Origin of the sequence: Rhodococcus sp. 14-2496-1d (assembly GCF_002259365.1) — a bacterium.
Taxonomy (GTDB): Bacteria; Actinomycetota; Actinomycetes; order Mycobacteriales; family Mycobacteriaceae; genus Rhodococcoides.
Genome location: NZ_NPFV01000012.1, coordinates 113,272 through 169,766 on the forward strand (window position 1 = coordinate 113,272; position 56,495 = coordinate 169,766).

The following is a 56,495-nucleotide window of genomic DNA, read 5'->3' on the forward strand; positions in this document are numbered from 1 at the left end:
CGATGGGTACCATCCTCGGAGTCGGTGAAGAGGCCGGACTGGTCGACAAGCAGGGCAGGATGCCCGGCCTGAGCCGCATCCTCACCGTCGACGGCATCGGTGCCATCGTCGGTGGTGCGATCAACGGATCTGCGAACACTGCCGTCGTGGAGTCCGCGGCGGGGGTCACCGAGGGTGCGCGAACTGGCCTCGCCAGCGTCGTCACCGGCGGATTGTTGACGAGCCTGATCTTCTTCACTCCGCTGGCCGGCGTGGTTCCGGTCGGTGCCGCGGCCCCGGCCCTGGTTCTGGTCGGTGCGCTCATGATGACGCACGTACGCAAGATCGACTGGGAGAACACCGAAATCGCGATCCCGGCCTTCCTGACCATCGTGCTGATGCCCTTCACGTACTCGATCACCGTCGGAGTCGCGGCGGGTGTCATCGCGTACACCCTCGTCCGCCTCGCCAAAGGTAAAGCGCGTCAGACGCATTGGCTGCTGTATCTGATGTCGGGCATCTTCCTGATCTACTTCGCCCTGCACCCGATCGAAGAAGCGTTGGGAATCTCGTAACGTGAAAGAAATCGTCGATCGTCTGACCGCCTGGGACCACGCGGGTGTTCCCTACGCGGTGGCGACAGTCATCGCGGTGTCCGGAAGTGCTCCACGACTTCCGGGTGCCGCGATGGCGGTGTGCGCCGACGGTGAGGCCGTCGGCAGTGTCTCCGGCGGGTGCGTCGAAGGCGCGGTGTACGAATTGTGTCTGCAGGTACTCGAGACCGGCGAGTCCAAACGAGAGTCGTTCGGCTACAGCGATATCGACGCGTTCGCGGTCGGCTTGACCTGCGGGGGTGTGATCGAGGTCTTCGTCCGCCTCGGCCCTTCGCGGGCGGTGCTCGCGGCCATCGCGTCGGATACTGCAGTGGCCACGGTGACGGTGCTCTCCGAGTCCGGGGAGTCGCTCGCGGTGTCTTCGACGGCAACGATCGGCAGCACCGGTTTCGCCGACGTCGACGCGGTGGTCGTCGGCGAAGCGCAGGCGATGTTGGACTCCGGCGGCACCGGCATTCGGTCGGTGCGGTGTCGGCCGGATCTCGACGTGTTCGTGCAGTCCTACGCAACCGCCCCGCGGCTACTGATCTTCGGAGCCATCGACTACGCCGGAGCACTCGCTCGGGTGGGCAAGTTTCTCGGCTACCACGTCACGGTGTGCGATGCCCGGCCCGTATTTGCCACTGCTGCACGGTTTCCCGATGCCGACGAGGTGGTGACCGAATGGCCGCACAGCTATCTGGCGCGGACGGCAGTCGATGCCCGGACAGTGATCTGCGTGCTCACCCACGACGCCAAGTTCGATGTGCCGCTGCTCGAAGTAGCGTTGCGACTGCCCGTCGCATTCGTGGGGGCTATGGGATCGCGCCGGACTCACGACGATCGCGCGGCCCGGTTGCGTGACGTCGGATTGACCGAGCAGGAGCTCGCACGCTTGAAGTCGCCGATCGGACTGGACCTGGGAGCCAGAACACCCGAGGAAACTGCGCTGGCCATCGCGGCGGAATTCGTCGCCGTGCGACGCGGGGGTAGTGCGCTGCCACTGACACGTACGGCCGGTCCGATTCACCACGACGGGGCGGACGCCAAGTACGCATAGTTCGATGCGCCAGGGCTCGGAGCCACATGCGGTATCGCTGCCGCGGTTCATCGACCGTCTCGCCAAGGCCGCTCGGCCCATTCCTGATTCGGGGCATCCGTAAGCCGACTCCTCGATTATCGGGCTCCGCTCGGCGATCAGAGGTTCTGGTTGTAAAAGTTCGAGAGCCTGTCGACTGCCTGATCCACATACCTCGGCTCGTCGTACATTTCGTAGTGGCCGGCACCGTCGACGATGAGCAGGTCGACGGGGTTCGGGGCCATGTCCCACAATGCCATTCCTGCTTCGTACTGGCCGGTGTTGCCCTTCCGACCGGCGATGATCACTTGGAGGGGTTGGGTGAGCAGCGGATCGACGAGGTGAAATGCGTCGTAGCCCATCAGAAGTGAATCGCTTCGTGACAGTCGGCGGTTGGTAGAACGTTCGTGGCTGCCGCGCGGGGTCCGGTAAAAGGCGATCGCCTGAGTGCTGTCGATGTCCGTGATACCAAGTGCAACTGCATCTTCGGGAGTGTCGGGCAGCCAGTTCACGCGCTCGACCGTACCTGCGGCCACGTGCGCTGATCGGGCCGCGGCGAGTTCGTCGAGGGCTACGGCTGGGCCGTTGAGGGCTGAGCCCGCGCGCCAGGCCGCTCCGATGTTGCTCGCGACGACGGTGCCGACGGCTTTGATGCGGTGGTCGGTGCGGGCCGTGTGGACTGCGTATCCGCCTCCAGCGCAGATCCCGAGGGTTCCGATGCGTTCGGCATCGATCATGTCGAGTTTCGTTACTTCGTCGATCACGTACGAGATGTCCTCGCCCCGACGGTAGGGATCTTCGAGATCGCGTGGTTCGCCGCTGCTCTCGCCTTGGTAGGCGGGGTCGAACGTGATGGCTGCGATTCCCCGGCGGGCGAGCGCTGCTGCATAGTTGGCACCGATCTGCTCCTTGACGCTGCTGCCCGGCGTGGACAGCACGATGAGTGGATGCGGCTGCGTCTGATCGAAATTGCTGGGTAGGTGGAGATCGGCTGCCAGGGTGAGGGTGCCTCGAGGGATGGATAGATGCTCGATCATGAAAGCGTCTCTCGTATTCTTGTTCAGCTTCGCAATGCATGCAAAGCATGATTGTTCGATATGAAACTAGTACGAAACTGTACCAGTTGAGGAGGGCGCATGCAGTCGACCGATTCGGCACAGTTGTGGAAATTGAACCACCGGCTCTTGACGCGAGTGATGAACGCGGCAGCGCCGCAGTTCGACGATCTCGGGATCGAGACCAAGGAGTTCTTCGTTCTCGACGAGGTGGACAACTGCAAACACCCCGCCGAGCTGGCCGCACAATTGATGCTGCCCAAAGCCAGTGTCACGGTCTATCTTCGTGCACTTGTCGCCAAAGGCTTAGTTACCCGAGAGATCGATGAAACCGATCTACGTCGTCATCGACTATCGACAACGACGGAAGGCCGGCTGGTCTTGGAGCGTGCGCTTGCTGCTCTGGCGAAAGAGTTCGGCGCGATGATGGACAAGTTGGATGAACAAGACAGAGCCGACTTTCGGAGGATCCTGCTGTCGATCGTTACGAACGACTAGTCGAGCCAGTCTCGTCAGGAGAACTGTCCGACGCAGTCGGGCCGGGTTGCCTCGCGAGTTCGCTCGGCTTGCGAGACCAGCGCTGCGTGCCGTTTCAGCCGCCGGAGCCGATCACTGGTCTCGGAAGTGCTTGTAACGCAGGGTTTTTTGGACTCAGCGGCGCTCATACAAGCTTTCTGGTGAGCCCCTCGGTTGCCTCGGCTGTGTACGACATCGTGATCCTTGGCGTGACGCCGATCGATCGACCCACTCTCGTGACCAATACGGTTCAGAGATCCAGGAAGACGACGCCCGGTCGTAACCTGATCGCCTCCGGCACGGATCACTTCGCCGGACCCTGCACGAAACAATGCATTCAGCGGCCTTGAACCGCGGGCTTTCGTTTCTTGTCGGAGGGTCGCGATACTCTTTGTTCAGTTCGAACATGCGTTCTGAATTGTTGCTCACCGGGGGGGTGAATGGGGATGGCAGTACCGACCGTGTCGCTGGAGGCGTTGACCGCGGCCGCGTGTGAGGAGAATCGGCAGGCCGCCCGCAAGATCTCCGCCTGCTACGACGTCCATCGGAGTTGGATCACCCTCGACACCGAGCACAAGCAGTACAGCCGATACGGGCGCACCGAAATGGCGGTCGCGTTGGGATGTTCGGCGACGGTCGCCGAATCGTACGTCTCGATCGCCGTCGCTTTGCACACCCGATTGCCACTGTTGCGCGCGGCGTTCGAGACCGGTGAGGTCGACCTTGCGCGGGTTCGGACGGTATGCCGGATCCTCGACAACCTGAGCGACGACATCGTGAAGAAGGTCGAGGACGAGATCGTCGAGGCGGCCCACCGGTTGTCACCGGGCCCGCTCGAGAAGGAGATCTGGGACATCCTGCTGCGGGTCGCACCCGAGGAGGCAGCAGCGTTGCGGGAGTTCGCGAAGAAGTTCCGCACCGTCACCTACACCCCGGCCGGGGAACTGGCCCGCATTCGGGCGGAGTTGACCGCACCCGAAGCCGCCGCCGCATGGCAGCTGCTCGAGGAGATGGCCGACACCCTCTGCCCGAAAGACCCGCGTGGGAAGAAGGAACGCCTGTGCGATGCCTTCATGGCCCGCATGCACGGCGAACCCCGCCTGGAATGCTTGTGCCAACGGGAGAACTGCCCGAAGAAGGATGCGGTGCTGCCGGATCGGCGGGTGCCGCTCACGATGATCACCGTCGACATCGCCACCCTGATCGGCCTGCTCTCGAACCCTGCGTATCTGGCCGGTCATGGTTCCATCGACCCCGACCTCGCCCGGGAACTCGCACGCAACAGTCAGTGGCAGGTCCTGCTGACCGAAGCGATCACCCTCGCCGAATCCCTCGGCCTCGCCGTCCAGAACCCGGAGACAGGGGAATGGGAACGAACACCGAAAGAGCAAGAGCAGGAGTCGGACCCAGGGTCGGCTGCGACATCGGACACGGACACCGACAAGTCAGCGCCAGCGGGCGCCGTTCCGGGCACGGCGGCGGGGGCGGTACCGGATTCGGATGCGGATGCCTCTGCGGGCACCGACACGACTGCCGAGACACCCACGGACGCGAACGCAGGTGCAGGTGCAGGTGCAGGTGCAGGTGCACAGAATGCATCGACGGCTGATTCGAGTGCGGAGACAGCTTCGGCGTCGGAACCAACCGGGCCCAGTTCTCCTGCACCCGAACACAGCTCGCCGGCAGGAGATAGGGTCGATCAGGTCGACAATCCGGTGCCTATCACCGAGCCCGCGACCGACCCGGCAGCAGCTACCACCCCAGGCTCAGGCCCAGCCCATAAGCACGCAGCAACAACCGCTTCGGCGGCTATAACCACGCCGCTACCGGAGCCGTGTAAGGCGACCGGCCCAGAGCCAGTGGCGTCACCAACACCCGCACCGACTTCGTCGACACCTGTCCAACAGAGGCCGACCGCTGATCCAGCGCCAGATACGAACGAAAACCAATCTCCCACTGCACCATCCGATACCACCAGGAACCACGAAACCGGCAGTGACGAGGAAACTATCAGTGGATCCGAGCCCACACCGATCGGTAGTCCGGCACCGAGTACTCGCCCGGATGCGGGTACCGATACCGAGGATCGACCTCCGCGCCGCCTGCAATCGTTGACCTCCGCCGCAGCGCTGTTCTGCACCCACACCCCTGTCGGCAGGGGTACACGGCACAGCTCTGCCCTCGACCTGGCCTCTGCGATCCGGCGCAACAACCGAACGATCCCCACTGCAAGCCACACTCCCTCCGGCCTCTATATCGGCAACGCCTCCCTTGCCGCCGCACTCGAAGCCGCTATCGCCGCCGACCCCACCCTCGGAAAGTCGGTCTCCCGCGACCCCCTGACCGACCGGGCCCTGATCTACCGCCCCGACACTCTCACCACCGCAGCGGTCCGACTCCGCGACAAACACTGCCGCTTCCCCGGCTGCCACCGCCCCGCCGCCCGCTGCCAACTCGACCACATCAACCCGTTCGACCACACCAACCCGCTCGGCGGCGGCTGGACCACCGTCAACAATCTGCAGTGCCTCTGCGAATACCACCACACCGTCAAAACCGCCGGCTACTGGAAAGCCGTCATGCTCCCCGGCGGAGCGATCCTGTGGACATCGACATCGAAGACCACCCGAATCACCCTTCCCGCCAACGGCACCGCCGTCCCCATCCTCGGCAACGACCTCAGACCACACATCCCCACCCAACCGAGAAACTCCGGCATCATCGCCTACCCCAACCCACCCGACAACCAGGAGCAGGAGACAGACGACACGGCAGCACCGCCGTTCTAGGCGCGCGCCAACAAACGCCCGGTCGAGGATTCCGATCCCGCGATCCAGGACCGCCGCACCACACCCGACAGCCCGAGTCGGTCGTACGCCGTCACCGGATTACGGTGGTACAGCTGCGCGACGTCGACGGTGAACCGTTCGTCGGGTGCGAACACCACAAGATCTGCAGCGCAACCGATATCGATGCGTCCGCGATCGGCCATACCGACCTGATCGGCAGTATTCGTGGCCATCCACCGCACGATGTCGGTCAGTGCGAACCCACGGGCACGCGCCTCCGTCCACACCGCAGCGAGCGAGACCTGCAACGACGCGATCCCGCCCCACGCATCACCGAAGTCTCCGGTGTCGAACCTCTTCAGATCCGGCGTGCAGGGGGAGTGGTCGGTGACGATGGTATCGATCGTGCCGTCGGACAAACCCTGCCACAACAACTCTCGATTGCCGGCCTCGCGGATCGGCGGGCAACACTTGAACTGGGTGGCACCCGCCGGCACTGCTTCCGCATCGAAACACAGGTAATGCGGGCAGGTCTCGACGGTCACCCGCACCCCGTCGCGCTTCGCCGCCGCAATCATCGGCAACGCATCGGCACTCGACAGATGCAGAATATGCACCCGGCACCCCGTCCTCCGCGACAACTCGATCACCTGCTCGATGGCCCGGTTCTCGGCGGCACGTGGACGCGATTCCAAGAATCCCGAGTACTCACGACCCGTCGCCGACGGTGCCTCGGCGATCACCTCGGCGTTCTCGGCGTGCACGATCATCAACCCGTCGAACGACGCGATCTCGATCAGAGCTTTCTCGAGCTCCGGAATCGTCAGCGGCGGAAATTCGTCCACGCCCGACGCGAGCAGAAAGCACTTGAAGCCGAACACCCCCGCCTCGTGCAGCGGCCGCAGCTGCTCGACATTTCCCGGAACGGCACCACCCCAGAAGCCGACGTTGACGACCGACTGATCCGCCGCCACCCGCCGCTTGATCTCCAAGGCCGCGACGTCCACCGTCGGCGGGATGCTGTTGAGCGGCATATCGACGATGGTCGTGATGCCTCCCGCGGCCGCGGCTCGGGTCGCGCTGGCGAACCCTTCCCATTCGGTGCGCCCCGGCTCGTTGACGTGCACATGGGTGTCCACCAAACCCGGCAGCAGCACCTCGTCCGGCCCCAGCTCGACCGCCACCTCCGCGGACGCGCGGGCATCCACGGAGTCGATGGCCACGATTCGGCCGTCACGAACGGAGATCGAGGCCGCAACCTCCCGTCCGCCGATCACCGCCCGCGACGCGCGAACAAGCAGATCAGACTGCACTGGAGACACTCTGGAGCTCCGAGGACTTCCACGCGATGTCGGCCGCATCGAGAGCTTCGGCGTCGAGCTCACCGAACAACCGCAACCGGGACAGTCCGCCATCGGGGTACACGTCCAGTCGCAGGTGCGTGTACGCGTCGGCCTCGTTCAGCAGGAACCGGTGGCGCGTATCCGGTTGCACGGCGGTGCGGGGCAGAATCTCGGTCCATGCCGTCGGATCCGTGATGTGTCGGCGACGAGAATCGATGGCGCTGAGCCGAATCCACCCCGGCGCGTTCCCGACGTAGTAGCTGGTGTCGACCTCCGCGTGGCGTGGGGCACCGGGCGATGCGAGAGCGAACACTGCGAAATCGTTGCCGCCGTTGCGTCGTCGAGAGTTCTCCCAGCCTTCGCCCATGTTGCGAGCACGCCCGGGCAGGATGATGTTGGCCGGCGAGGAGTAGAAGGCGTCGGAGCAATCGGTGAGCCGAGCGCCGTTCTCCGCGGCCAGCAGGTCGACGGTGCCTGCGAGGAACCGCGGATCCTGCACCACCTGGCCGTGCACACGGAACCGGGCGACGCCGCCGTCGGGGTAGATCGACAGACGCACATGCGTCCACCGGTGCCGATCGGCCACCTCGTACCTGTTCGCGGTGTCTCCGGTTGCAGGAGACCTGTCGACGATGGTGTGCCACTCCGCATTCTGCACATCCTCGATGGACGGATAGCCCTCGATCGACGCAGCCTCGACGGACACGAACGGCGGGTAGTTGCCGGTGAAGTGAGCGGTGTCGACCACGACGCCGTGCACGATGCCCGGAGAGCCCAGTCGCACGATCGCCCAGTCGTGACCGCCCTCGTCACGGCGACGGCGAGTCTCCCACCCGTCGTACACCTTTCCCTTGTGGCCGAAGTCCGCTGGATCGAACAGCGGAGCATCGGGCTTGATCAGGTTCTCGCGCTGGGCGAACAATTCGTCGTTCGCTGCGGAGACGCTGCCGCCGAGCGCCCGAGAAGCCAGATCGGTCAGAGTGGTGAAATCGGTTCCGGTCATGAAGTTCCTTCCAAAATGTGTGTGGTGGCCAAGGTTCGGCCCACCTCGTGCAACAGCCTGGCCGCGTCACGCATCGAGATCCGAGGGTCCGGCTCCAGGTCGGTCAGTGCATAGGAGGCGGTGATTCCGTAGGGACGCAATCGATCCAAACCGACGGTGCTCCGTCCGGCGACGGTGATCACCGGGACACCGGCTGCACGTGCGGTGTTCGCGACACCGATCGGTGCCTTGCCGTGCAGGCTCTGCTCGTCCAGCGAGCCCTCACCGGTGACGACCAGATCGGCCGACGCCAGAGCGCTACCGAAGTCGATCAGTTCGAGCACCGTCTCGATCCCCGGCTTGGCCGCGGCACCCAGTACGGCCATGGCACCGAAGGCGGTTCCGCCGGCCGCCCCTGCGCCCGCCAGGCCGCTGAGGTCACGGCCGATTGCGTTGCGCACCAGATGCGACCACTGCCGCATCCCGTGCTCCAGATACAGCAACTCCTGCGGTCCAGCACCCTTCTGCGGGCCGTAGACCGCCGCGGCTCCGGTGACACCGAGCAACGGATTGTCGACGTCACACGCCAGCTCGAACACCGCGTTCCGAGCCGACGGCAGCAATCCGCTCAGATCGAGGTGGACTGCACCGCGCAGCGGACCACCACCGCGCGCCACCTCGCCTCCGCCGGCATCGAGGATGCGCGCACCGAGCGCGACGAGCATGCCCGCGCCGCCGTCGGTGGAGGCACTGCCCCCGAGCCCGACGACGATACGCCGCGCACCCGAACCAGACCCGGCACCTGACTCGAGTGCGTGCGCGATTACGGTACCGAGACCGAATGTGCTCGCTCCCAATGCATCCGGCCCACCGCCGGGCAGGAGCTCGAGCCCAACCGCCGACGCCAGCTCGACAACAGCGGTGTCACCGCGACGGGCATACGACGTCTTTACCGGCTCACCCGTCGGCCCCGCACACGTGACGGCGACTCGATCCCACCCGGCGGTGACGGCAGCGTCGACGGTGCCGTCACCCCCATCGGCGACGGGCAGGCACACCGTCTCGAGGGACGAGTCGACCGAGAGCATCCCCGACGCCAACGCCCGCGCGACCTCGGCCGCCGACAGCGAGCCCTTGAACTTGTCCGGAGCGAGCAGAATGCGCGTCATCTCTAGTCCAGCAGAAGCAACGCGGTCGGCGCGTCGGACGAGGTGGTTGCCAGCTCCTCGAACTCGCCGACGTTGTCGATCTCGGTGCCCATCGAGATGTTGGTGACCCGCTCGAGGATGATCTCCACGACGACGGGAACCTTGTGCTCGTTGGCCAGAGTCCTGGCCCGCACCAGCGTCTCGCCGATGAGGTCGGGATCGGTGACGCGAAGCGCTTTGCAGCCCAATCCTTCTGCCACCCGAACATGGTCGACGCCGTAGCCCTTGGGGATACCGGGCTGCGTGTCCTGGGATTCCTGAGTATTGATGTTGTCGAACCCCAGCTGCACGCAGAAGTCCATGTCGAACGCGCGCTGCGCCTGCCGGATCAGCCCGAGGTACGAGTTGTTCACCACCACGTGCACGTACGGCAGGTTGAACTGCGCGCCGACAGCGAGTTCTTCGATCATGAACTGGAAATCGTAATCTCCCGACAGTGCAACGACATTCGCCTTGGGGTCGGCTGCCACCGCACCCAGTGCCGCGGGAATGGTCCAACCGAGCGGGCCGGCCTGCCCGCAGTTGATCCAGTTGCGTGGGGAGTAGACGTGCAGGAACTGACCGCCCGCGATCTGCGAGAGCCCGATGGTGCTGACGTAGCGGGTGTCTCGGTCGAAGACCTTGTTCATCTCCTCGTACACGCGCTGCGGCTTGATCGGCACGTTGTCGAAGTGGGTGCGGCGATGCATCGTCCGCTTGCGGGTCGCACAGTCCTCGACCCAGCCCGAGAGATCACGCACCGTGCCTGCCGCCCGACGTTCTTCGGCAACGGCCACGAACTGCTCGAGGGCGGCCTTGGCGTCGGAGATGATGCCGTAGTCCGGTGCGAAGACGCGTCCGATCTGGGTCGGCTCGATGTCGACGTGGACGAACTTGCGGCCCTTGCGGTACGTGTCCAGTCCGCCGGTATGCCGATTGGCCCAGCGGTTTCCGATGCCGAGCACGAAGTCCGAGGCCAGCAGGGTCGCGTTGCCGTACCGGTGCGCGGTCTGCAGCCCGACCATGCCTGCGGCGAGACGGTGATCGTCCGGGATCGTGCCCCAGCCCATCAGGGTCGGGATGACCGGGACGTCGAGTATCTCGGCGAGCTGGACGAGCAGGTCCGAGGCATCGGCGTTGATGATGCCGCCGCCGGCCACGATCAACGGGCGCTCGGCCGCGAGGAGCATGTCGATGGCCTTCTCGGCCTGTGCGCGCGAGGCGACGGGCTTGTGCACGGGCAGCGATTGGTAGGTGTCGGGATCGAAGTCGATCTCGGCCAGCTGCACGTCGATGGGCAGGTCGATCAACACCGGTCCCGGACGGCCGGATCGCATCAGGTGGAACGCCTGCGCGAACGCACCGGGAACCTGCGCCGGTTCGAGCACGGTCATCGCCATCTTGGTCACCGGTGCGGCGATCGCCGCGATGTCGACGGCCTGGAAGTCCTCCTTGTGCAGCCGCGCAACCGGGGCCTGGCCGGTGATGGCGAGGATCGGAATCGAGTCGGCCATGGCCGAGTACAGCCCGGTGATCATGTCGGTACCGGCCGGGCCGGAGGTTCCGATGCAGATGCCGATGTTGCCCGGTGCCGCTCTGGTGAACCCCTCCGCCATGTGCGAGGCACCCTCGACGTGGCGGGCCAGCACGTGGCGGATCCCACCGTGATCGCGCATCGCCGCGTAGAAGGGATTGATGGCCGCACCGGGGAGACCGAATGCGGTTGTGGCACCTTCGAGTTCGAGTATCTTCACTGCGGCATCGGCCGCGCGCATCCTGGGCATATCAGTTTCCCTTACCGGAGAGCCGAGCGACGCCGCGGTACAGCGCCGAATGATCCAGTCCACCATCACCATTGGCGCGGGCCGAGGCCATCAGCTGCGCCAGCACCGCGCCCATCGGGATCACGACCCCCGCCTCACGCGCAGCCGAGGTGACGATGCCGAGATCCTTGTGGTGCAGGTCGATGCGGAACCCGGGCTCGAACGAGCGGTCCAGCATCTTCTGCGCCTTCTGGTTCAACACTGCCGAGCCGGCGAGGCCGCCGCCGAGAACCTCGACCGACGCTGCCAGGTCCACGCCGTACGCCTCGAGGAACGCGATGGCCTCCGCGAGCACCTGAATGTTGCCTGCCACGATCAGCTGGTTGGCCGCCTTGACGGTCTGCCCGGACCCACTCGGACCCACGTGCACGACGGTCTTGCCGACGACGTCGAGAATCGGCTTGGCCGTGGCGAAGTCGTCCGCGCTGCCACCGACCATGATCGACAGGGTCGCGTTCTCGGCACCGGCCTGGCCTCCGGAGACCGGGGCATCGAGGATCCGGAAGCCGCGCGAGATCGCGTCGGCGGCCAAGGTGGCGGTGACATCGGGACGGATGCTGGAGAAGTCGATGATCAGCGCGTCGCGTCGAGCATTGTCGAACACACCACCCTCACCGACCAGGACGTCCTGCACATCGGGGGAGTCGGGAACCATGATCGCGATGACATCCGCGTCGTGGACGGCCTTGGCGATGGAGTCGGCGGCCGTGCCGCCCGCTTCGACCAGGGGCCCGGTGCGATCGGGAGTCAGGTTGTAGCCGACCACCTGGTGGCCCGCCTTGGCGAGATGAACGGACATGGGGCTGCCCATGATCCCGAGGCCGATGAATGCGATGGTGCTCATATCAATCCCTACTTGGTAGTGGTGCCGCTGGAAAGAGCCAGCTCCAGCCAGTCGAACGTGTCTTGGCGGGTGGCTTTGTATTCGAGTCCGACGTAGCCGTCGTAACCACGTTCGGCGAGGCCGGCGAGCTGTCCGCCGAGGTCGAGCGATCCGGTGCCCGGTTCTCCGCGGCCGGGGGAGTCGGCGATCTGCACGTGCCCGATCAGGTCGTGGTGGGCCTCGAGCGCTGCGAGAACGTCGTCTCCGTTGACGGCGAGGTGGTACAGGTCGGCAAGCAGGCGCAGATTGTGGACGTCCTGTTCACGGGCAACTCGACGGATGGTGGCGACGGCTCCGGCAGCGGACTTCAGCGGGTAGGCGGGTGCGCCGCTGACGGGTTCGACCAGTACGACCGCACCGATTTTCGCTGCGGCATTCCCGGCTGCGGCCAGGTTCTCGATCGCGACCTCGTCCTGGTCGAGCGGGTCGACTCCGTCGATGCGGTTTCCGTAGAGGGCGTTGAACGCCTTGGTGCCGAGTTGTTCGCCGATTCCGACGGTGGCGTCGATGTTGTCGCGAAAGGCCTGCACCTGCGCTGGATCGGACAGAATCCCGCGGTCGCCTGCCGGCATGTCGCCGGCGGCGAAGTTCAGTCCGGTCAGCTGTACCCCGGCATCGCGGATCGAGGACACGAACGCAGAGACATCGGCGTCCGACGGCACCGGGCCCCCGAACGGCCACCAGAATTCGACGGCGTCGAAGCCGGCATCTCGGGCGCGCTGCGGTCGATCGAGCAGAGGCACGTCGGTGAAGAGAATGGAACAGTTGACGGTGTAGTGAAGCCTGGAATCAGCGAAGGTGTTCATGCACAGTGCCTTTCAGTTCTGAGGTTGCGGCAGGCCGCGGTACCTGCGCCAGCTGCCGGTGTAGGTGATGTCGGTCAGCTCGTCCGGTTGTGCATCGAGCACCCCGGGGCGGAGGCCGACGCCGAGGACCGAGCGCCCGTCCTCGAGCGCGACCACGGTGAGTTCGAGCTCCGGCGGTTCGTCCGGCAGGAACGCCGTGCGGATGTCGTCGAGCGGAATGTCGTAGAGCTCGCCCTCGATGGCCGCACCTGCGGTGTGGTCGAGCAGCAGCGCCGGGAATTCGTCTCGTACCGAGAAGAAGCGGTAGTTCGGTGTGGTGCGCACTGTCCCGACGAACGGGTGGGACGAGACGTTGTGGTGCAGGCTGCCGCCCCGCATCGCACCACCGTTGCAGAAAAGCTCCGTCATGAAGTCGTTCCTCTCGGGCTCGATCGGATCGGACTCAAAGTCCGTAATGCGGAATAGTGATTCCGTTTTGTGATTCGAGTGTGGCGTGCACCACGTAGATCTGTCAAGACCCGCTCACCCGGACTGCCCGACCGAAGCGCCGAATACCGCAGTGCGGCAACACCGAAAGACTCGACGCAGACAGTCCGAGATCAACCCTTGACAGTGAATGTGATCGGTGTCACGCTCGTTTGGTGGAATCAACATTTCGTATAGCGGAATCAGAAACCGACGCTGCAGTCGTCGAGCTGAACGCGGCCTCCGACGCCGATGCGGCACGCAGGCTGTCACTGTGCCTGGACGTACCCCGCTGGATCGAGGGGGTTCTGAGCGCCCGCCCGTTCACCGACACACAGGCCCTGCGTCACGCCATCCGTCGCGTTGCCCGACCTTTGACGGCCGAGGAGGTGGCGCGAGCTCTCGCCGTGCATCCGCGTATCGGGGAAAGACCCGACGGCCACGACGCAAGTTCGGAGTACGCGAGCGCCGAGCAATCCGGCGTCGACATCTCCGACGCGAGCATCGAACAACGGCTACGAGCGGGAAACGTGGCCTACGAGAACCGATTCGGACAGGTGTTTCTGATCAGGGCCGCAGGCCGGGATGCCCACGCGGTTCTCGACGCTCTGCACGGCAGGCTCGCCAACGACCCCGAGACCGAGGCAGTCGTCGTCGAACACGAACTGCGGGAGATCGCCGAGATTCGGGCAACAGGAAGTCTCGGCGATGTCTGACCAGAGGAGCCATGTGACCGCTCACGTGCTCGATGCGGCGAGAGGCGTTCCGGCGCAGGGTGTCTCGATCGTGCTTGCCGATCACCACGGCACCCCGGTCGCCGACGCGGTCACCGATGAGCAAGGACGCGTCGCCGCGCTCGGTCCCAGCGAACTCGAACCGGGCGTCTACCGCCTGACTTTCGCAACCGGCGCGTACTTCGCCGCCCAGCACACCGAGTGCTTCCACCCCGAGGTTCTCGTCACTTTCGAGATCACCGCATCCGACCAGCACTACCACATCCCACTTCTGTTGAGCCCGTTCGCTTTCACCACCTATCGAGGGAGCTAGAACCCATGACCATCGTGCTCGGAGCAAACCAGTACGGCAAGGCCGAATGCAGACTCGTCCGCATCGACCGCGAGACTCCTCGCCACCGCATCACCGACGTCAGCGTCACCTCGCAGCTGCGCGGAGATCTCGAGGCCGTCCACACCGAGGGCGACAACGCCCACGTCGTCGCGACCGACACTCAGAAGAACACCGTGTACGCGTTCGCGCGGGACGGTATCGGCGCGATCGAGAGCTTCGCACTTCGTCTCGGGGCGCACTTCACCGGCAGTTTCGACTGGATCACCGGTGGGCGCTGGGAGATCGAGCAGTACCAGTGGTCGCGGATCGCGAACGGTGAAGACGGCTACGACCACTCGTTCGTCAAGGCGAGTGACGAGAAGCGGAACACGATCGTCACCGTCGACGGCGACAACATCTCCATCGTCTCCGGAATCAGCGATCTCGTGGTCCTCAACTCGACGGCGTCGGAGTTCTGGGGGTACCCGAAGGACCGCTACACGACGCTGAAGGAAACCACCGACCGCATACTGGCCACCTCGGTCAGTGCCCGCTGGCGGTATCTCACCACCGAGCTCGATTTCGACAAGACCTTCGACGACGTCCGCTCGATCATGCTCGACGCCTTCGCCTCCACTCACTCTCTTGCGTTGCAGCAGAGCCTGTTCCAGATGGGCAAGCAGGTTCTCGAGGCACACCCGGAGATCGGGGAGATCAAGTTCTCGATGCCCAACATCCATCACTTCCTCGTCGACCTCGAGCCGTTCGGACTCGACAACCCCGGTGAGGTCTTCTACGTCGCGGATCGCCCCTACGGTCTGATCGAGGCCACGGTGCAGCGCGACGATGCCCCGGACGCAGGCCGCGCCTGGGATACCGTGCCCGGATTCTGCTAGGAGCGAGCCGACATGAAGCTGACAAAACGCACTGCGGCCAAGACCCATTCACCGCACGACCCCGCCCGTCCCGAGGACGAGCGGTTGTCGATCGGTAGGTCGTATCTCTACGGATTGCAGCACATCCTGACGATGTACGGCGGCGTCATAGCACCACCTCTGATCGTCGGCGGCGCAGCGGGGTTGACCGGCACCGAGATCGCGCTGTTGGTCTCGGCCGCGTTGTTCGTCAGCGGAGCGGCCACCCTGCTGCAGACCCTGGGGGTGCCGTACTTCGGCGCAAAGCTCCCTCTGGTGCAGGGTATTTCGTTCGCCTCGGTGTCGACGATGGTGGCCATCGCAAGTGGGCCGGGCGGATTGAACTCGGTGTTCGGAGCCATCATCGCCGCCGGTGCCATCGGCATCCTCATCACCCCGTTCTTCAGCAAGATCGTTCGCTTCTTCCCACCGGTGGTGACCGGCACGATCATCACCGTCATCGGTATCTCGCTACTGCCCGTTGCGGTTCGGTGGGCGATGGGCGGTGATCAGCAGGCCACCGACTGGGGCTCGATGTCCAACATCGGTCTCGCGGCCTTCAGCCTCGTGGTGGTTCTGCTCGTCAGCCGACTGGTGCAGGGCACACTGTCGCGGCTGTCGATCCTCATCGGCATCATCGTCGGCACGGTGTTCGCGGTCCTGGTCGGCAAGGCCGACTTCTCCGGTGTCGGTGACGGTGCCATCTTCAGCCTCCCCGAGCCGTTCGCGTTCGGAGCTCCGACCTTCCAGATCGCGGCGATCCTGTCGATGGTGGTCGTCATCCTCGTCATCATGACCGAGACCACCGCCGACATCCTGGCCGTCGGCGAGATCGTCGGTACCGACGTCGATGCCCGACGTGTCGGCGACGGGTTGCGTGCGGACATGGTGGCCACCACCATCGCTCCCGTCTTCGGCACCTTCCCCGCCAGTGCGTTCGCCCAGAATGTCGGTCTGGTGGCGGTCACCGGAATCAAGAGTCGCTACGTCGTCGCCGCCGGCGGCTCGGTGCTGCTGTTCCTCGGACTCTTTCCCATCCTCGGTCTGGTCGTCGCATCGGTTCCGTTGCCGGTACTCGGCGGCGCGGGCATCGTGCTGTTCGGCTCGGTGGCCGCCAGCGGCATCAGGACTCTGTCCAAGGTGGAGTTCGACGGCAATCTCAACCTCGTCATCGTGGCCGTCGCCATCGGCTTCGGCGTCATCCCCATCGCGGTACCGGGCTTCTATGCAGCCTTCCCCGACTGGGTCCACGTGGTACTCGACTCGGGCATCAGTGCCGCGAGCATCGTCGCGGTCCTGCTGAACATCGCCTTCAACGTCGTCACGATCGGCCAGAAGGCCTCACCCTCGGTGGTGACCGCGGCTCCACCGGTGGCGACGCGGCATCACCAGTAGTGTTCTACCGAGATCGGTGGAAGCTACGAGCATGCGAGGTGGGACTGTGGCGGCAGGTGGCGGGGTGCAGTCCGTGGAGCGCGCATTCGAGCTGCTCGACATCATGGCCGCCTCGGGCGGATCCATCGGGATCAGCGAACTCGCCGAGGGAACCGATCTGCCGATGCCGACCGTGCATCGACTGATCGGGACCCTCGTCTCGCTCGGCTACGTCAGGCGGCTGCCGTCCCGTCGATACGCATTGGGCACCAAGCTCATTCGGCTCGGTGACAGCGCCTCCAAACTGATCGGCGGATGGGCCAAGCCATACCTGGCCGAGCTGGTCCGGATCACGCACGAGACGTCGAACATGGCGTTCCTCGAAGACGACATGGCGGTCTACGTCGCGCAGGTGCCGTCCGAACACGCCATGAGAATGTTCAACGAGGTGGGACAGCGGGTGCTGCCGCACTCCACCGGCGTCGGCAAAGCTCTCCTCGCGCAGTTGGACGACGACGCCGTCCGCGCGATCGTCGGCCGCCTCGGTATGGCACCCCGTACCGTCAACACCATCACCACGCTGGACGCGTTACTCGAAGATCTTGCGGTGATCCGCCAACGCGGCTACGCGATCGACGACGGCGAGCAGGAAGTGGGCGTGCGCTGCTTCGCCGTACCGGTGATCGGTGCACCCACGCTGACGGCGATGTCCATCGCCGGACCCACCGCGCGAGTCACGCTCGAATCGGCCGAACAGTTCGTACCCCTGCTGATCTCGGCCGCCGAGCGACTGGCGAAAGATCTCGCGGGCAACAACCCCGCACCCTAATCTTTCAGAATTCTCGCATCGCGAGCGAAGGACTCGACCTGCTCGGTCAGCCACACATGAGCCGGAACCGCGCCGCCGAGCAGTTCGCGAGCCAACGAGGGGGAATCCCCGATCGGCACATCGCTGCCCGCGATGATGATGTTGCCGTAGCGCCTGCCCTTGAGCATCGCCGGATCGGCGACGATCGCCAGATGCGGAAAGACACTGCGAAGAGTCGACGCCTCCTGCTTCGCGAGCGAAAGATCGCGTCGATCACCGCAATTGACGACGTACATGCCGCCGGGCGCGAGGACGCGTCGAACATGGGCGGTGAACTCGGCGGTCAGCAGCGGGGCCGGAGTGACCGCCCCGGCGAACACATCTCGCACGATCAGGTCGCGACTGTTCTCGCTCAAGGTCTCGGTGACCGCCCGCGCCTCACCGACGCGGATACGGAGCAGCGGTGCTCGCGGGAGGTCGAACCATTCGCGTACCAGCTCCGAGAGCTTGCCGTCGAGTTCCACGACCACCTGACGCGCACCGGGGAATTCGGCGGTGAAGGAACGCGCCAGTGTGCACGCCCCACCCCCGAGGTGCAGCGCTCGTAGCGGGAAGGTCGAATCCCACTGCGCGCGAACCAGTCCGGAGATCCAGCGCATGTACTCGAATTCGAGAACGGTGGGGTCGTTCATGTCGATGTGCGAACTCGGGACGTCGTTGACATTGACGACCCAGCCGTCGTCGGAGAAGGCGTCGCGGACCAGTTCACAGGTGCCCGAATCGATCTCGAACACTCCGGGTTGCAAAGAGCCGGCCGGTGCCGACGCGCGCTTCCTACCCATTCGCGGGCCCGTCGAGCCGAAAGTCCTCGAAATCGAATCCCGGCGTGACGGTACAGCTGACCAGACTCGGCTCGTCGCCCACCGGACGCGCCCGCTGCCACACCGAGGGCGGCACGATCTGCTGCGGCGCGTCCGGTGCGACCAGCAGCGAAGTCACGGTTCCCGGCTCGTCCCCTGCGCCGCCGAGGTCGAGCTGCACCGGACTACCACGGTGATACAGCCACATCTCGGTCCCGCGGACGGTGTGCCACGCCGACTGCTGGCCGGGCATAAGCAGGAACAGGATCGCCGTGCCTGCCGCGCGCGGACCGGGATAGCCGTCGGGCAGGAACTCCTGCGGGATGGTGACCTCGCTGCGCCAGGTCTCGCGGAACCAACCACCCTCGGGATGGGGTGCGAGGTCCAGGCCAAGAGCCCAGTGAGGCAGCGACGTCATGGACGCAACCCTAATCCGTAGCGATCTGAACCCGGAACGTGTCGCGCCCGGTGTGCAGGCTCCACAGCTGCTCGGCGAGAGCCTCGGGGCTCTTCCTCGGGTCGCTGCCGTCGATGGCACCACCGATGATCAACTGCGACACCTGGATTCCCTCTTCGGCCAGCTCCTCGTTGAGCAGCTGCGCGTAGGCTGCCTGGCCGGCGAACGCGATGGACGTGCCGGTGACGGTGCGACCCGGCTTGACTGCGGAGCCGCCGTTGACGAACAGGATCGTGCCCTTGTTCTCGCCGAGAAACCGCATGCCCGGGAGCACCTGGTGGACGGCGGCGATCGGTCCGTAGATCGAGAACTCGACCGGGCCGACCATGTCGGCCGGGGTGGTCTCGAGCACCGGCCGCATGAAGTCCTTCTGCGGAAGGGGGCTGTACTGCAGCACCTCGATGGGCCCGAGCGTTTCGGTGACCTGCTCGAGCGCTGCGGCGATCGAGGCCGGGTCACGCACGTCGGCGACGAAGCCCTTCGCGGAGATACCGTCGGCGGCGAGCTGATCGGCCAGAGCGTCGACACGGGCCTGGTTTCGGGAGATGAGGCCGACCGAGAAACCCTGCGCGCCGAACTTGCGCGCCACCGCTGCTCCGAGACCTGCACCTGCTCCGACAATTGCTATGGAAGTCATGACCTGTGCAAGGCGAGTCCATCCTCGACTATTCCGACGACCGACTCGAGCAGGGCCTCTGCGCTCTCGTGCAGCGCCGTGACATCGCCGGTCCAGCCGAGCACACGCAGTGCGGCCGCGGCGATACCGGCGGCATCGGCTGTCGGGTCGCTCCGGCCGTTCTCACGATCGGCCCGCGCGTTCACCACGGTCTCCACCAGTCGAAACGGCAGGTCCTCCGTCCCCGGACGGCGCTCGGCGTCGAGTTGATCGAGCGTGTCCGACGCGATCGCCGCATACAGGCCCATGAGCGTGTAGCGATGGTCGCAGAAAGTCTCGAAGCGTTCGCTGCGCAGCTCGGGCAGCAGATAGAGCGCGCCGAGATTCCAGGTGGACGCACCGAGTTGGCCGGAGTCGAAGTAGGCGAGTGCGTACATCTGGGTCGCGGGCTCGGCCTGTGAGTCTCGGATGCGCTGCGCGACGGCCAGCGGTGCGTCGACCGTTCCGCTGAGCAGTGCGTCGAGGATGTCGTCCTTGGTCGCGAAGTGGTGGTAGAGCGAGGCCTGACGTAATCCGACGGCCTCGGCGATGACGCGAGTCGAGGTGTTGGTGAAGCCGCGAGTGGTGAACAGTTCGGCCGCGGCGTCGAGTATCTCCTCGCGAGCGGTGTCGCCGGGCCGCTTCTTCGTACTCAGCCTTGGCCTGCCTGCTCCGGTCATGACTGCATCTTGTCAGGTCGATATGACGGTGAGATTTCTGTCATCTGATCGAAATAGACGAAACGAGCTTGTTGCACGACGGACACGATCCGGGAACGACCGTGCCGAAAACTATCAACTGACAGAAAACCCGCCTCGGCGATGCAGCGGGGTCACTCATCCACCCACCTCGCCCGTAGGAGATCACATGAGCTCGACCACACTGCCCGCGTCGGGTCAGGGGTCCGAATCACCCGCCACCTCGGATCATTCGGACCTGGCCGCCCTGGGCTACGACCAGCAGCTCCATCGCAGCCTCGGCAAGTACGCGTCCTTCGCGGCCGGCTTCTCGTTCGTCTCGATTCTGACCACCATCTTCCAGCTCTTCGGACTCGGCTTCAGCTTCGGCGGCCCCGCCTTCTTCCTCACCTGGCCGCTGGTGTTCCTCGGCCAGTTCATGGTGGCTCTGAACTTCGCCGAACTCGCTGCCCGCTACCCCATCTCGGGCGCGATCTACCACTGGTCGCGGCGCATGGGTGGTGAGCTGGTCGGGTGGTTCGCGGGTTGGTTCATGATCATCGCGCAGATCGTCACCGCCTCGGCCGCCGCCATCGCCCTGCAGGTGGTACTTCCCAGCATCTGGGGCGGATTCCAGCTGATCGGCGAGGACACCGCACTCACCTCACCGAGCGGTGCCGCCAATGCCGTTGTGCTCGGCTCGATTCTGCTGGTGCTCACCACCACCATCAACTGCATCGGCGTGAACTGGATGTCGCGGATCAACAGCATCGGCGTCACCTGTGAGATCGTCGGAGTCATCGCCCTGGTCCTGGTGTTCTTCACCCACGCCGAACGCGGACCACAGGTGGTGTTCGATACCGGAAGTGCCGGAGCCGATCCCGGCTACATCGGGGCCTGGATCGTCTCGGGCCTGATGGCCGCCTATGTCATGGTCGGCTTCGGCTCGGCAGGCGAACTGGCCGAGGAGACCCGCAATCCCCGACGCGTCGCGCCCCGCACCATCCGCCTTGCACTGTCCGCCTCGGCACTGGGCGGTGGCCTGATGATCGTCGGTGCCCTGATGGCCGCACCGAGCCTGACCGACGGTCAGCTTGCGACACAGGGGCTTCCGTACGTCATCGACTCGATCCTCACCTCACCGTGGGGCAAGGTCCTGCTGATCGACGTCGCCATCGCCGTGTTCATCTGCACCCTCGCCATCCAGACCGCGGCATCGCGGCTGATGTTCTCCATGGCCCGGGACGGACGACTGCCCGCATCGGCAGCGCTGGCGAAGGTCAACTCGCGCACCGGAACTCCCATCGCACCGTCGGTTCTGATCGGCGTGGCCTGCGTGGCGATCCTGGCCGTCAACGTCGGCAACTCCGCGATCTTCACCACGCTGTCCAGCGTCTGCATCGTGTTGATCTACCTCGCCTACATGATGGTGACCGTCCCGTTGCTGATCCAGCGGCTCAAGGGATGGCCGCACGGCGGAGTGCAGAAGGACAGCGACGGCGAGAAGCTCTTCACCCTCGGCCGCCTCGGCCTGCCCGTCAACATCGCAGCGGTCCTGTACGGCGGACTGATGGTGATCAACCTGTCGTGGCCCCGCGCCGAGATCTTCGACCCCACCGGCGAATTCCCCATCCTGCGATGGGCCGCACCACTGACCGTCCTCGCCGTGATCGTCGTGGGCATCGCCTGCCTGCCCCGCGGCAAAGCCCACCCCAAGCCCGTCACGATCGGAGCCTGAATCACCATGAGCACGGCAACCGCAACCACCCACTCGGCCAGGGAACACGCACGATCCCAGGCCACCGTCGCGCCTGCACCCACTGCACCGGCGGGCATCTCGGAACTCACCTGGGCCGAATCGGTCCCCGGCGGCAGCTACACCACCAAGGTCCTCGCACGCGGAACCCGGCTGCGCCTCGTCGACGTGAACGGTGACGCCTGCGCCAATCTGCTGCTGTACCGCGCCGACGCACCATGGGAACGGCTCAACACCGCCGACACCGTCAAGGTGCCGTGGCAGGCGTATCTGAGCTCGGGTCATCCCCTGCTCTCGGACCAGGGCCGTGTTCTGGCCACCGTCGTCGGCGACACCTCCGGCCGCCACGACGCACTGTGCGGCACCACCTCGACCGCTACCAACGTCGCCAAATACGGAGACAGCGGACCACATTCGTCGGCTCCGGCCGGTCGAGAACTGTTCACCCTCGCCGCGGCCAAGCACGGACTCGAACCGCGGGACGTCGCGCCGTCCCTGTCGTTCTTCCACGGCGTCACCGTCGCCGCCGACGGCGCTCTGGTCAGCACCGGATCCGCAGGAGCGGGCAAGTCGGTGGATCTGCTGATCCACCTGCCGGTGATCGTGTTGCTCGCCAACACCGCTCACCCACTCGACCCGAGGTCCGAATTCCCCACCACCGCCCTCGACGTGTTGGCCTGGCGGGCACCCGAGGAACTGCTCACGCTCGACAACACCGAACCCGAATACCTACGCGCAGTGCAGAACACCGAGGACGCATGGAAGGCAGCACAGTGACCACCAGTGCAGTGATCGTGAAAGACGAGATCGCCCCCGCATTCGGTCCGTGGTCCGCCGTGGTCGAAGCCGGTGACATCCTGACGATCGTCGACCTGTACGGCAATCAAGCCGTCGACACTCTGCTGTACGGCGCGCACGATCGTTCCATCCGATACTCCGCCGCCGCGACGGTCTCCGCGCAACAGAACCTGTTCCTCACCACCGGTTCCGTTCTGCGCAGCGATGACTCGACGCCGCTGATGACGATCGTGGACGACGAGGTCGGCAACCACGACACCGTCGGCGGTGCCTGCTCCAAGGAGTCGAACACCCTGCGCTACGGCCACCACACTCAGCACCAGCACGCCTGCGTCGAGAACTTCCTGATCGAGGGATCCAAGTGGGGCCTCGGCAAGCGAGATCTGGCACCCAACATCAACTTCTTCATGAACGTGCCCGTCGACGCCGACGGGACCCTCGGCATCGTCGACGGTCTCTCGGCTCCCGGGAAGAAACTCTCACTGCGTGCCGAGATCGACACCCTCGTGCTCGTCTCCAATTGCCCACAGATCAACAACCCCTGCAACGGATTCGACCCCACTGCGGTCCGGATGATCGTGACGCGAGAGTCGGCGGGGGCATGAACGCGACCAAGATGACAGTCCACCGGCCGGGAATGCTCACCACGGTGCAGGACTGGCCGGGCCGCGTCGGCTACTGGAAGGTGGGCGTACCGCCGTCGGGACCGATGGACGACCTGTCGTTCCGGCTCGGCAACGTCGCCCTGGGCAACCCCGAGGGCACTCCGGGACTCGAATCCACCATGGCCGGGCCGGCATTGACGTTCGATGCCGACACCTACGTCTGCGTCACCGGTGCCGCGGTACCGGTGCGCATCGACGGCCGCGCGGCCCCGCAGTGGAAGCCGGTCCTGGTACCCGCCGGTGCCACCCTCGACGTCGGCACCACCACCGGTTCGGGTCTGCGGGTCTACGTGCTCGTCCAGGGCGGCTTCGATGTCGACGACTACCTCGGCAGTGCAGCGACGTTCACGCTCGGCAAGTTCGGCGGACATCGCGGCGGCGTGCTCGGCGAGGGCGACGTCATCGCACTGGCCGGCCGCTCCGACAACTCCGCCGTTCTCGGTCCGATTCCCATGGAACACCTGCCGGTGCTGACGTCGAGCTGGGACATCGCCGTCACCGAGGGCCCACACGGCGCACCGGAGTTCTTCACCCGCGAGGACATCGACACCCTCTACGCCACCCGCTACGAGGTGCACTTCAACTCCGATCGCACCGGAGTCCGACTGATCGGACCGAGGCCACAGTGGGCTCGGCCCGACGGCGGCGAGGCCGGACTGCACCCGTCGAACATCCACGACAACGCCTACAGCGTCGGGGCGTTGGACTTCACCGGCGATACCCCGATCCTGCTCGGACCCGACGGTCCGAGCCTGGGCGGCTTCGTCTGCCCCGTCACCGTCGTGGCCGCCGAACGCTGGAAGCTCGGTCAATTGAGGCCGGGCGACACCATCCGATTCGTGCCCGTGAAGGCCGCGTCCACGGCGCCGCTGGGTTCACTCGGTCTCGCTCGCCGCGCGTCTCTGCCCGCGGTGTTCTCCGCAGGCGGCGACGGCGACGACGGAGTGATCGCTCGACGCGACGCCGATACGTGCGTCACCTACCGTCGCTCGGGCGACGACAACGTGCTCGTGGAGTACGGCGACATGAAACTCGATCTGGCCCTGCGCGCCCGGGTGCACGCCCTCCATCAGCGCGTCGAGGCCCTCGCGCCCCGTGGCCTGGTGGACCTGACTCCCGGGATCCGCTCGTTGCAGGTGAAGGTGAATCCCGATGTGCTGTCCATCGATTCGTTGATGGGTCTGCTGTCCGAGGTCGAGGACGAACTACCCGCGGCCTCGGAGCTCGTGGTCCCCAGCCGCCAGGTTCGGCTGCCGCTCTCGTGGGACGACCCCTCGACCCGCGAGGCCATCCAGCGATACATGCACGGTGTGCGCGCCGACGCCCCGTGGTGCCCCTGGAACATCGAGTTCATCCGGCGGATGAACGGACTCGATTCGGTGGCAGAGGTGTTCGACACCGTCTTCGCCGCCGACTACATGGTCCTCGGTCTCGGTGACGTGTACCTGGGTGCACCGGTGGCGACACCGTTGGATCCGCGGCACCGACTGGTGACGACCAAGTACAACCCGGCGCGCACGTGGACGCCGGAGAACGCCGTCGGCATCGGTGGGGCGTACCTGTGCATCTACGGGATGGAGGGTCCCGGTGGATACCAGTTCGTGGGTCGAACCACGCAGGTGTGGAACCACAGCGCCGCCTACAGCGGCGGACCGTTCGAGGAAGGCACCCCGTGGCTGCTCCGGTTCTTCGACCGAATCTCCTGGTACCCGGTCGAGCCCGAGGAACTGATGGACCTGCGCGCAGATCTGGCAGCCGGCCGCAGCGGCGGAGTGCAGATCACCGACGGTGAGTTCTCCCTCGCCGAGCACGAGAACTTCCTGGACACCAACGCGGACTCCATCGCCGAGTTCCGCGCGACGCAGGCCGTCGCCTTCGGTGCCGAACGCGACGCATGGTCGGCAGCAGGCGAATTCGATACGACGAAGGGCAGGACCGATGCAGCCTGAGGTACGAGAACGAGTTCTGCAGGCATACAAGCGAATTGCCGAGGTCGATCGGCCGGAGGTGTGGATCACCCTGCGTGACGAGGACGACGTGCTGGCCGAGGCCGTCGCCCTCGACGAGGCGGTCGCGGCCGGTGCGGATCTACCGCTCGCCGGTGTGCTCGTCGCAGTCAAGGACAACATCGACGTCGCCGGCCTGCCCACCACCGCAGCATGCCCCGAATTCGCCTACACACCCAGCATTTCCGCTGTCGCCGTCGAGCGACTGACGAGCCAGGGCGCACTGGTGCTCGGCAAGACCAACCTGGACCAGTTCGCCACCGGACTGGTCGGCACCCGCAGCCCCTACGGCGCGGTCCGCTGCGCTTGGGATCCGACACTGATCTCGGGAGGCTCGAGCTCCGGTTCCGCCGTCGCGGTGGCACTGGGCATCGCGGACATCGGAATCGGCACCGACACAGCCGGATCGGGTCGAGTGCCCGCAGCCTTCCATGGCCTGGTGGGCATCAAGAGCTCACTGGGTATCGTGCCGAACACCGGCGTCGTGCCCGCCTGCGCCGACTACGACTGCGTCACAGTTCTCGCGCGCGATCTGGACAGTGCCACTGCGGCGATGAAAGTCATGACCGGGCCCACCGCCACCGATCCACGCAGCCGGGCCTGGCCTTCCGACGTACGGCTCGCCGCGTCCCCGCAGTCCCGCGTCGCCGTCCCACGAGGTGAGGATCTGACGTCGCTGAGTCCGGCGTACCGTCGGGCATTCGAGGCGACGGTGGCCGGCCTGGCCGAGAAGGGTATTGCCCACGCCGAGGTCGACATCTCGACGCTGCTGGACGCGGCAACACTGCTGTACGACGGAGCGATTGTGGCCCAGCGGTATTCGGCCGTCGGAGAGTTCCTCGACACCGCGCCTGCCGGTGCCGATCCCACGGTGTCCGCGATCGTTCGCTCGGCGGCAACGCCGTCCGCACACCGGTACGTCGACGATCTCGCCGCTCTCGCCGGAGCCGAGACCGCGGCCCGCGCACTCCTGAACGGGTTCGACGGCCTGCTGTTGCCCACCACCACCGAGCATCCGAGCATCGCTGCGGTGCAATCGGATCCGGTCGGCATCAACCGACGCCTCGGTACGTTCACCAACTTCTGCAATCTGCTCGACATGGCCGCGGTGGCCGTTCCCGGAGCCTCGACGCACGACGGCAACCCGTTCGGCGTCATGGTCGTGGTGCCGGCATTCGAGGATCAGATCGCGATCGACCTCGCTGCACAGCTGAGCGGCGTCGCGTCACCCTCGCTGATCGACGACGGTATCGAGGTGTTGGCCGTCGGAGCGCACCTGCGCGGCTTTCCCGTGCACCACCAGCTGACCGATCGCGGTGCACGCTTCATCGGCGAGGTGACGACCACGGCGGACTACCGACTCGTGGATCTGCACACCACCCCGCCCAAGCCCGGTCTCGTACGGCGTGCGGGCCACGGCGCTCCCATCTCGGGAGAGTTGTATCGCATGTCCGCCGCCGCCCTCGGAACGTTCCTCGCGGTATTGCCCGCGCCGATGGGTCTGGGTCCGGTCGAGTTGTCCGACGGTCGCTGGGTCACCGGATTCTGCTGCGCGCACGACGCAGCCGAGAACGGCACCGACATCACCGAATTCGGCGGCTGGCGCGCATACAGGGCTCAAGCCGGGACCGGTCTGCCTCCGTCGGTCGCCACGCGCACGGCGAGCAGTCCGAGTACCGTGCCCATGACGTAGCGCTGGACCCTCAGCCACGTGGGCCGAACGGCCAGGAACTGAGCGATCGATCCGGCCAGCACCACGATCGCCAGATTGACCGCTACTGCCACGGCGATCTGTACGCCACCGAGCGTGAATCCCTGCAGCAGAAGGTGTCCGGCCGCGGGATCGACGAACTGCGGGATGACCGAGATGTACATGATCGCGATCTTCGGGTTCAGCAGGTTGGTCACCAACCCCATCGTGAACAGCCGACGGGTCGAATCCTGTTGCAGCTCGGTCGGTTCGAAGGCCGACACCGAACCGCGCAGCGCCTGCACAGCCAACCAGGCGAGGTAGGCGGCACCGGCGAGCTTGACCGCGGTGTACAACGCAGGCACGGCCGAGAAGACCGCTGCCAAGCCGAGATTGGTGGCGGTGAGATAGACCAGGAAACCGAGCGCGACGCCGGCCAACGACACCAGTCCCGCCCGCTTCCCTTGCGAGATGCTCCGCGAGACGAGGTAGATCATGTTGGGCCCCGGGGTCAGAACCAACGCGAGAGCCACGGCGAACACTCCGACAACAGCAGAAATCGAGACCATGCGGACAACTCTTCACGCCGACGTACCGACCGAGAAGAGCCAGTTACGGTGTCGTGGTCTCTATCCGGCACGCACGAGGGTGGCCACCCCGTCGGCGATCGCTGCCATCCCGGCTGCCGTCGGGTGCAACGGTGCCGCGGGATTCTGCGGGACGACCCCCTCGAAGTACCGCTGATCGGGGGCCACGCACACGTCGTGGCCGACACTCAGCGCCTCGGTGTCGACGAACTCGGCACCGTGCTCTTCGGCCTGGGTCCGCAGGGCCTCGTTCATCGCGGTGATGCTGCCCTGGATGTAGTCGGCGTCCTCGGGGAGCATCGGTTGGGTGGGGAAGCAGCCGCCGTCCGGCAGGTAGGTGCCGTAGCCGACCACGAGAATCCGCGCATCGGGCGCACGCTCGGCCACCGCGTCGAGCATCGCACCCCAGCTCGGTGCGCTGTCGGCGATCGCCGCGGCCACGGTGTCGACGCCGCCTGCGGTGAGGCGGTCCCTGCAGACGTTGGTGGCCGAGGTGTCCGCGAACGTCAGGCACTGCACGGCCGTCGAGACCAGCCCGATGTCGTTACCGCCGATCGTGACGGTCACCAGATCGGTGTCCGGGCTCAGTGCATCGAGTTGCACCGGTACCTCACCGCTGGACGTGCCCTGCGGAGTGGAGACGATGTTCTCGGTGACGGCACCCGAGCAGGTGACGTCGACGAAGGAGCCCACGGCCAATTCCTCGGCGAGCACGTGCGGATAGTTGGCGTCGGACTGCTGACAACCCGGTGCGCCGACCTGGTCGGGGATCCGTGGGCCGGACGCGGCCGAATCACCCAACGCGACGTAGTTCACCGGCACCGCCGCATCGGACGACCCAGCGGATGCTTCCGACGATCCAGCGGGCGCTTGCGATACCGGTGAATTCGAGGAGCAGCCCGCCAGTACGCAGGCCGACACAGCAAGACCGACGATAATTCCCTGGCTCCTCACAGCTTCGACGCTACAGCTGCCGGTAATCTCGACCGGGTTGTCCGGGACATACAGTCCATCGCATCGAACAGAGGAATTACATGATCACCGCGTTCATCAACCAGATCCTCAGCGGCTTCGGCTCCATTTCCGCTGGTAGCAGCGGCTTCGAGCTGGCACCGGGAACGCTGCCCTTCGGGCTGTAGAGACCACCGGAACGCTCGCCCGCGCGGGGCCGACGATTGTTTCGGTGCCGCGCGGGTACCCCCGCATCATGACTACCCAGAACGACGACCAGAAGAACGCCGACACTGCCCCCGAGGCAAAACCGGATGTGACGTCCGATCCGGCCGCAGCGGCCGAGGACAACGATTGGTCGAGCGAAGGCGGAGCCGTCGAAACCGGTCCGGCAACCGACGACGAGCGAACCGCAGGCAACTAGCCGATCAGACGGCGGGGAGCGGCCCGCAGCGTGCGAACGTCGCCGTCGGCAACGATGTGTTCCACCGTCTCGCCTCGGGTGCGCATCGACTCGTCGACGGCGAAGTTCACGCGAGCATCGCCGAGCCAATCGACGCCGACGACGATTCCCACGGTTCCCTTCGGGATTCCGCTGCGCCACCGCACGTGGCCCAGATTGCGGACCGTGATCACGGTCTCTCCGATCTCGAAGTGCCCCATACGCCCCCCCGGCTCGATTCTTGCCGACCAGTAGACCTCGAGCGAACACCCTGTTCAAGCGGTGCATCCGCGCTTATATCGACCTCTCACAGCCTCGACGCCAGTCGGCACGATCACAATCCGGCGATGTACCGATTTCGGGCGATCTTTCACGCCGAGCGGTATTTTTCGGTTTGATCATTTGCCGCTACGGCAATATTTCTTGCCAACCAACAGCCTCGGTCGGACACTGTCCAGATGACTACAGACACCGATCGACACACTCCGGTCGACGCGATCATCATCGGCGGCGGAGTCGCCGGACTCAGCGCCGCCGTGGCTCTCGGCCGTTCCCGACGCTCCGTTGCCATCGTCGACGCGGGCGATCCCCGCAACGCTCCGGCAGCGCATTCCCACAACTACCTCACCCGCGACGGGGAGTCGCCTCTCGAGCTGGTTCGACTCGGCCGAGACGAGGCGCGGCACTACGGCGCACGCATCGTCGAGGGCATCGCGACGTCCGCGAATCGCACCGACACCGGGTTCGAGGTGAGTCTCGCCGACGGTTCCGTCGTCCGCGGCCGCCGCCTCCTGGTCACCACCGGTCTCACCGATGTCCTGCCCGACATACCCGGCCTGGCCGGTCGCTGGGGGCGCGACGTGTTGCACTGCCCGTACTGCCATGGCTGGGAGGTACGCGATCGCAGGATCGGCATCATCGGCAGCGCCATGGTCGGGCACCAGGCCCAGATGTGGCGTCAGCTCACCGAGCACGTCACCGTGTTCGCACACACGGCAACGGAATTGGCGCAGGCGGATCTCGAGCGACTTGCCGCCCGTGGCATCGAGGTGGTCGACGAGGAGATCGCTCGGGTCGATGTCGACAACGACGCCATCGTCGGAGTGACACTCGCGAGCGGCGCGCAGATCCGTCTGGATGCGCTGGTCGTGGGCCCCAACTTCACCTCCCGCGCAGACATCCTGGTGTCGCTCGGGATCGGCACGACCGAGATGGTCATGAACGATCACGTCCTCGGCACGTATGTCGAGGCCGATCCCGTCGGTGCCACATCGGTGCCCGGGGTGTGGGTTGCAGGCAACGTGGCCGCTCCGATGGACACCGTGGTGGCGGCGTCCGCGGCCGGAGTCAAGGCAGGTGCCGCGATCAACGGTGACCTGATCGAGGAAGAGGTCCGCATGGCCGTCGAACGAGCGAAGGCCATCGCTTCCTAGCTACCGAGGGCCGCCGCCAGGCCCTCCTCGATCGCCGGCTTGCGAACTCCGAGCTCGGCGAGGGTGGCGTCCTCGTTCTCCAGAAGTGCCAGCAGAATGTGCTCGGTACCGATGTAGTTGTGCCCCAACCGAAGCGCCTCGCGGAAGGTCAGCTCCAGAGCCTTCTTCGATCCCGCGTCGAACGGGATGAGGGCGGGCAGCGGATCCGCCGGTTCCGGTAGCGTGGCAGCCACTGCCGTGCGGATCCGTTCGGGCGTGAGGCCCTGAGCGCCCAGCAGTTTCACGGCCACTGCCTCGGGTTCACCGAGCAGGCCGAGAATCAGGTGCCCGGTCGTGATTCGGTCGTTCGCGGCGGCCCGCGCCTCGTTCTGCGCGCCGACGACCACGTTGCGAGCCCTCGGGGTGAAGCGCGAGAAACCCTGATTGGCATCGAGATCGGCGGGATCGTCGCCCCCCTTGGCGACGAAGCGCTTCTGCACCGCCTGCTTGCTGACCCCCATGGACGCACCGATGGCAGTCCAGGACGCCCCGGAGCGACGCGCTCGGTCGACGAAATGTCCGATCAGGTGATCGGCGACCTCGCCGAGGGCATCGGCGGCGATCACCGCGCCGGAAAGCTGGTCGAGCGCATCGGTGTGCACTTCCTCGATGGCCTCGATGAGGTCGTCGAGACGGACGGGGTTGGACATCTTCAATGGTTCGGTCATTCGTCAACCCTAGGTTGACGACTCCAAATCGTCAACACTTGGTTGACGCCGCGATGAAATCGCAACATCTGTTGAAGTTCTTCGCCCGCCAGGTCCGACTTCGTACCCGAACACGCTGCGCAAAGACGTATATTCACCGATGAAGGTGCCGCGAACAGCCATGCGAACGCCACGCGCGAGAAGGAAGTAGGTCCTTCGATGAACACGAAGGTCGCTGCGCCCTTCGCCATGCACACCAAACGGATCGCCGGACTGGTGGCAGTGGTCGTCGTCGCGAGCACCGTCTTCGTTCTCGGCGACGCCGGAGTGCGGGCCGGTGTCCTCGCGACCGTCGCCGTCGGTTCGGTACTGGCCATCAGCGCCGCGATCCGTCGATACCGTCCCGACGACTCGCGCTGTTGGTGGGCACTGTTCGGTGCCTCGGTGCTGTTCATGTTCGGGGTCTCGCTGCGCAGCGATCCCACCGCACTGAGTCATTCGTTCCCGCTGCTGCCGGATCTGTTCACACTGACCGGGTACGCACTCGTCGGGTACGCACTCTCGCGGTGGATCCGAGATCGTCAGTCGATCGACGACATCACTCCGCTCGTCGACGCCGGCCTGATCTTTCTCGGCACCCTGTTCCTGTCGTGGTTGCTGTTCATCTCCCCGGGCCTCGAATCTCCTCGTTCATCGGCATCGACGGTGGTCAACGGTTTGTATCCGGCGATCGACGCAGCGCTGATCACCTTGACCACCTACCTGCTGTTCTCGTCCAAGCCCCGTACCGTTGCGCTGCAGTGGGCCCTGATCGCACTCGTCGCGACACTGGTCGGCGACGTCTCGTACGCCTTCGCGGCCACCACCGACGACGCTCCGTCCTCGGGATTGCTCGACGGCATCTACCTCTTCGCGTATCTCTCCCTGGCGATGGCCGCCCTCGATCCGTCGATGCGCACCGTCTCGCAGCGGCAGACTCCTGCACCGGCGCACAGCAGCCGCCGCGTCGTGTTCGTGGTGACGCTGCTGGTCGTCTGCGCCACGGTGCCGCTGCTGGGCTCGGCAGTGTCCACCGGAGATCTGATCGTCCGGTCCCTGTTGCTCGCATCGATCCTGGTGGGCGCATTCCTACGCGGCGAGCGTGCGCTGACCCGAGTGCAGGTCGGCGAGGAGCACGCGAAATACCTGGCCGCTCACGACCTGTTGACCGGCCTACCGAACCGCACGATGCTCGACGAGGAGTTCACCCGGCTCGAGCGCACCCAGACTCCGGGACGCACGTGCGTCCTGTTCGTCGACCTCGACAACTTCAAGATGGTCAACGACTCGTACGGCCACCGCGTCGGCGACGAACTCATCGTCGCCGCAGCGGGACGCATCCGGGCCGCAGTCGGTGCCACCGACACCGTGGTCAGGTACGCCGGTGACGAGTTCGTCGTGCTGACCCGCCGCGATCGCGGTGGAGCGGAAGCGTTGGCCCGACGCATCATCGATCGGACGAACGAGCCGTTCCCCCTGAGCGCCGCGACGGCATACGTCACGGCCTCGGTGGGAATCGCAGACGCGGACCGATTGCACGACGCCATCCGCGAGGCCGACACCGCGATGTATCACGCCAAATCGCTCGGTGCGGCGCGGTACGCGTTCTTCGACGAGTCGCTGCGTGCGCGAGCGACGTCCGCGATCGAGACCGCCACCGCATTGCGCGGCGCGATCAGACGCGGCGAGCTCGAGGTGTACTACCAGCCGATCATCGAGACCACCTCGCGCACCACCGTCGTCTACGAGGCACTCGTGCGCTGGAACTGGCAGGGGCGAGTGCGCACCCCCAACGAGTTCATCCCGATCGCCGAATCGACCAATCTCATCAAGGAGATCGGCGAATGGGTGCTGCGCACCTCGATTTCGGATCTGGTGACACTGCGTTCCAACGGGCAGAAAGTCACCATGTCGGTGAACGTGTCCCCGCTGCAGCTTCGAGACGATTCGTTGCCGGTCATCGTCGCCCGACTGCTCGACACGTACGGCCTCCACGGAGCAGATCTGGCACTCGAGATCACCGAGAGCGTCCTGATCGACGACATGGGCACGGCGAAGAGCGTTCTCGACCGACTCGCCGCGATGGGTGTGCTCATCGTTCTCGACGACTTCGGTATCGGCTACTCCTCGCTGAGCAGGCTGCGCGCGATGCCGATCGCGCTGCTGAAGATCGACAAGTCCTTCGTTCACGAGATCGGCAGTTCGGAATCGGACACTCAGCTGATTCGCGCCATCGTCGCCATGGCGTCGGCGCTGCCGGTGGCCACGGTGGCCGAGGGCGTCGAGACCGAGGAGCAGGCTGCGATCATCGAGGCTCTCGAATGCCGCTTCGCGCAGGGCTTTCTGTTCGGTAGACCTGCACCCGTCGCACACTGGCTTCTCGAATCCGCCGAGACCCGTCCCGGCAGGTGATCCGGATGTTAGCGTCGGGCGGTGTCTGCAATAGGAGTGCACCGCTCGACTGTCCTTGCCTGTGCCCTGCTGCTGGTGCCGCTCGCCGCGTGCAGTAGCGGCGAGAGTACCGATCCCGACTCCGCGGCCGAGAACAGCTGTGTCCTCGGTGCCAGTGGAGGTACGCCTGTGAACGCGACGCCGAGCGCGAGTTCGGGCGACATCTCCACCAATCCCGAAGTGGCGACCGGGTATCGATCGAACATGAGCCCGGTGGAGACCGCCTCTTACTCGGTCTCGACGGCCAACCCGGTCTCCACCGAGGCCGCGTGTGCGGTTCTGCGCGACGGCGGCACCGCGGCCGACGCCCTGATCGTTGCGCAGACCGTGCTCGGCCTCGTCGAGCCGCAGTCCTCGGGCATCGGCGGCGGAGCCTTCCTGATGTACTACGACGCGGCCACCGGTGAAGTACAGAGCTACGACGGCCGCGAGACCGCTCCGATGAGTGCCACCGGGGACTATCTGCGGTACATCGACGACGTCAATCGCACTCTGCCGCAACCCGATGCCCGTTCCAGCGGGCGGTCGATCGGCGTTCCTGGAGTGCTGCGCATGCTCGAGCAGGCCCACGACGATCACGGGACCAAGCAGTGGGGCGACCTGTTTCAGCCCGCAATCGGTCTCGCCGACAACGGAATCGAGATCAGCCCGCGCATGGCGTCCTCCATTGCCGACTCGGCACCGAAGCTCGCCCTCGATCCCGCGTCCAAGGAGTACTTCCTGCAGCCGGACGGCACCGGTAAGCCGGCCGGGACGGTTCTGAACAACCCGGCGATGTCGAAGACGCTCTCCGCCATCGCAACCGGTGGTGCCGACGCCTTCTACACCGGTGACATCGCGCAGGCCATCGTCGATGCGACCGCCGACACCACCGCAGGTCGCACTCCGGGACAGATCACGCTGGAAGATCTCGCCGCGTACGAGCCCAAGACCCGTACGGCCGTGTGTACCGAGTACCGCGATCACGACATCTGCGGGATGCCCGGACCGTCCTCGGGCGGTATCGCGGTGGCGTCGACGATGGGCATTCTGTCGAACTTCGATCTGGCGCAGTACGCGCCGACGGGGATGGACGCCAACGGCGGAACCCCGACGGCCGAGGGCATGCACCTGATCGCCGAGGCCGAGCGCCTCGCCTACGCCGATCGTGACAAGTACGTCGCCGATCCTGACTTCGTTCCCCTGCCCGGTGGGTCGCCCGATGCACTGCTCGATCCCGAATACCTCAGCGAGCGAGCAGGACTGATCGACGAGGGCAGGTCCATGGGCACAGCGCAGCCCGGCGACTTCGGCCCGGTGCAGTTCGCCTCGTCCACCGATCCCGAGTACGGCACCAGCCACATCTCCGTCGTCGACAGCCAGGGCAACGCGGCCTCGATGACGACGACCGTCGAGTCGGCCTTCGGCTCGTTCCACATGGTCGACGGCTTCCTGCTGAACAATCAGCTCACCGACTTCGCGGCATCACCGGTGGCCGAGGACGGCACGCCGGTGGCCAACCGCGTCGAGCCGGGCAAGCGTCCGCGCAGCTCGATGGCTCCGACGCTGGTCTTCGACCGGGGCGACGACGGTGCGCGCGGCGATCTTGTACTCGTCGCCGGCTCTCCCGGTGGTTCGGTGATCATCCAGTTCGTCGTCAAAACATTGGTGGGACTGCTCGATTGGGGCATGGATCCGCAGCAGGCGGTGTCGATGGTCGACTTCGGTGCGGCCAACACACCGTCGACCAATTACGGCGGCGAACACCCGAACGTCTCGGGCGAGAACGACCCCGTGGTCGCGGCGCTGCGCGAGATGGGCCACCAGGTGTCGGTTGCAGACCAGTCCAGTGGACTGAGCGCGCTACAGCGAACCGACGGTGGCTGGATCGGTGGAGCCGACCCCCGCCGCGAGGGTGAGGTACTCGGCGGATAGCCGCGAGCGCGGGTAGCGCTCAGGGCACGAATCGGTAACCCATACCGGTTTCGGTGATGAGGTGTACCGGGGAGGCCGGGTCACGTTCGAGTTTCTGTCGCAGTTGGCCGAGATAGATTCGTAGATAGTGCGTTTCGCGCTCGTGGCCGGGTCCCCATACGGTGCGCAGGATGTCCTTCTGCGACACCAGCTTGCCCTCGTTGCGTACCAGCAGTTCGAGTACACCCCACTCGGTGCGGGTCAGGTGCACGTTCGCACCATCTCGCACAACGGTTTTCGTAGCGAGGTCGACGGTGAAGTCCGCGGTGACGACGACGGGGTCGGCGACGGAGTGCGGTCCGCGGCGCAGTGCTGCGCGCAATCGGGCCAGCAGCTCGTCCATGCCGAAGGGCTTGGTGACGAAGTCGTCGGCACCGGCGTCGAGCGCTTCGACGGTATCGGCGGAATCGGTGCGCGCCGAGAGCACCAGGATCGGTACGTCGCTCCAGCCGCGCAGCCCGGCGATCACGTCGATTCCGTCGATGTCGGGCAGTCCGAGGTCGAGAATCACGATGTCCGGGTGGAAGTTCGCGGCCACCCGCAGCGCCTCACCGCCGCTCGCCGCGCTGACCACCTCGAACCCACGCACATTGAGATTGATCCGCAACGCCCGCACGATCTGCGGCTCGTCGTCGACGACGAGCACCCGCACCTTCACCTGCCCGCCGCCTTCAACTCGACCGTCATCGTCAGCCCGCCGCCGACGGTGTTCGATGCCGTGACGGTACCGCCCATCGCACGCACGAATCCCCGCACCACCGACAATCCGAGCCCGACGCCCACCGAGTTGTCCCGATCACCGAGACGTTGGAACGCGTCGAACATCGTGTCCTCGGCACCCTCGGCGATGCCGGGTCCGTGGTCGGCGACGGAGATACTGGCCCACTCACCGTGCGCGGCGGCACTGACGGTGATGTCGCCGACGGGGGCGTAGCGGGCACTGTTGTTCACCAGATTCGCGAGCACACGTTCGAGCAGGCCCGGGTCGGCCAGTACCTCCACATCGCCCACCTCGACACGCACTCGGTCGTCCGCCCCGACCAGCGCGCCACCGAGCACGTCGTCGACGAACACCGGACGCAGGCTCGGCTGCACGACGCCTGCCTGAAGCCGCGAGGAATCGAGCAGATTGCTCACCAGAGCGGTCAACTGATCGGCCGATTCGTCGATCGTCGCGAGCAATTCGTCGGTGTCCTCGGGCGAGAACTGAACGTCGGTGCTGCGCAGAGACGAGGATGCCGCCTTGACCGCCGACAGTGGTGTCCGCAGATCGTGGCTGACGGCCGAGAGCAATGCTCGACGCAACGCGTCGGCCTCGGCGAGAGCGTTGGCTCGGCTGGCCTCCTCGGCGAGACGGCCCTGCCGAACCATGCCGGCGGCCTGGTTGGCCACCGCCGCGAGTACCCGCCGATCGTGCGCGTGTGTGCGTTCGCCGACGAGCAACAACGTGAAGTCGCCCGCGTCGACCTCGGTGTCGGCCCCGGCACGATCGACGGGAGCCTGCGCACCTGCGCTACCCACGATGGAGCCGGACTGGTTGTCCCACAGAGCCACTCCGCTCTGGCGGTACGTTTCGCGGGCGCGTTCGAGCAGGGCGGTCAGGTCGGCTCCGCGCAGCACCGATCCGGCGAACAGCGTCAACAGTTCGGCTTCCTGGGTCGCCCGCCGTGCCTGACGCGTGCGTCGGGCTGCCGCGTCGACGAGGGCAGCGACGGCGACGGCGACGAGGAGCAGCACGACGGTGACGACGAAGTTGTCGGGCTCGGCGATGGTGAGGCTGTATCGGGGGGTGGTGAAGAAGTAGTTGAGCAGGAAGCCCGCGATCAGCGCCGACAATGCCGCCGGCGCAACCCCTCCCAGCAGTGCAACGCACAGCACCACCATGAAGAACAGAGCGCTCTCACCGCTCGAGTCGAAGTCCGGACCGACCGTGCTGAGCACTGCCGCGGCCAGGCAGGGCACCAGAACCGCGGCGACCCACGCCAGAATGCGGCACCGTCCCGAGTCGACCTGCACCCCCCATCGCCGGGCCTGCTCGGCGTGAGTGACCATGTGCACGTCGATCTTTCCCGAGTTCTGCACCACTGCCGCGCCGATGCCCTCGTCCAGGATTCGGGCGGCACGTGACCGTCTCGAGGTGCCGATCACCAGCTGGGTCGCGTTGACGCCGCGGGCGAAGTCGAGCAGGGTCGACGGCACGTCGTCGCCGACGACGCTGTGGACGCTGGCCCCGAGACCGGCGGCGAGCTTGCGCACCGAACCCATCTGCGGTGCCGACACACCCATCAGCCCGTCACCGCGGACGATGTGCAGCACCATCAGCTCCGCACTGGACTTCGAGGCGATCCGACTCGCTCGGCGGAGCAGCGTTTCCGATTCCGGTCCTCCGGTCACTGCCACCACCACGCGCTCGCGTGCCTCCCACGTGTCGGTGATGCGATTGTCCTTGCGGTACTTCACCAGTGCCGCGTCGACCTGATCGGCGATCCACAGCAGTGCGAGCTCTCGCAGGGCGGTGAGGTTGCCACCGCGGAAGTAGTTGCTCAGTGCGGCGTCGACCTTCTCGGCGGCGTAGACGTTGCCGTGTCGCAACCTGCTGCGCAGCGCCTCGGGGGTGATGTCGACCAACTCGACCTCGTCGGCGGCTCGAACGACGCTGTCGGGCACCGTCTCCCGTTGCGGCACTCCGGTGATCTGCTGCACCACGTCGTTGAGCGATTCGAGGTGCTGCACGTTGAGGGTGGAGATGACGTCGATGCCCGCGTCGAGCAGTACCTCGACGTCCTGCCACCGCTTGCCGTGCACACTCCCCGGCGTGTTGGTGTGCGCCAGTTCGTCGACGAGCACCACCTGCGGCTGTCGGGCCAGGACGGCGTCGAGGTCCAGTTCCTGCGCCGAGGACCCGCGATAGTGGACGGTCGCCATCGGCAGCACTTCGATGCCGTCGAGTGCGTCTATCGTCCGCGCGCGGCCGTGGGTCTCGACCACCGCGGCCACGACGTCGCAACCCCGGCTCCGCAGTCGGTGCGCCTCGCCGAGCATGGCGTAGGTCTTGCCGACGCCGGGTGCCGCGCCGAGGTAGATCCGCAGCTCACCCCTGTCCGCCACAGCCTGTCTCCTCACCCGGCCGGTATGTGTCCCGTAGTGCCAGGTTCAACTCCGGAACGTTCACCGCTTCGGCACCGAGTACACCGTACTGCGGTCCGTGGGTGTACTCGGCGACCAGAGCCTCGACATCGGTCACCGACGCTCCGTTGACCTGCGCCACGCGCGCGACCTGGATGGCCGCATACGCGGGACTGATGTCGGGATCGATACCCGAGCCGGAACCGGTGACGGCGTCGGGCGGTACCGCCGACGGGTCGACGTTCTCGCGGTCGGCGATGGCGGCGCGGCGTTGCTCGACGAACGACGCCAGGACCTCGCTGGACGGTCCCTGGTTGGTCGGCAGCGCAGCCGCGGGATCCCCGGGGGCGAACGGGTCGTCGTCCGACACCGACCCGGTGACGCGGGTGTGGAAGTACGGATCCGGCTCTCCCGGAGCGACCTGCGGATCGACGCCGATCAGCGAGCTTCCGACGACGCAGCCCTCGGCGTCGCGCAGCGGCGAACCCTCGGCGGAGTCGGTGCCGATGCGGCTGATGCCCCAGACCACGGCCGGGTAGCCGATGCCGAGAATGACGGTCAATGCCAGCAGCACTGCGAAGCCTGCCACGACCTGGCGGAGAAATCCCTGTACGAAGCGCATGGTCAGCCTATCCCTGGAATGTGTCGAACGAGTAGATCGATGAGCCAGATCCCGACGAAGGGGCTGATGACGCCGCCGACGCCGTACACCAACAGATTTCGGCGCAGCAGTGCTGCCGCCGAAGCCGGGGTGTACCGCACACCTTTGAGCGCCAACGGAATCAGTGCGACGATCACCAGCGCATTGAAGATCACCGCCGACAGGATCGCCGATTCCGGCGTCGCCAGATGCATGATGTTCAGTCCACCCAGCTGCGGATAGACGGTGGAGAACATCGCCGGCAGAATCGCGAAGTACTTCGCCAGATCGTTGGCGAGGGAGAACGTCGTCAGCGCACCACGGGTGATGAGGAGCTGCTTGCCGATCTCGACGATCTCGATCAGTTTGGTCGGGTCGGAATCGAGGTCGACCATGTTGCCGGCTTCCTTGGCCGCAGAGGTGCCGGTGTTCATCGCGACACCGACGTCGGCCTGCGCCAGAGCCGGGGCGTCGTTGGTACCGTCGCCGGTCATCGCGACCAGCCTGCCGCCCTCCTGCTCCTGCCGGATGAGCGTGAGCTTGTCCTCGGGGGTCGCCTCGGCCAGGTAGTCGTCGACGCCTGCCTCGGCGGCAATGGCCTTGGCGGTGAGTGGATTGTCGCCGGTGACCATCACCGTCCGAATTCCCATGGCGCGCAGTTGAGCGAACCGCTCGGCGATGCCCGGCTTGACCACATCGGAGAGTTCGACGACGCCGAGAGCGCGGGCAGCAGAACCGGTTTCGCGGATGGCAACCACCAGCGGGGTACCGCCGTTCTGGGCGATGTCGTGCACGGTGGCGTCGAGGTCCGCTGTGCCGCCGCCCTCACGAATCCAGCCGTAGACCGAATCTGCTGCACCCTTGCGGATCTCCATGCCCGGTAGATCCAGACCGCTCATCCGGGTCTGCGCGGTGAAGGCCACGAACTCGCCGCGCTCGGACTCGCTTTCTGTCGTTACGGATTCGAAGTCACGCTCGACCAGTTCGACGATGCTGCGCCCCTCGGGGGTACCGTCGGCCAACGACGACAACCGGGCGGCGCGCGCCAGCTCGACGGCATCGATTCCCGTAGCCGGGTGCAGTCCGGTCGCGCGCCGATTACCGAAGGTGATGGTTCCGGTCTTGTCCATCAGCAACGTGTCGATGTCACCTGCCGCTTCCACGGCACGGCCGGACATCGCCAGTACGTTGCGTTGCACCAACCGGTCCATTCCCGCGATGCCGATGGCCGAGAGCAGTGCCCCGATGGTCGTCGGAATCAGGCAGACCAACAGCGCGATCAGCTGGATGGGATCCTGCTGCTGCCCTGCGTAATCGGACATCGGACCGATGGCCACCACCGCGAAGAGGAACACGATCGTCAGCGAGGCGAGCAGGATGTTCAGAGCGATCTCGTTCGGCGTCTTCTGCCGAGCCGCGCCCTCGACGAGGGCGATCATCCGATCCACGAACGTCTCACCCTGGGCTGCAGTGATTTTCACGACGATCTCGTCGGAGAGCACGATGGTGCCGCCGGTGACTGCGGATCGATCGCCGCCGGACTCGCGGACCACGGGTGCCGACTCGCCGGTGATCGCGGATTCGTCGACGGTGGCGATGCCCTCGATGACGTCACCGTCACCGGGGATGACCTCGCCTGCCGAGACGATCACCTCGTCGCCGACATTCAGTTCCGCGCCGGCCACCTCGGTGACGACGAATTCGGCGCCGGAGGGAGTGCGTCGTCGAGCAACGGTGTCCTGCTTCACTTTACGTAAGCTTGCTGCCTGAGCCTTGCCGCGCCCTTCGGCGACGGACTCGGCGAGGTTGGCGAAGAGCACGGTGAACCACAACCACCCGGTGACGAACCACGCGAACACCGACGGTTCGGCGATCGAGAGGACGGTGGTGACGATGGAGCCGAGGAAGACGACGAACATGACCGGGTTGCGGGCCAAGTGCCGTGGATCGAGTTTGCGGAACGCTCCGGGTACGGCCGTTCTCAGTGACAAGTTCATTGCATGGCCTCTGCTATGGGTCCGAGAGCAAGTGCGGGGAAGAAGGTGAGGGCGGCGACGAGAATCGCGGTACCGATCAGCAAGCTGCCGAACAGCGGACCGTCGGTGGGGAGGGTTCCTGCGTTCGGTGCGCTGCGTTTGGTCGTCGCCAGTGAGCCGGCCAGCGCCAGTACGAAGACGATCGGCAGGAAGCGGCCGAGCAGCATGGCGATGCCGAGGGAGATCTGGAACCAGTCGCTGGTCACCGTCAGTCCACCGAAGGCGCTGCCGTTGTTGTTGGACGCCGACGCATACGCGTAGAGAACCTCGGTGAACCCGTGGATGCCGGGATTGCCCTGATAACTCGTGGTGGATTCGAGAATCACGGTGATGGACGTGCCGACGAGCACGAGGATCGGCATCACCAGTACCGACAGCGCGGCCATAGTGATGGCGCGTCGACCCAGCTTCTTGCCCAGGAATTCCGGGGTCCGGCCGACGAGGAGCCCACCGACGAAGACGGCGATCACGGCCAACACCAGCAACCCGTACAGACCGGTGCCGACACCGCCGGGCGCGATCTCGCCGAACAGCATGTTCAGCAGCACGGCTCCGCCACCGAGAGCGGACATGCTGTCGTGCGCGGAATTGACTGCACCGGTTGATGTTCCGGTGGTGGAGACGGCGAACAACGCCGAGGCCGGAATGCCGAAGCGTACTTCCTTGCCTTCCATCATCGCGCCTGCAGCCGTTGCCGCGGCTCCGCGAGTACCGGACTCGGCATAGAGGGTGACCGCCAGCAGGACTCCCCACAGTGTTGCCATCACCGCAAGCAACGTCAGACCCTGCTTGCGGTTGCCGATCATGGTGCCGAAGGTGCGGGTGAGTGCAACCGGGATCAACAGCAGAGAGATGATCTGCACGATGTTGGTCAGCGGGGTCGGGTTCTCGAACGGATGCGCGGAGTTGGCCGCGAGAATGCCGCCGCCGTTGGTGCCGATTTCCTTGATCGCCTCCTGGGAGGCAACGGGCGCAAGCGCATTGGTGACCGTCTGTCCGTCCAGGCCGGTCGAGGTGAAGCCGGTGGAGAAGGACATGATGGTGCCCTGCGTCAGTAGGATGACGGCCACCAGCAGCGAGAGCGGCAGCAGAATGCGCAGCGTTCCGCGGGTGAGATCGACCCAGAAGTTGCCGAGTTCACCGCCTGTGGACACACGCACGAAGCCGCGGATGACGGCGATCGCGACGGCGAGACCGACTGCGGCGGAGACGAAGTTCTGCACCGCAAGGCCCAGCGGCTGCGTCAGGTTCGACAGCGTGGTCTCGGGGACGTAGGACTGCCAGTTGGTGTTGGTGACGAACGACGCCGCGGTGTTGAAGGCCATCGCCGGGCTGACCCCCGACAGGCCCCCGTTCAGCGGCAACACGCCTTGGATCCGCTGGAGTACGAACAGGAACACGACGCCGGCGAACGAAAACCCGAGCAGGCTGGTGGAGTAGCCGACCCACGTCTGTTCCGAGGACGAATTCACCCGGGCCACCCGATAGAGCAGGCGCTCGACACGCGTGTCGTGGGACGAGTCGAACACCCGGGCCATGTAGTCGCCGAGCGGCACGTACGCCACGGCCAGGACGACGATCACAGCGCAGATTTGGAAGAACCCAACCACGTCAGAACCTCTCCGGATCGAGGAGAGCGACGAACAGGTACACCGCGACGAACGCGGCCACCGTGAGACAGAGCAATTCGGTCATTGCTCGATCCTGGATCCCGCTACCGGCCACAGCCGGTTTCCTTACGCTTTCTTACGACCGCAACCAGCGGCTATGACGCAATATTTACGCCTACCGCTCCTCGATGTCGTCGACGCGTATCTCCACCACATCGCGATCGAGAGTGACGCCGAGCAGATCCGAGACGACATCGATCGCGATGGTCGCCAGCTCGTCTCCCGCAGCCTGCAGGTCGTCGCCGTACACCCCGATCACCGCGACGAACAGACCGATGCAGGCGTGGTCGTCGAGATGGAGGTCGATCTCGGTCGGCTGCGCACCGTGAACGTCCGCCAGAGCACGACGGAGCGTGGTCTTGACGATGTGGTCGCTGACCTGCAGGGAGTCCTGCGGATCGGCGCCGGAGCCGGCAGGAAAGGCGCTGTCGACGGGCCACGTACGCCTGGTCGTATTACGGACCTTCGAGATGATGGATGCGCTGATATCCACCCAATTCGGTTCCTGAGGTGCGTCCCGAAGTTCGGTGGCAGCACGCGCGAGAACCGAATCCGGCTCTACTGGGTTCGCCATGTTGCCAACCTTTCGCTCAATGTTGCTCGTGCTCTGGTCAACTGACCACGTACCGCTCCTGCGGACAACGTCATGATCGCGCCGATCTCCGGGTGAGTCAGGCCCTCGACCTCGCGGAGCAGCCAGCAGGCTCGCTGGCGGTAGGGCAGTTCGGCCAGTGCGACTCCGAGTTCGGTCATGAAACTGTCGGCCTCGACATCCGCCTCGGGATCACTGCCCGCCCCGGTGCTCTTTCGCTCGAATACCCAATCTTCTGCGGGAGGAACGCTGCGACGTCGTCGATGATCGATCACTTTGTGCGACACCAACGAGAACAACCATGTTCGCAGAGCCGAGTCGCCTCGAAAGTTGTCCAGCCCCTTCCACGCTGCGACGAACGCGTCCTGCACCACCTCCTCGGCCGCACCCTGATCGGACAGCATGTTTCGCGCGTACCGAAACATCTCCGGACCATAGCGCCGGACGATCTCCTCGAACGCATCCGTCTCGCCGAGCGCGGCTGCGCCGACGAGTACGCGGTCCGATGCATCAACCCACTCCATCGGGCCCCCAGTTCACGTAGCGGTCATCGATCACGCATGTCTTCGATACCGGTTTACCAACGGACGTAATCTATGACGTAGATCACTTTATTCGGACGTGCGTTTCGACCATCGAGCTACGACCAACTCCTGTCACACACTCTGCACGACATCCAACGAAGAGAGGCATTCATGAGCTCCACGACGGACACCAAGGCAACCGTATCCGCAGCAGGCGAGGGAAAGACCGACATCACCACCAAGTCGGACTCCGTGCTCGTCAGCTCGCAGGGCCGCACCACCATTGCCGACACCGTCGTCTCCAAGATCGCCGGTATCGCCACCCGTGAGGTCCAGGGCGTCCACGCCGTCGGCGGCGGAGCGAGCCGCGCGATCGGTGCCCTGCGCGAGCGCATCCCCGGTGCCCGCGTCAACCAGTCGCAGGGCGTCTCGGTGGAGGTCGGCGAGCGTCAGGCCGCAGTCGACATCGACATCGTCGCCGACTACGGCGTCTCCATCGCAGACCTCGCAGCGGGCATTCGTCGCAACGTCATCAACGCCGTCGAGCGTATGACCGGTCTCGAGGTCACCGAGGTCAACATCGTCGTTCACGACATCTACCTCGACGACGGCTCGGACGACGAGGAGACCACCGAGGCTCCCTCCACCCGAGTGCAGTGACCGATCCGCACATGACGGAGCGTGACAGGTCCGAGGACATCGCCGACGCCGTACTGGCGGTCGACGGTGTCGTCGGGCTGCACGGCGGCATGTTCGGCGAGGCAGCTACCTACCTTCCCGGACGACGCATCGCCGGCATCCGGATCGGCGACGAAGGCACCGAGGTCCACGTCACTCTCGAGTTCGGGGTAGCGGTGCGCGAAACCGCCGACGCCGTGCGCAGCACAGTGGCAGCGATGGTCGACGGGCCCGTGCACGTCACCGTCGAGGACATTGTGCGAGTCTGACCAGGTGAACGAGCATGCAGCGCACGACCGAGCCGCCGCCTACAAGGCGGCTCGGCGCGCTGTGGCGCGCGAACACCACCCGGATCTCGGTGGAGATCCGGCTCGCTACATGGCCGAACTCGCCGAGGTCGACAGACGCTTCGCCGTACTTCCCTCGACTCCGACCAGTGCGGCGAGCGCGCCGACGGCATTCCGCGCCTCGCCGATTCCGTCCCCGCTACGCACTCTGCCCAAGCGGATCGCTCGGATCCGCAAACGCGTCACCAGGCGCAACTACTTCGAACTCTGAGTGGAGATCAACACCATGACCACTGCAACCATCGGTTTGTTCGTGGGACTTCTGCTGGCCATCGCCGCAGCGGCCGGCGGTTTCACCGGCTTCCTCATCGCCATCGTGCTCGGCGGCCTCGGATTCTTCGTCGGCCGCTACGTCGACGGCGAACTGGACCTGAACTCGATCATGCGTGGTCGCGGTCGTGACTGAGACAGCTGCTGTAGACCCCGGTGAGCGCGGCTCTCTGGAGATCAAGCACAAGGCCGTCGAGCGACTCGCCGTCCTCGCTGCCCGCAGCACCGACGCGGTCGCCGGACCCCAGCCCGGACTGCGGGTCCTGGGTGGGCGTGACCTACCCAAGGCCGACGTGACGATCAGCGGCTCCCGCGTTCGCGCTCAGGTCGCGGTAGCGGTCACCTGGCCCTCGCCGCTGGCGAAGGTAGCCGCTGACGTTCGCGCCGCAGTCGCACGAGACCTGTCCGAACTGGGCATCTACACCGTCGACCGAGTCGATGTCACCGTCCAATGCGTACCCGCCGAGACCACCCGTGAAGAAGGGAGAGTGCAATGAGCGAGAAGGCAAGCAAGAAGCCGGTAGCCAATCCCACCGCAGCCGTACCCGCAATCCTGTTCGCGCTCGTCCTCATCGGTGCCGGCGTGGTCCTCGGCCGCGAGGCGCTGCTGAACCTGGGTGCCATCGACGGCCCCGAGTGGGTCGGCCCCGCCGCCACGAGCCTGGACGGACTCACCGCGCAGCCGTGGATGCTGCCGGGAGGAATCGCGGCAGTCGTGGTCGGGTTCGTTCTCGTCATCGCTGCACTGCGTCCTCGGCGACGCACCCACCGAGCCCTCTCCGAGCAGGACGTCTGGCTCCGCAAGGGCGACATCGCAACCGTTGCCCGCACCGCCGCACTCGACAGCGTCGGCGTCGATTCCGCAACCGCCAAGGCCGGCAACAAGAAGGTCACCGTCGCGGTGGCCACCGTCGCCGGCACGGACACCGCGGAGCTGAAGTCCTCGGTCGTCACCTCCGTGGACGACGCCCTCCGCCCACTCGCGTCGGCTCCCAAGGTCCGCACCCGAGTGCGAACGACAGGACAAGCATCGTGAAACGCGCAACCGCTTCGGTCGACCGAACCAGCACCGCCGTCGTCGGCCTCGCCCTGATCGCCCTCGGCGGCGGAGCAATTGCCTGGGAGCAAGGAAGGTTTCCCGGCCGCGAACGTCTCGACGCGGCCTTCGTCGACACCGCCGTCGACGCAGGCTGGTGGCCCTGGGCTCTCGCAGCAGCCGCCATCGTCCTCGTGCTGCTCGGTCTGTGGTGGCTCCTCGCGCACCTGCCGCGACGTTCGGTCGGCACCGTCGCCTTCGCGTCGTCAGCGGATGCAGATGTCGACGGCCGACTCAGCGTCGACCTGGGAACCGCTGCCCGGAGCGCCGCGAAATCCCTGGCCGCTCACGAGGGCGTCGTATCGGCGACCGGCCGTTCGGTGTCCGATCGCGGTCAGAGAGTCGTCGAGATCACCGCGACGCTCGACCCCGCGGTGACGTCCCTCGACAAGGTGGCAGGCGCAGCGGCGCAGACGCGCAACGACATCGTGACGTCCCTCGACGGAACACCGGCGGCCGTCCGAATCCTGCTGCAGTGCGGCAAGTCTCGGAAACAGGTCGTTCGCGTCAGCTGACGCCTGCGGAGAACTCGATCTCCCCGATCAACCCATGGTGGTCCGATCCGGGGAGATCGATTCGTTCCAGAGAACGAGCACGACCGGTGTTGGTGAGAATGTGGTCGATCCCGACGACGGCGGGGGTTCCCTTGTCGGTGGGGTACGTGGGAATCAGCCCCTTCCCCAATTGCGCTGCGACGTCGGAATATCCGGCATCGAGTAGGTTGCGGAACTTCTTGTGCGAATATGTCGTGTTGAAGTCGCCGCTGACGATCACCGGACCGCTGCCCGCCGCCGCCGCCAGATCGTTTCGGAGCGTGTCCAATTCGGCGGTCCAGATGTCGGCCGGGGTGATGTAGGCGGCACCGGGATGCACGGCCAGCAGCGTGACCGGCTCGGAACCGGGGATCTCGACCTCGGTGGCGAGATTCACCGGGCCGTACCCGTCGAGCTCACGGTTGTCCGAGATCGGGTAACGGCTGTAGATTCCGGCTCCGCCGCCGCCTGTCACGTACGGCTGGAGGTAGCTGTAAGGGAAGAGCTCCTCCATGCCGGCGTCGCGGAGGCCGACCACCGACGCGTCGGTCAGTTCCTGGATCGTGACGACGTCGACGGAGTGATCGCGGGCCTGACCGACCACGACAGTCGGATCGGCCAGCCCGATCATCAGGTTCGCCTGCATCACACGCAGCCGCACGCCCTCGCTGCCCGTCGCGTCCTCGGGTGCCGCGTCCGCTATGTAGAGCGGTGCGTAGGCGAATGCGCCTGCGGCAAGCACCAGCGCAGAAACTCCCGCCAGGACCCAGCGCCGACCGATCAGCGCCACCAGGGCACCGACCACGACAGCGATGAACATCAACGGAACGAACGACGCCAGCGCGATCAGGACGTTGACCCGGGTGTCGGTGTAGTAGACGCCCAGTGCGACGAGCCCGGTCACGATGCCCAGAATGGCGATCGTTCCGGTGAGAATTCGTATCCAGGTTCGTTGCATCGAACCGAGGGTAGCTACGCCCGGATGCCGATGACCAACGCTGTGATGGTCGTCCAGGTCAGCGACAACAATCCACGCACCGCCGAGAACGAGAACGCCGTGGACCACACCGTACGCGTCGACGGTTCCTCGACCGGAAGTCCGGCGAATCGATCGGCCAGCCAATCCAGCGTCAGTGGCGCACTGAGCGGGTGCAGCGACAGGTGTTCGCTCAGCCGATCCCGTAGATAGGTCACGTGCGCACCGGCCTCGATGTACCGATCCACCTGCCCGTCCACGTCGTCGACGGCGATGATCTGATCGTGCACCGACTGGACGACCAGCAACGGAGCCGTCGGAGCCGTTCGTCCCGGCTGGATATCCAGGAACACCTGCACGATCTCGGGCAGCGCCAACAGATCGGCCAGCGGAACGTCGATGTAGTGGTCCAGGTCGTGTCGAGCCAGTTTGCTCACCGCACGCACGGTCGTCATCGACTCGACGGAATCGAGAATGCGCATTCCGTCCTCGTTGACGTGCTCGCGAATCACCCGATCGAGCTCGGGGTAGGTGCGCCGTAGGCCCGCCACCACCAGCGTCGGCAACGCTGCGTGCAGCGTCGCATTGAGCCGGGTGAACGCCGACCCCGGATCTCCGACGGGCGAGCCGAGAGCGGCACCGACCACCTCGATCTCAGGCGCGTACTCCGGTGCCATCTCCGCCGCCCAGGACGTCGCGAGTCCGCCGCCCGAGTAGCCCCACAGCGCAACCGGCGTACTCGAATGCAGGTCGAGCGGCTCGAACGACAACGCCGCGCGAACGGCGTCGAGCGTGCAGAACCCGGGTTCCTGCGGCGAACCCCAATGTCCGTCGGGACCCTCGTGATCCGGGATCGAGATGGTCCACCCACGGCGCAAGGCATGAAGTACAAGCAGGAACTCGAACTGCGGAACGGCACCTAACGCCCGGGAACCACGCCGAAGCGCGTACGACGGGAAACACGAGGACGCGACGCCGTCGATCGCACACTGATACGACAGCAGAACCGGTTCGGCGTTGCGCGGACGCAACACCGTCGTGACGCTGGCCTGGGGAAACCCGCCGAGATCAGCGGTGCGATAGAGCAGCTGCCACGCGTCGACGCGCTGGCGTATGCGACCGAACATCGCGACCTCGACCGGCCGCACCTTCAGAATCGTCCCGGGTGGAGCTGCCTCGTATCCCTCGGGCGCTGCATAGAAGGGATCGTCCTCGGGCCTGGTCGCGTCACTGCAGCTCGGTGCTCGTTCCACCGGCCAGGGCTGTTCGTCCCCCAATGATCTGTCGACGCTCATGTCCCACCGCTTCTTGTCCGAGTCTCGTCGTCACACTAACTTGCCCTCGACGACGCCGTTTCATGCAGCCCGCTGCCAATTGGTGATCAGGACATCGGTCGCGTAGCTGAGATCGAGGCCTTCGCCACCCCAGTCCGGAACGATGGCGTCGGGTGCGATACCGCCGTACTGTCGCCTGATTTCGTCGGCGTCTCCCGACATCGCGGGAGCGTGGATGATCTCGGTTCCCGAGGGATGGCGAAACGAGAAGCGTTGATCGCCGAGGGCTTCGATGAAGAAATATCCGTCGTGCAGCGCACGGTGGTGTTCGCCGCACAGCAGGACCAGGTTGTCGAGTGACGTCGCACCTCCCCGTGAGCGATAGGTGACGTGGTGAGCATGCAGAAATCGGGTGCGGCCGCACCCGGGTACCGTGCAGCATCGATCCCGAATGATCAACTGACGCAATTGGGTTCGGCTCGGAACTTTCGCCGTCGAACTCCACCGCACAGTTCTACCCAGCCGGCCGTGGCCGACGGTCCGCATGACCGCGGAACACAGCACCTGAGCGAGGGTCTCGTCGTCGAGGCCCGGCCCGTCGTCGAAATGAGCGTGGTCGGACCCTGCTTCGTCGACCCCACCGATGTGCACCAGCACCTCGGCAGCAGGAGAGACGACCGGTGAATCCATCGCAGCGCAGACCATCTCGGCCATGGCAATCATCGCCGGCACCGGGTTGGGCGGTGCCGGGGCCGCCCGGTCACCCTCGGATTCGCCGTCGGTCCTGGTGCGCTCGTACTCCGCCCTGGTCAATGCAGCGAGAAACCGCTTACCGTCCTCGGGCCGAAAGCGGGCCGTCAACACGAGCGAGCCGTCGTCCTCGTCCCAGCGCCACCGCCCAGCGCACGGGTCGAGGTCGACGCCGTTTCCCTTGGTCGGACGCATCGCCTTCTTCAGACCACGGCAGAGGCGTTCGATGTGCGCAGCCGGGGCGTCGAGCGCCTTCTGCAGCAACGACGCCTCGTTCTCGGCCGTCGCAACGCGAGTCATCGCGCGCACCTTCGAGTACGAGATGGTGCCGCTCCGATACGCCGAGGTGATCAGCGGCAGCTCTCGCATGGCCTTGGCCACGCGCACCTGCTCACGAGCGGTGTGCAGATCGACCCCCGCACGCCACGACAACCAGTGCGCACAGGACCGCACTTCCCAACCCGCCCATCCGCGTCGCGCATCGAACTCGCCCACCAGAATCAGATACTGCGCCGACGCCGCCGCGATCCGACCTGCCAGAGCGCAGATTTCGGTCTCGATTTCCTTCGTCTCGATCCGCCCCGCCTCGGATCCCGCGTCGGCCATGTCGATCATGAACGCCCCCATTCATCGAATGCATGTTCGAGGAATGTACGACGAGACACCGACAGAAACTCTCCCAGATGCCCGACGCGTCCCCGCGGGGACGTTGTCACGAGGCGATGCGCCGGGCACGGGAGTCGGCCGCGACACATCCGGCACCCTCTGGGCAGCGAATGCCCTACATGGCCGAAGCACGCAAGTCTCTCGCGCGCTTTCCCAGTCCGCTGCGCGGCACGTGGTTGACGTCGCTGTTCGGCGCAGTTCTGCTCGTCGCGCTGCCGATGGTCATCGTGACGGGATTGCTCTCGTACAGCGCGTACGGTCCACAGTTCGGCCAGGCCAGGCCGGGTGCCGTCGGGTGGCTGCGCTTGCCGTTCTTCGACTGGCCGACGAATCCGGCATGGCTCTACCAGCTCACGCAGGGTCTGCACGTCGGACTCGGCCTGATCATCGTGCCGCTCGTCATCGCCAAACTGTGGTCGGTGATGCCCAAGCTCTTCGAACTACCACCGGTGCGATCGCCGGCACATGCGCTCGAACGACTGTCGCTGCTGGCACTGGTCGGGGGCCTGCTGTTCGAGATCGTGACGGGTGTTCTCAACATTCAGTACGACTACGTGTTCGGTTTCGACTTCTACGCCGCTCACTACTTCGGTGCCTGGGTGTTCATCTCCGGATTCCTCGTACACCTCGCGCTCAAGGTCCCGCTGATGTGGAGGACCCTGAGGTCGGAGTCGTTGATGGACGTACTGCGCGCCAGGAACGAAGCTCCGGACGAGCAGAAGAACGACGACCGACCGGCGACCATGGGTCGACGCGGTGCCATCGGATTGGTCGCTGCCGGAATGGGTTTCGTTGCCGTGTTGACGGTAGGACAGACGGTCGGCGGAGTACTGCGCAAGGCCGCGATCCTGCTGCCCCGCGGACGCTCGTACGGCGACGGCCCCAACGACTTTCAGATCAACCGAACGGCCGAAGCAGCCGGGATCACCGAGGCGCAGACCGGGCCCGACTGGCAACTGACGATCAGCAGCGCGGCCGAGGACGCCGTCCCGATCGTGCTGTCCCGCGGCAGGCTGCTGTCGATGCCGCAGCGCACTGCCGAACTGCCGATCGCGTGCGTCGAAGGATGGTCCACCACGCAGACGTGGACCGGTGTCCCGTTGGCCGAACTCGCTGCGCTGGCGGGCGTACCCGCACCGCGATCGGCTGAGGTGAGCTCGCTGGAGCAGAACGGAGCCTTCACTCGTGCGGTGTTGCAGGGAAATCAAGCGGCGCACCCGAATTCGTTGCTGGCCTTGAAAGTCAACGGTGTCGATCTCTCGCTCGATCACGGATTTCCCGCGCGTGTGATCGTTCCTGCCCTTCCGGGTGTCCACAACACCAAGTGGGTTGCTCGCATCGTGTTCCGTTCGTGACTTCCAGCTGTGGCTGTTCAAACCTCCGTCGATGGTAAAGAATCGGTGATCGGCGGCCCGTGGGGCCGCCGACGAGGGTCACTCCCTCGCCTGGATGAGTTCCGAAGGTCATGACATCATGCTTGCTTTGTCCAGAAGCCTCCTCGTCGCAAGTGCAGCTCTCACGTTGCTGTTCGCCGCAGGCTGTTCATCGTCCGAAGCCGGCAACGCCGTCGCTGCCGACACCACAGCCGCCTCGACGTCCGCCGCTACCAGCACCACCGACGGCGTCTCGGGCCAAGAGGGCATCGACGCCGGCGGCTCCACCGACATCGATGTCGAGATCGGTCAGTGCGTCCAACTCGGCGGGACGATGACGGCCGCCACCATCGACAACGCCGAATGCGGCAGCATGGAATCGAACTACAAGGTGATCGCCAAGGCCGAGCAGAACGAGCAGTGCCCCACAGACGTCAATCAGACCTACTACGAGACGCTCGACGGTGTGGAACAGGGCGCACTGTGCCTCGACGTCGACTGGGTGGTCGGCGGCTGCATGAGCGTGCCCACCGCGGGTATGGACGAGCCCTCACGGGTCGACTGCGGCGACCCCGACGCCACCGACGTCGAACAGGTCACCGAAATCAAGACCGGTACCGCCGATCCCAACGAATGCCCCGAGGGCGGATTCGCCTACGACGCCAGGCAATTCGTCGTCTGCACCACGACGATCTCCTAGTCGAGCTGCGCCGTCACCATCTGCGTGACGTAGCGGTAGTCCACGTAGCCGTGGCGGGCGATGGCCGCGTGCACTGCGCCCAGGACCTCGCCGCGGCGCCGGTCGTCCAGGGCGAGATGGCTCGAGTACGTGGCGGCCATGGCGCAGAACTCGTCTGCGGAGTAGCGCTGGACCCACTCGTACGTCGAGGTCGTCCACGGACCGAAGCCGGCAGCGCGCGCCACGTTGGACTCCGGTTGCGTACCGAGAGAACGCACCAACAGGTGCGCCACTTCGGGCTCGGTTGCGTCGTAGGCCGCCCTGACCGCTTCCCATGCCGGGCCATCGAGGTCGCCCGGCATGTTCCACCACAACCGAAGGGCACCGCCGGGGACCAATGCGCGGGCCGCCACTGCAGCTCCTTGCTCGTGGTTCACCCAATGCCAGGATTGGGCGGCAACGACTACATCGAACGCCGCCGCCGGGGCTGCACAATCCTCGAACCGCGACACCTGCACTTCGACGTCGAGGTTCTCGGTGCGCCGCCGAACCAGCTCTGCCATAGCCGAATCCGGTTCCACCGCAACAACGGACGCGCCGAGTTCAGCCAACGCAACAGTGGCTTTGCCGGTACCTGCCCCTGCCTCGAGCACTCGCATCCCGTCGCCCGCCGCGATGTCCGCGTACAGCTCGGCCGGGTAGCCGGGACGGGCCCGGTCGTAGTTCTCGGCAACCTTGCCGAAGCTCAATGCACGCGATGACTGCTGTCCGTCGGTCACCGCATCGACGGTACCGAGGGTCGACTTGCCAGGAACCGTGCGTTTCGTAAAGAGTGAGACAGGTCACTGAGTAGACCCCGCACGCGAGGAGAATCGATGACCGAGACCACTGCACCTCCGAAGTGGAAGGTGGTCGGCCCCGGACTGGTGGTCGCCGCAACCGGCATCGGGGCCGCCGACCTCGTCGCGACTCTGGTGGCGGGCTCGCGCTACGGCTACGCCCTGCTCTGGGTCATCATCGTCGGTGTCGTCATGAAAGTCGTTCTGGTGGAAGGTGCCGGCCGCTACACGTTGGCGTCGGGCAACACGATCTTCCAGGGCTGGCGTTCGCTGGGGAAGTGGACGACGGCGTATTTCGCTCCCTACATCGTGATCTGGGGGTTCGTCTACGGAGCGGCAGCGATGTCGTCGAGCGCGTTGCCGATCGTCGCACTGTTCCCCGCTTTGGATCTCAAGGTCGTCGCCATCGCGTCCGGACTCCTCGGCTTCGCGCTGATCTGGCTGGGGAGCTACGGATTCTTCGAGAAGATCATCACCGTCTTCGTCGGCATCATGTTCGTGACCGTGATCGGTGCTGCGGTAGTGGCGGTTCCGAACGTCCCCGCGATCGTCAAGGGCATCGTCCCCACCATTCCCGACGGCTCCATCGTGTACGTCCTCGGCCTTGCCGGTGGCGTCGGTGGCACCATCACGCTCGCCGCGTACGGCTACTGGCTGCGCGAGAAAGGCTGGATCACACCGAAATTCATGCGCGTCATGCGTATCGACAATTCGATGGCCTACGTCATCTCCGGCATCTTCGTCCTCGCGATGCTCATCGTCGGTGCCGAACTGCTGTACTCGTCGCAGATCGCGATCTCCACCGGCGATCAGGGCTTGATCCAACTCTCCGACGTGCTCGCGGACCGCTACGGGACGGTGTTCGGCTACGTGTTCCTCATCGGATTCTGGTCGGCGTCGTTCTCGTCGCTGATCGGGGTGTGGAACGGCGTGAGCCTGATGTTCGCAGACTTCGTCGGCAATCTGAAGGGGCTCGAACAGGGTCACCCGAAAACACGAGTGGGAGGCAAGTACTTCAGGTGGTATGTCGCGTGGCTGACGTTCCCGCCCATGGCGTTGCTGTGGCTCGACCAACCGATCGGGCTCGTGCTCGCCTACGGCGTACTCGGCGCGGTGTTCATGCCGTTCCTGGCGGTGACACTGTTGGTACTGCTCAACAGTGATCGCGTGCCGAAGCAGTGGCGCAACGGCTGGTTCACCAACCTGACGCTGGGTGTGTGCGCATTCCTGTTCGCGTGGCTCGCCGTCGACCAGGTCTTGGATGCTCTCGACAAGTACGTGTACTAGTCGGCCGCTTCCAGGCGTGAGCGCAGTGTCGACTCCGTGTGCTTGATCGCCTGACCCACAACGGGTTCCACAACAGCGCCGAGCACCTTGCCCGCGATTCCGCCGGGCAGGCTGTAGCGGAACACAACGTCCAGACGGGTTCCGCCGTCTGCCGTATCCGAGAACGACCACGTGGACGAGTTGGACAGGCCTTCGACCGACTCGAGCGTGAGCCTCTCGTTGTGGACCCATTCGGTGACGTGCACCACGGAGGTGAGGGCCTTCGGACCGATCTGCATCGTCGCGTCGTACGTGGCACCGAGTCCTGAAGTGACCTCGCTCGTCGGCTCGAAACGGGTGATGCCGAACATCCATTGCGGGACGTTCCTGAAGTCGTCCATGTAGGCGAACGCCGCCTCGCGACTGGTCGACGCAACGGCCGAACGATTGATTTCACGCACTCGTGCACCTTAGTACACGCTACGGCGTGTTACGCATACTTTGGTCGTCCGTTTCAGCGGCGTACGTACCCCACCTGCTTGTCCACCACGTTCACCAGAGCCGAACCACGGACATATCGATGGAGGTTGTCCTCGAACAGCGCCCACAGGCGCTCGGCGAAGTCGTCGGCGTCGCCCGCCAGATGCGCGGTCAGGATGACGTTGTCCATGTGCCACAGCGGACTCGTGTCCGGTAGCGGCTCGACCTCGAACACGTCGAGCACGGCCCACCCGATGCCTCCGTCAGCGAGGGCATCGCACAGGGCTCGTTCGTCGACGACCGGTCCGCGGGCGATGTTGACCAGGCCTGCATCGGAACGCATGGCCGAGAGAACCTCCGCGTCGACCAGTGCGCGGGTGGCGTCGGTCAACGGTGTCGCCAGCACGATCACGTCGTACTCACCCGCATACGACGGCAATCGTCGAACATCGCGGATTCGTCCGAACTCCGAGTCACCGGACCGCTCCGACGTTGCCGCCGCATCGACGCGCATACCGAGTGCGCCGAGGACCCGGCCGATCTCGCGGCCGATCGAACCGGGACCGACGACGAGAGCGGCGCGACCGTGAATACCACTGGTAACTCTGTGTTCCCAGACCCGCTCGCGCTGACGAGCAAGCGCCAGCGGCAGCTTCTTGACCGACGCCAGAATGCCGCCTGCGACGTACTCCGCAATCGCCCTGTCGAGGATTCCGCCGGAGTTCGTCAGAATCCATCGGCCCTCGCGCAGAACCGGATCGAGCAGTCGATCGACGCCGGCACTCGATGCGTGGATCCAGCGAAGATTCTCGGCATTCGGCCACACGGTTCGCAGATCGGCGGTCTCGAACGTTCGGAACAGCAACACCTCTGCCCACGACACCACACCGGCGAGCTCGTCCATCGTGCAGCTTCGGAAGTCGACTCCGTCG

58 protein-coding genes (2 of these 58 only partly in view) are annotated in these 56,495 nt (G+C 65.6%); 28 read left to right on the forward strand and 30 right to left on the reverse strand.

What is annotated here, in order from left to right:
• Positions 1-554 carry the end of an NCS2 family permease gene (locus CH296_RS08780; RefSeq protein ID WP_094629120.1) on the forward strand. 889 nt of this gene lie to the left of the window's left edge, so only the last 554 of its 1,443 coding nucleotides appear in the window; its start codon lies off the left edge, out of view; the stop codon is at positions 552-554.
• Between the two features lies 1 nt (position 555).
• Complete coding sequence (locus CH296_RS08785) at positions 556-1,632, forward strand: XdhC family protein (protein WP_218830248.1); 1,077 nt, start codon at positions 556-558, stop codon at positions 1,630-1,632.
• 137 nt (positions 1,633-1,769) lie between these two features.
• Here CH296_RS08785 and CH296_RS08790 read toward each other — a convergent pair whose 3' ends face one another.
• Complete coding sequence (locus tag CH296_RS08790) at positions 1,770-2,687, reverse strand: alpha/beta hydrolase (protein WP_094629119.1); 918 nt, start codon at positions 2,685-2,687, stop codon at positions 1,770-1,772.
• A 99-nt stretch (positions 2,688-2,786) separates the two neighbouring features.
• Here CH296_RS08790 and CH296_RS08795 point away from each other — a divergent pair, with 99 nt between their 5' ends.
• Positions 2,787-3,203 (forward strand): MarR family winged helix-turn-helix transcriptional regulator, encoded by a 417-nt coding sequence (locus CH296_RS08795; RefSeq protein WP_094629118.1) that lies wholly within the window; start codon positions 2,787-2,789, stop codon positions 3,201-3,203.
• A gap of 464 nt (positions 3,204-3,667) precedes the next feature.
• Entirely contained in the window at positions 3,668-6,010 is a 2,343-nt protein-coding gene (locus CH296_RS08800) for an HNH endonuclease (protein ID WP_179277672.1), read from the forward strand.
• Here CH296_RS08800 and allB read toward each other — a convergent pair.
• Genes allB through CH296_RS08835 form a run of 7 tightly spaced genes read right to left on the reverse strand, consistent with a single transcriptional unit; the run spans position 6,007 to position 13,442 of the window.
• Positions 6,007-7,371 (reverse strand): allantoinase AllB, encoded by a 1,365-nt coding sequence (allB, locus tag CH296_RS08805; RefSeq protein ID WP_094684522.1) that lies wholly within the window; start codon positions 7,369-7,371, stop codon positions 6,007-6,009. The two genes, CH296_RS08800 and allB, sit on opposite strands and share 4 nt — an antisense overlap.
• Complete coding sequence (gene alc, locus CH296_RS08810) at positions 7,313-8,356, reverse strand: allantoicase (protein ID WP_094684523.1); 1,044 nt, start codon at positions 8,354-8,356, stop codon at positions 7,313-7,315. The genes allB and alc overlap by 59 nt, the downstream gene beginning before the upstream one ends.
• Entirely contained in the window at positions 8,353-9,504 is a 1,152-nt protein-coding gene (locus CH296_RS08815) for a glycerate kinase (protein WP_094684524.1), read from the reverse strand. The genes alc and CH296_RS08815 overlap by 4 nt, the downstream gene beginning before the upstream one ends.
• A gap of 2 nt (positions 9,505-9,506) precedes the next feature.
• Complete coding sequence (gcl, locus tag CH296_RS08820; RefSeq protein ID WP_094646177.1) at positions 9,507-11,306, reverse strand: glyoxylate carboligase; 1,800 nt, start codon at positions 11,304-11,306, stop codon at positions 9,507-9,509.
• A 1-nt stretch (position 11,307) separates the two neighbouring features.
• Positions 11,308-12,189: a 2-hydroxy-3-oxopropionate reductase gene (locus tag CH296_RS08825; RefSeq protein ID WP_032396854.1), complete on the reverse strand. Its 882-nt coding sequence runs from the start codon at positions 12,187-12,189 to the stop codon at positions 11,308-11,310.
• Positions 12,190-12,197: 8 nt separating this feature from the next.
• Positions 12,198-13,034: a hydroxypyruvate isomerase family protein gene (locus tag CH296_RS08830; protein WP_094684525.1), complete on the reverse strand. Its 837-nt coding sequence runs from the start codon at positions 13,032-13,034 to the stop codon at positions 12,198-12,200.
• Positions 13,035-13,046: 12 nt separating this feature from the next.
• A complete protein-coding gene (locus tag CH296_RS08835) occupies positions 13,047-13,442 on the reverse strand; it encodes a gamma-glutamylcyclotransferase (RefSeq protein ID WP_032396855.1) in 396 nt (131 codons plus the stop codon).
• A 233-nt stretch (positions 13,443-13,675) separates the two neighbouring features.
• Between CH296_RS08835 and uraD the strand changes: the two genes are divergently transcribed.
• Genes uraD through CH296_RS08860 form a run of 5 tightly spaced genes read left to right on the forward strand, consistent with a single transcriptional unit; the run spans position 13,676 to position 17,663 of the window.
• Positions 13,676-14,215 (forward strand): 2-oxo-4-hydroxy-4-carboxy-5-ureidoimidazoline decarboxylase, encoded by a 540-nt coding sequence (gene uraD, locus CH296_RS08840; RefSeq protein ID WP_094684526.1) that lies wholly within the window; start codon positions 13,676-13,678, stop codon positions 14,213-14,215.
• Positions 14,208-14,546, forward strand: coding sequence for a hydroxyisourate hydrolase (uraH, locus tag CH296_RS08845; protein ID WP_094656617.1), 339 nt, complete (start codon positions 14,208-14,210; stop codon positions 14,544-14,546). The genes uraD and uraH overlap by 8 nt, the downstream gene beginning before the upstream one ends.
• A 5-nt stretch (positions 14,547-14,551) precedes the next feature.
• A complete protein-coding gene (pucL, locus tag CH296_RS08850) occupies positions 14,552-15,442 on the forward strand; it encodes a factor-independent urate hydroxylase (protein WP_094684527.1) in 891 nt (296 codons plus the stop codon).
• Between the two features lie 12 nt (positions 15,443-15,454).
• Positions 15,455-16,855, forward strand: coding sequence for a nucleobase:cation symporter-2 family protein (locus CH296_RS08855; protein WP_094684528.1), 1,401 nt, complete (start codon positions 15,455-15,457; stop codon positions 16,853-16,855).
• 31 nt (positions 16,856-16,886) lie between these two features.
• Entirely contained in the window at positions 16,887-17,663 is a 777-nt protein-coding gene (locus tag CH296_RS08860; protein ID WP_045197588.1) for an IclR family transcriptional regulator, read from the forward strand.
• On the opposite strand, the gene CH296_RS08865 is transcribed toward CH296_RS08860, so the two are convergent.
• Genes CH296_RS08865 through CH296_RS08880 form a run of 4 tightly spaced genes read right to left on the reverse strand, consistent with a single transcriptional unit; the run spans position 17,660 to position 20,294 of the window.
• Positions 17,660-18,484 carry a spermidine synthase gene (locus CH296_RS08865; RefSeq protein WP_094684529.1) on the reverse strand — a complete coding sequence of 275 codons (825 nt, stop codon included), beginning with the start codon at positions 18,482-18,484 and terminating at the stop codon, positions 17,660-17,662. The genes CH296_RS08860 and CH296_RS08865 overlap by 4 nt on opposite strands.
• Positions 18,477-18,920 (reverse strand): cupin domain-containing protein, encoded by a 444-nt coding sequence (locus CH296_RS08870; protein WP_094629106.1) that lies wholly within the window; start codon positions 18,918-18,920, stop codon positions 18,477-18,479. Before CH296_RS08870 ends, CH296_RS08865 begins: the two co-directional genes overlap by 8 nt.
• A 10-nt stretch (positions 18,921-18,930) precedes the next feature.
• A complete protein-coding gene (locus CH296_RS08875) occupies positions 18,931-19,596 on the reverse strand; it encodes an SDR family NAD(P)-dependent oxidoreductase (RefSeq protein WP_045197593.1) in 666 nt (221 codons plus the stop codon).
• Positions 19,593-20,294 carry a TetR/AcrR family transcriptional regulator gene (locus tag CH296_RS08880; protein WP_094684530.1) on the reverse strand — a complete coding sequence of 234 codons (702 nt, stop codon included), beginning with the start codon at positions 20,292-20,294 and terminating at the stop codon, positions 19,593-19,595. Before CH296_RS08880 ends, CH296_RS08875 begins: the two co-directional genes overlap by 4 nt.
• A gap of 187 nt (positions 20,295-20,481) precedes the next feature.
• Between CH296_RS08880 and CH296_RS08885 the strand changes: the two genes are divergently transcribed.
• Genes CH296_RS08885 through atzF form a run of 5 tightly spaced genes read left to right on the forward strand, consistent with a single transcriptional unit; the run spans position 20,482 to position 27,209 of the window.
• On the forward strand, positions 20,482-22,029 hold the full coding sequence (locus tag CH296_RS08885; RefSeq protein WP_045197596.1) for an amino acid permease: 1,548 nt from the start codon (positions 20,482-20,484) through the stop codon (positions 22,027-22,029).
• Between the two features lie 6 nt (positions 22,030-22,035).
• Positions 22,036-22,824 (forward strand): urea amidolyase associated protein UAAP1, encoded by a 789-nt coding sequence (locus CH296_RS08890; RefSeq protein WP_094684531.1) that lies wholly within the window; start codon positions 22,036-22,038, stop codon positions 22,822-22,824.
• A complete protein-coding gene (locus CH296_RS08895) occupies positions 22,806-23,450 on the forward strand; it encodes an urea amidolyase associated protein UAAP2 (protein ID WP_032396865.1) in 645 nt (214 codons plus the stop codon). The genes CH296_RS08890 and CH296_RS08895 overlap by 19 nt, the downstream gene beginning before the upstream one ends.
• Entirely contained in the window at positions 23,447-25,459 is a 2,013-nt protein-coding gene (locus CH296_RS08900; RefSeq protein ID WP_094684532.1) for a 5-oxoprolinase/urea amidolyase family protein, read from the forward strand. Before CH296_RS08895 ends, CH296_RS08900 begins: the two co-directional genes overlap by 4 nt.
• Entirely contained in the window at positions 25,449-27,209 is a 1,761-nt protein-coding gene (gene atzF / locus CH296_RS08905) for an allophanate hydrolase (RefSeq protein WP_094684533.1), read from the forward strand. Before CH296_RS08900 ends, atzF begins: the two co-directional genes overlap by 11 nt.
• On the opposite strand, the gene CH296_RS08910 is transcribed toward atzF, so the two are convergent.
• The gene (locus tag CH296_RS08910; RefSeq protein ID WP_032396867.1) at positions 27,134-27,775 is read right to left on the reverse strand and encodes a LysE family translocator; all 642 of its coding nucleotides are present in this window, start codon (positions 27,773-27,775) and stop codon (positions 27,134-27,136) included. The genes atzF and CH296_RS08910 overlap by 76 nt on opposite strands.
• A 60-nt stretch (positions 27,776-27,835) precedes the next feature.
• A complete protein-coding gene (locus CH296_RS08915; RefSeq protein WP_256980387.1) occupies positions 27,836-28,747 on the reverse strand; it encodes an SGNH/GDSL hydrolase family protein in 912 nt (303 codons plus the stop codon).
• Positions 28,748-29,000: 253 nt separating this feature from the next.
• Between CH296_RS08915 and CH296_RS28885 the strand changes: the two genes are divergently transcribed.
• Positions 29,001-29,168, forward strand: coding sequence for a hypothetical protein (locus CH296_RS28885; protein WP_176459194.1), 168 nt, complete (start codon positions 29,001-29,003; stop codon positions 29,166-29,168).
• Here the strand turns inward: CH296_RS28885 and CH296_RS08920 are convergent.
• Complete coding sequence (locus CH296_RS08920; RefSeq protein ID WP_032397313.1) at positions 29,165-29,380, reverse strand: hypothetical protein; 216 nt, start codon at positions 29,378-29,380, stop codon at positions 29,165-29,167. The two genes, CH296_RS28885 and CH296_RS08920, sit on opposite strands and share 4 nt — an antisense overlap.
• 264 nt (positions 29,381-29,644) lie before the next feature.
• Between CH296_RS08920 and CH296_RS08925 the strand changes: the two genes are divergently transcribed.
• On the forward strand, positions 29,645-30,619 hold the full coding sequence (locus CH296_RS08925; protein ID WP_094684534.1) for an NAD(P)/FAD-dependent oxidoreductase: 975 nt from the start codon (positions 29,645-29,647) through the stop codon (positions 30,617-30,619).
• Here the strand turns inward: CH296_RS08925 and CH296_RS08930 are convergent.
• A complete protein-coding gene (locus CH296_RS08930; RefSeq protein ID WP_179277673.1) occupies positions 30,616-31,326 on the reverse strand; it encodes a Clp protease N-terminal domain-containing protein in 711 nt (236 codons plus the stop codon). The two genes, CH296_RS08925 and CH296_RS08930, sit on opposite strands and share 4 nt — an antisense overlap.
• 198 nt (positions 31,327-31,524) lie before the next feature.
• Between CH296_RS08930 and CH296_RS08935 the strand changes: the two genes are divergently transcribed.
• The gene (locus CH296_RS08935; protein WP_094646187.1) at positions 31,525-33,756 is read left to right on the forward strand and encodes a bifunctional diguanylate cyclase/phosphodiesterase; all 2,232 of its coding nucleotides are present in this window, start codon (positions 31,525-31,527) and stop codon (positions 33,754-33,756) included.
• Between the two features lie 21 nt (positions 33,757-33,777).
• The gene (gene ggt / locus CH296_RS08940) at positions 33,778-35,709 is read left to right on the forward strand and encodes a gamma-glutamyltransferase (RefSeq protein WP_094684535.1); all 1,932 of its coding nucleotides are present in this window, start codon (positions 33,778-33,780) and stop codon (positions 35,707-35,709) included.
• A 19-nt stretch (positions 35,710-35,728) separates the two neighbouring features.
• Here ggt and CH296_RS08945 read toward each other — a convergent pair whose 3' ends face one another.
• The 8 genes from CH296_RS08945 to CH296_RS08980 are packed head-to-tail and all read right to left on the reverse strand — an operon-like array spanning position 35,729 to position 44,336.
• Positions 35,729-36,406 (reverse strand): response regulator, encoded by a 678-nt coding sequence (locus CH296_RS08945; protein WP_032396871.1) that lies wholly within the window; start codon positions 36,404-36,406, stop codon positions 35,729-35,731.
• Positions 36,403-38,856, reverse strand: a complete 2,454-nt coding sequence (locus CH296_RS08950) for a sensor histidine kinase KdpD (RefSeq protein ID WP_094684536.1) — start codon at positions 38,854-38,856, stop codon at positions 36,403-36,405. The genes CH296_RS08945 and CH296_RS08950 overlap by 4 nt, the downstream gene beginning before the upstream one ends.
• The gene (locus CH296_RS08955) at positions 38,840-39,496 is read right to left on the reverse strand and encodes a potassium-transporting ATPase subunit C (RefSeq protein ID WP_032396873.1); all 657 of its coding nucleotides are present in this window, start codon (positions 39,494-39,496) and stop codon (positions 38,840-38,842) included. Before CH296_RS08955 ends, CH296_RS08950 begins: the two co-directional genes overlap by 17 nt.
• A 2-nt stretch (positions 39,497-39,498) precedes the next feature.
• A complete protein-coding gene (gene kdpB, locus CH296_RS08960; protein WP_094629094.1) occupies positions 39,499-41,511 on the reverse strand; it encodes a potassium-transporting ATPase subunit KdpB in 2,013 nt (670 codons plus the stop codon).
• The gene (kdpA, locus tag CH296_RS08965) at positions 41,508-43,160 is read right to left on the reverse strand and encodes a potassium-transporting ATPase subunit KdpA (protein ID WP_094629093.1); all 1,653 of its coding nucleotides are present in this window, start codon (positions 43,158-43,160) and stop codon (positions 41,508-41,510) included. The genes kdpB and kdpA overlap by 4 nt, the downstream gene beginning before the upstream one ends.
• Before the next feature lies 1 nt (position 43,161).
• Positions 43,162-43,275, reverse strand: a complete 114-nt coding sequence (locus CH296_RS08970) for a potassium-transporting ATPase subunit F (protein ID WP_230596946.1) — start codon at positions 43,273-43,275, stop codon at positions 43,162-43,164.
• Between the two features lie 60 nt (positions 43,276-43,335).
• Positions 43,336-43,794 (reverse strand): hypothetical protein, encoded by a 459-nt coding sequence (locus CH296_RS08975; RefSeq protein WP_045197616.1) that lies wholly within the window; start codon positions 43,792-43,794, stop codon positions 43,336-43,338.
• On the reverse strand, positions 43,779-44,336 hold the full coding sequence (locus CH296_RS08980) for an RNA polymerase sigma factor (RefSeq protein WP_094629092.1): 558 nt from the start codon (positions 44,334-44,336) through the stop codon (positions 43,779-43,781). Before CH296_RS08980 ends, CH296_RS08975 begins: the two co-directional genes overlap by 16 nt.
• 171 nt (positions 44,337-44,507) lie before the next feature.
• On the opposite strand from CH296_RS08980, the gene CH296_RS08985 reads away from it, so the two are divergent.
• From CH296_RS08985 to CH296_RS09015, 7 genes are read left to right on the forward strand one after another with little or no spacing between them, the layout of a single operon-like run.
• Complete coding sequence (locus tag CH296_RS08985) at positions 44,508-44,996, forward strand: Asp23/Gls24 family envelope stress response protein (protein ID WP_032396878.1); 489 nt, start codon at positions 44,508-44,510, stop codon at positions 44,994-44,996.
• 11 nt (positions 44,997-45,007) lie between these two features.
• Positions 45,008-45,283, forward strand: a complete 276-nt coding sequence (locus tag CH296_RS08990; RefSeq protein WP_032397315.1) for an Asp23/Gls24 family envelope stress response protein — start codon at positions 45,008-45,010, stop codon at positions 45,281-45,283.
• Between the two features lie 4 nt (positions 45,284-45,287).
• A complete protein-coding gene (locus tag CH296_RS08995) occupies positions 45,288-45,572 on the forward strand; it encodes a hypothetical protein (RefSeq protein WP_094684537.1) in 285 nt (94 codons plus the stop codon).
• A gap of 15 nt (positions 45,573-45,587) precedes the next feature.
• Positions 45,588-45,767: a hypothetical protein gene (locus CH296_RS09000; protein ID WP_032397316.1), complete on the forward strand. Its 180-nt coding sequence runs from the start codon at positions 45,588-45,590 to the stop codon at positions 45,765-45,767.
• Positions 45,760-46,128, forward strand: a complete 369-nt coding sequence (locus CH296_RS09005; protein WP_158462582.1) for an Asp23/Gls24 family envelope stress response protein — start codon at positions 45,760-45,762, stop codon at positions 46,126-46,128. The genes CH296_RS09000 and CH296_RS09005 overlap by 8 nt, the downstream gene beginning before the upstream one ends.
• On the forward strand, positions 46,125-46,667 hold the full coding sequence (locus tag CH296_RS09010; RefSeq protein ID WP_094684538.1) for a DUF6286 domain-containing protein: 543 nt from the start codon (positions 46,125-46,127) through the stop codon (positions 46,665-46,667). Before CH296_RS09005 ends, CH296_RS09010 begins: the two co-directional genes overlap by 4 nt.
• On the forward strand, positions 46,664-47,242 hold the full coding sequence (locus CH296_RS09015) for a hypothetical protein (protein ID WP_094629090.1): 579 nt from the start codon (positions 46,664-46,666) through the stop codon (positions 47,240-47,242). Before CH296_RS09010 ends, CH296_RS09015 begins: the two co-directional genes overlap by 4 nt.
• Here CH296_RS09015 and CH296_RS09020 read toward each other — a convergent pair.
• From CH296_RS09020 to CH296_RS09030, 3 genes are read right to left on the reverse strand one after another with little or no spacing between them, the layout of a single operon-like run.
• A complete protein-coding gene (locus CH296_RS09020) occupies positions 47,235-48,218 on the reverse strand; it encodes an endonuclease/exonuclease/phosphatase family protein (protein WP_094629089.1) in 984 nt (327 codons plus the stop codon). The two genes, CH296_RS09015 and CH296_RS09020, sit on opposite strands and share 8 nt — an antisense overlap.
• A gap of 14 nt (positions 48,219-48,232) precedes the next feature.
• Positions 48,233-49,531, reverse strand: a complete 1,299-nt coding sequence (locus CH296_RS09025) for a lipase family protein (protein WP_094682472.1) — start codon at positions 49,529-49,531, stop codon at positions 48,233-48,235.
• A 60-nt stretch (positions 49,532-49,591) separates the two neighbouring features.
• Positions 49,592-50,875 (reverse strand): HNH endonuclease signature motif containing protein, encoded by a 1,284-nt coding sequence (locus tag CH296_RS09030; RefSeq protein WP_179277674.1) that lies wholly within the window; start codon positions 50,873-50,875, stop codon positions 49,592-49,594.
• Positions 50,876-51,045: 170 nt separating this feature from the next.
• Here CH296_RS09030 and CH296_RS09035 point away from each other — a divergent pair, with 170 nt between their 5' ends.
• Both CH296_RS09035 and CH296_RS09040 read left to right on the forward strand, forming a co-directional pair.
• Positions 51,046-52,281 carry a molybdopterin-dependent oxidoreductase gene (locus CH296_RS09035; RefSeq protein WP_373557276.1) on the forward strand — a complete coding sequence of 412 codons (1,236 nt, stop codon included), beginning with the start codon at positions 51,046-51,048 and terminating at the stop codon, positions 52,279-52,281.
• Positions 52,282-52,399: 118 nt separating this feature from the next.
• Complete coding sequence (locus CH296_RS09040; RefSeq protein ID WP_256980388.1) at positions 52,400-52,999, forward strand: hypothetical protein; 600 nt, start codon at positions 52,400-52,402, stop codon at positions 52,997-52,999.
• Here the strand turns inward: CH296_RS09040 and CH296_RS09045 are convergent.
• Positions 52,996-53,757, reverse strand: a complete 762-nt coding sequence (locus CH296_RS09045; protein WP_094656638.1) for a class I SAM-dependent methyltransferase — start codon at positions 53,755-53,757, stop codon at positions 52,996-52,998. The genes CH296_RS09040 and CH296_RS09045 overlap by 4 nt on opposite strands.
• Positions 53,758-53,853: 96 nt before the next feature.
• Here CH296_RS09045 and CH296_RS09050 point away from each other — a divergent pair, with 96 nt between their 5' ends.
• Positions 53,854-55,104 carry an Nramp family divalent metal transporter gene (locus CH296_RS09050; RefSeq protein WP_094656639.1) on the forward strand — a complete coding sequence of 417 codons (1,251 nt, stop codon included), beginning with the start codon at positions 53,854-53,856 and terminating at the stop codon, positions 55,102-55,104.
• On the opposite strand, the gene CH296_RS09055 is transcribed toward CH296_RS09050, so the two are convergent.
• Positions 55,101-55,544: an SRPBCC family protein gene (locus tag CH296_RS09055; RefSeq protein WP_032396885.1), complete on the reverse strand. Its 444-nt coding sequence runs from the start codon at positions 55,542-55,544 to the stop codon at positions 55,101-55,103. The genes CH296_RS09050 and CH296_RS09055 overlap by 4 nt on opposite strands.
• Before the next feature lie 53 nt (positions 55,545-55,597).
• A protein-coding gene (locus tag CH296_RS09060) for a D-2-hydroxyacid dehydrogenase (RefSeq protein WP_256980389.1) crosses the window boundary here: on the reverse strand, positions 55,598-56,495 show its 3' portion. 11 nt of this gene lie beyond the right edge of the window; 898 of the gene's 909 nt are visible here — the last part of the coding sequence; the start codon falls outside the window, past its right edge — the gene reads right to left on this strand; its stop codon occupies positions 55,598-55,600.

Excerpts from the sequence above, each read along its gene's own strand:
- CH296_RS08865 (WP_094684529.1), bottom strand. The coding sequence starts at position 18,484 with ATGGGTAGGAAGCGCGCGTCGGCACCGGCCGGCTCTTTGCAACCCGGA.
- CH296_RS08980 (WP_094629092.1), bottom strand. The coding sequence starts at position 44,336 with ATGGAGTGGGTTGATGCATCGGACCGCGTACTCGTCGGCGCAGCCGCG.
- CH296_RS09035 (WP_373557276.1), top strand. The coding sequence starts at position 51,046 with ATGGCCGAAGCACGCAAGTCTCTCGCGCGCTTTCCCAGTCCGCTGCGC.
- CH296_RS09040 (WP_256980388.1), top strand. The coding sequence starts at position 52,400 with ATGCTTGCTTTGTCCAGAAGCCTCCTCGTCGCAAGTGCAGCTCTCACG.
- CH296_RS08985 (WP_032396878.1), top strand. The coding sequence starts at position 44,508 with ATGAGCTCCACGACGGACACCAAGGCAACCGTATCCGCAGCAGGCGAG.
- alc (WP_094684523.1), bottom strand. The coding sequence starts at position 8,356 with ATGACCGGAACCGATTTCACCACTCTGACCGATCTGGCTTCTCGGGCG.
- CH296_RS08900 (WP_094684532.1), top strand. The coding sequence starts at position 23,447 with ATGAACGCGACCAAGATGACAGTCCACCGGCCGGGAATGCTCACCACG.
- CH296_RS08835 (WP_032396855.1), bottom strand. The coding sequence starts at position 13,442 with ATGACGGAGCTTTTCTGCAACGGTGGTGCGATGCGGGGCGGCAGCCTG.
- CH296_RS08790 (WP_094629119.1), bottom strand. The coding sequence starts at position 2,687 with ATGATCGAGCATCTATCCATCCCTCGAGGCACCCTCACCCTGGCAGCC.
- CH296_RS08825 (WP_032396854.1), bottom strand. The coding sequence starts at position 12,189 with ATGAGCACCATCGCATTCATCGGCCTCGGGATCATGGGCAGCCCCATG.
- CH296_RS08830 (WP_094684525.1), bottom strand. The coding sequence starts at position 13,034 with ATGAACACCTTCGCTGATTCCAGGCTTCACTACACCGTCAACTGTTCC.
- CH296_RS08875 (WP_045197593.1), bottom strand. The coding sequence starts at position 19,596 with ATGACTTCCATAGCAATTGTCGGAGCAGGTGCAGGTCTCGGAGCAGCG.
- CH296_RS08880 (WP_094684530.1), bottom strand. The coding sequence starts at position 20,294 with ATGACCGGAGCAGGCAGGCCAAGGCTGAGTACGAAGAAGCGGCCCGGC.
- kdpB (WP_094629094.1), bottom strand. The coding sequence starts at position 41,511 with ATGAACTTGTCACTGAGAACGGCCGTACCCGGAGCGTTCCGCAAACTC.
- CH296_RS08815 (WP_094684524.1), bottom strand. The coding sequence starts at position 9,504 with ATGACGCGCATTCTGCTCGCTCCGGACAAGTTCAAGGGCTCGCTGTCG.
- CH296_RS09020 (WP_094629089.1), bottom strand. The coding sequence starts at position 48,218 with ATGCAACGAACCTGGATACGAATTCTCACCGGAACGATCGCCATTCTG.
- CH296_RS08925 (WP_094684534.1), top strand. The coding sequence starts at position 29,645 with ATGACTACAGACACCGATCGACACACTCCGGTCGACGCGATCATCATC.
- CH296_RS08800 (WP_179277672.1), top strand. The coding sequence starts at position 3,668 with ATGGCAGTACCGACCGTGTCGCTGGAGGCGTTGACCGCGGCCGCGTGT.
- CH296_RS09010 (WP_094684538.1), top strand. The coding sequence starts at position 46,125 with ATGAGCGAGAAGGCAAGCAAGAAGCCGGTAGCCAATCCCACCGCAGCC.
- CH296_RS08870 (WP_094629106.1), bottom strand. The coding sequence starts at position 18,920 with ATGACGTCGCTGCCTCACTGGGCTCTTGGCCTGGACCTCGCACCCCAT.
- pucL (WP_094684527.1), top strand. The coding sequence starts at position 14,552 with ATGACCATCGTGCTCGGAGCAAACCAGTACGGCAAGGCCGAATGCAGA.
- CH296_RS09000 (WP_032397316.1), top strand. The coding sequence starts at position 45,588 with ATGACCACTGCAACCATCGGTTTGTTCGTGGGACTTCTGCTGGCCATC.
- CH296_RS08990 (WP_032397315.1), top strand. The coding sequence starts at position 45,008 with ATGACGGAGCGTGACAGGTCCGAGGACATCGCCGACGCCGTACTGGCG.
- CH296_RS08930 (WP_179277673.1), bottom strand. The coding sequence starts at position 31,326 with ATGACCGAACCATTGAAGATGTCCAACCCCGTCCGTCTCGACGACCTC.
- CH296_RS28885 (WP_176459194.1), top strand. The coding sequence starts at position 29,001 with ATGACTACCCAGAACGACGACCAGAAGAACGCCGACACTGCCCCCGAG.
- CH296_RS08910 (WP_032396867.1), bottom strand. The coding sequence starts at position 27,775 with ATGGTCTCGATTTCTGCTGTTGTCGGAGTGTTCGCCGTGGCTCTCGCG.
- CH296_RS08795 (WP_094629118.1), top strand. The coding sequence starts at position 2,787 with ATGCAGTCGACCGATTCGGCACAGTTGTGGAAATTGAACCACCGGCTC.
- CH296_RS08890 (WP_094684531.1), top strand. The coding sequence starts at position 22,036 with ATGAGCACGGCAACCGCAACCACCCACTCGGCCAGGGAACACGCACGA.
- CH296_RS08860 (WP_045197588.1), top strand. The coding sequence starts at position 16,887 with ATGCGAGGTGGGACTGTGGCGGCAGGTGGCGGGGTGCAGTCCGTGGAG.
- atzF (WP_094684533.1), top strand. The coding sequence starts at position 25,449 with ATGCAGCCTGAGGTACGAGAACGAGTTCTGCAGGCATACAAGCGAATT.
- CH296_RS08855 (WP_094684528.1), top strand. The coding sequence starts at position 15,455 with ATGAAGCTGACAAAACGCACTGCGGCCAAGACCCATTCACCGCACGAC.
- CH296_RS08895 (WP_032396865.1), top strand. The coding sequence starts at position 22,806 with ATGGAAGGCAGCACAGTGACCACCAGTGCAGTGATCGTGAAAGACGAG.
- CH296_RS08885 (WP_045197596.1), top strand. The coding sequence starts at position 20,482 with ATGAGCTCGACCACACTGCCCGCGTCGGGTCAGGGGTCCGAATCACCC.
- CH296_RS09030 (WP_179277674.1), bottom strand. The coding sequence starts at position 50,875 with ATGATCGACATGGCCGACGCGGGATCCGAGGCGGGGCGGATCGAGACG.
- CH296_RS08975 (WP_045197616.1), bottom strand. The coding sequence starts at position 43,794 with ATGGCGAACCCAGTAGAGCCGGATTCGGTTCTCGCGCGTGCTGCCACC.
- CH296_RS08935 (WP_094646187.1), top strand. The coding sequence starts at position 31,525 with ATGAACACGAAGGTCGCTGCGCCCTTCGCCATGCACACCAAACGGATC.
- CH296_RS09050 (WP_094656639.1), top strand. The coding sequence starts at position 53,854 with ATGACCGAGACCACTGCACCTCCGAAGTGGAAGGTGGTCGGCCCCGGA.
- gcl (WP_094646177.1), bottom strand. The coding sequence starts at position 11,306 with ATGCCCAGGATGCGCGCGGCCGATGCCGCAGTGAAGATACTCGAACTC.
- CH296_RS08955 (WP_032396873.1), bottom strand. The coding sequence starts at position 39,496 with ATGCGCTTCGTACAGGGATTTCTCCGCCAGGTCGTGGCAGGCTTCGCA.
- uraH (WP_094656617.1), top strand. The coding sequence starts at position 14,208 with ATGTCTGACCAGAGGAGCCATGTGACCGCTCACGTGCTCGATGCGGCG.
- CH296_RS09025 (WP_094682472.1), bottom strand. The coding sequence starts at position 49,531 with ATGAGCGTCGACAGATCATTGGGGGACGAACAGCCCTGGCCGGTGGAA.
- allB (WP_094684522.1), bottom strand. The coding sequence starts at position 7,371 with ATGCGGCCGACATCGCGTGGAAGTCCTCGGAGCTCCAGAGTGTCTCCA.